At 70.8% G+C, this 57,671-nt stretch carries 43 protein-coding genes, 6 tRNA genes and 1 riboswitch (1 of these 50 running past the window's edge); of the genes, 23 read left to right on the forward strand and 26 right to left on the reverse strand.

Going from position 1 to position 57,671, the window contains the following annotated elements; translation table 11 throughout:
- Positions 1-394: 394 nt before the first annotated feature.
- Complete coding sequence (locus ACIOHP_RS03880) at positions 395-955, reverse strand: MarR family transcriptional regulator (protein ID WP_361559610.1); 561 nt, start codon at positions 953-955, stop codon at positions 395-397.
- A gap of 153 nt (positions 956-1,108) precedes the next feature.
- Here ACIOHP_RS03880 and ACIOHP_RS03885 point away from each other — a divergent pair, with 153 nt between their 5' ends.
- Positions 1,109-2,365 (forward strand): MFS transporter, encoded by a 1,257-nt coding sequence (locus ACIOHP_RS03885; RefSeq protein WP_401883155.1) that lies wholly within the window; start codon positions 1,109-1,111, stop codon positions 2,363-2,365.
- A gap of 80 nt (positions 2,366-2,445) precedes the next feature.
- On the opposite strand, the gene ACIOHP_RS03890 is transcribed toward ACIOHP_RS03885, so the two are convergent.
- A complete protein-coding gene (locus ACIOHP_RS03890; protein ID WP_361559604.1) occupies positions 2,446-4,086 on the reverse strand; it encodes a SpoIIE family protein phosphatase in 1,641 nt (546 codons plus the stop codon).
- A gap of 172 nt (positions 4,087-4,258) precedes the next feature.
- Entirely contained in the window at positions 4,259-5,638 is a 1,380-nt protein-coding gene (locus ACIOHP_RS03895) for an NAD(P)/FAD-dependent oxidoreductase (protein ID WP_401883158.1), read from the reverse strand.
- A 377-nt stretch (positions 5,639-6,015) separates the two neighbouring features.
- Between ACIOHP_RS03895 and ACIOHP_RS03900 the strand changes: the two genes are divergently transcribed.
- Together ACIOHP_RS03900 and ACIOHP_RS03905 are read left to right on the forward strand one after the other, a co-directional pair.
- Positions 6,016-6,777: a helix-turn-helix domain-containing protein gene (locus ACIOHP_RS03900; RefSeq protein ID WP_361483363.1), complete on the forward strand. Its 762-nt coding sequence runs from the start codon at positions 6,016-6,018 to the stop codon at positions 6,775-6,777.
- A 280-nt stretch (positions 6,778-7,057) separates the two neighbouring features.
- Positions 7,058-8,968, forward strand: coding sequence for a sigma-70 family RNA polymerase sigma factor (locus ACIOHP_RS03905; protein ID WP_401883162.1), 1,911 nt, complete (start codon positions 7,058-7,060; stop codon positions 8,966-8,968).
- A gap of 45 nt (positions 8,969-9,013) precedes the next feature.
- On the opposite strand, the gene ACIOHP_RS03910 is transcribed toward ACIOHP_RS03905, so the two are convergent.
- Positions 9,014-12,352, reverse strand: a complete 3,339-nt coding sequence (locus ACIOHP_RS03910) for an ATP-binding protein (RefSeq protein WP_401883165.1) — start codon at positions 12,350-12,352, stop codon at positions 9,014-9,016.
- Positions 12,353-12,751: 399 nt separating this feature from the next.
- On the reverse strand, positions 12,752-14,851 hold the full coding sequence (locus ACIOHP_RS03915; protein ID WP_401883168.1) for an asparagine synthase-related protein: 2,100 nt from the start codon (positions 14,849-14,851) through the stop codon (positions 12,752-12,754).
- A gap of 683 nt (positions 14,852-15,534) precedes the next feature.
- Here ACIOHP_RS03915 and ACIOHP_RS03920 point away from each other — a divergent pair.
- The 4 genes from ACIOHP_RS03920 to ACIOHP_RS03935 all read left to right on the forward strand — a co-directional run bounded on the left by ACIOHP_RS03920 (position 15,535) and on the right by ACIOHP_RS03935 (position 20,743).
- Positions 15,535-16,959 (forward strand): MFS transporter, encoded by a 1,425-nt coding sequence (locus ACIOHP_RS03920; RefSeq protein ID WP_266890456.1) that lies wholly within the window; start codon positions 15,535-15,537, stop codon positions 16,957-16,959.
- A 76-nt stretch (positions 16,960-17,035) separates the two neighbouring features.
- A complete protein-coding gene (lhgO, locus tag ACIOHP_RS03925; RefSeq protein ID WP_401884109.1) occupies positions 17,036-18,256 on the forward strand; it encodes an L-2-hydroxyglutarate oxidase in 1,221 nt (406 codons plus the stop codon).
- A gap of 251 nt (positions 18,257-18,507) precedes the next feature.
- Complete coding sequence (gene trmB, locus ACIOHP_RS03930; protein ID WP_401883172.1) at positions 18,508-19,320, forward strand: tRNA (guanosine(46)-N7)-methyltransferase TrmB; 813 nt, start codon at positions 18,508-18,510, stop codon at positions 19,318-19,320.
- A 112-nt stretch (positions 19,321-19,432) separates the two neighbouring features.
- Positions 19,433-20,743, forward strand: coding sequence for a PrsW family intramembrane metalloprotease (locus ACIOHP_RS03935; protein WP_361559583.1), 1,311 nt, complete (start codon positions 19,433-19,435; stop codon positions 20,741-20,743).
- Positions 20,744-20,927: 184 nt separating this feature from the next.
- On the opposite strand, the gene ACIOHP_RS03940 is transcribed toward ACIOHP_RS03935, so the two are convergent.
- From ACIOHP_RS03940 to ACIOHP_RS03965, 6 genes are all read right to left on the reverse strand, one after another.
- Positions 20,928-21,872 carry an aldo/keto reductase gene (locus tag ACIOHP_RS03940; protein ID WP_401883175.1) on the reverse strand — a complete coding sequence of 315 codons (945 nt, stop codon included), beginning with the start codon at positions 21,870-21,872 and terminating at the stop codon, positions 20,928-20,930.
- A 157-nt stretch (positions 21,873-22,029) separates the two neighbouring features.
- Positions 22,030-23,085, reverse strand: a complete 1,056-nt coding sequence (locus ACIOHP_RS03945; protein ID WP_401883177.1) for a M23 family metallopeptidase — start codon at positions 23,083-23,085, stop codon at positions 22,030-22,032.
- Between the two features lie 11 nt (positions 23,086-23,096).
- Positions 23,097-23,254: riboswitch (cyclic di-AMP (ydaO/yuaA leader) on the reverse strand.
- A 244-nt stretch (positions 23,255-23,498) separates the two neighbouring features.
- The gene (locus tag ACIOHP_RS03950) at positions 23,499-24,689 is read right to left on the reverse strand and encodes a PP2C family protein-serine/threonine phosphatase (RefSeq protein ID WP_401883180.1); all 1,191 of its coding nucleotides are present in this window, start codon (positions 24,687-24,689) and stop codon (positions 23,499-23,501) included.
- 3 nt (positions 24,690-24,692) lie between these two features.
- Positions 24,693-24,766, reverse strand: a tRNA-Met gene (locus tag ACIOHP_RS03955).
- 76 nt (positions 24,767-24,842) lie between these two features.
- Positions 24,843-26,066, reverse strand: coding sequence for an alginate lyase family protein (locus tag ACIOHP_RS03960; protein ID WP_401883183.1), 1,224 nt, complete (start codon positions 26,064-26,066; stop codon positions 24,843-24,845).
- A 112-nt stretch (positions 26,067-26,178) separates the two neighbouring features.
- Positions 26,179-27,294, reverse strand: a complete 1,116-nt coding sequence (locus tag ACIOHP_RS03965) for a dihydrofolate reductase family protein (protein WP_401883186.1) — start codon at positions 27,292-27,294, stop codon at positions 26,179-26,181.
- A 69-nt stretch (positions 27,295-27,363) separates the two neighbouring features.
- Between ACIOHP_RS03965 and ACIOHP_RS03970 the strand changes: the two genes are divergently transcribed.
- From ACIOHP_RS03970 to ACIOHP_RS03980, 3 genes are all read left to right on the forward strand, one after another.
- Positions 27,364-27,876, forward strand: a complete 513-nt coding sequence (locus tag ACIOHP_RS03970) for a MarR family winged helix-turn-helix transcriptional regulator (protein WP_401883189.1) — start codon at positions 27,364-27,366, stop codon at positions 27,874-27,876.
- 107 nt (positions 27,877-27,983) lie between these two features.
- Positions 27,984-28,625, forward strand: a complete 642-nt coding sequence (ribA, locus tag ACIOHP_RS03975; protein ID WP_401883192.1) for a GTP cyclohydrolase II — start codon at positions 27,984-27,986, stop codon at positions 28,623-28,625.
- Between the two features lie 76 nt (positions 28,626-28,701).
- Complete coding sequence (locus ACIOHP_RS03980; protein WP_401883195.1) at positions 28,702-28,857, forward strand: hypothetical protein; 156 nt, start codon at positions 28,702-28,704, stop codon at positions 28,855-28,857.
- Between the two features lie 26 nt (positions 28,858-28,883).
- Here ACIOHP_RS03980 and ACIOHP_RS03985 read toward each other — a convergent pair whose 3' ends face one another.
- Positions 28,884-29,537 carry a response regulator gene (locus ACIOHP_RS03985; protein ID WP_401883198.1) on the reverse strand — a complete coding sequence of 218 codons (654 nt, stop codon included), beginning with the start codon at positions 29,535-29,537 and terminating at the stop codon, positions 28,884-28,886.
- Positions 29,525-30,679: a histidine kinase gene (locus ACIOHP_RS03990; protein WP_401883201.1), complete on the reverse strand. Its 1,155-nt coding sequence runs from the start codon at positions 30,677-30,679 to the stop codon at positions 29,525-29,527. Before ACIOHP_RS03990 ends, ACIOHP_RS03985 begins: the two co-directional genes overlap by 13 nt.
- 207 nt (positions 30,680-30,886) lie before the next feature.
- On the opposite strand from ACIOHP_RS03990, the gene ACIOHP_RS03995 reads away from it, so the two are divergent.
- Positions 30,887-31,513, forward strand: coding sequence for a restriction endonuclease (locus ACIOHP_RS03995; RefSeq protein ID WP_401883203.1), 627 nt, complete (start codon positions 30,887-30,889; stop codon positions 31,511-31,513).
- Between the two features lie 67 nt (positions 31,514-31,580).
- Here the strand turns inward: ACIOHP_RS03995 and ACIOHP_RS04000 are convergent.
- The 4 genes from ACIOHP_RS04000 to ACIOHP_RS04015 form a co-directional block, all read right to left on the reverse strand.
- Positions 31,581-31,653: transfer RNA gene (locus ACIOHP_RS04000), tRNA-Lys, on the reverse strand.
- Positions 31,654-31,762: 109 nt separating this feature from the next.
- Positions 31,763-33,316, reverse strand: coding sequence for an amino acid permease (locus ACIOHP_RS04005; protein WP_401883206.1), 1,554 nt, complete (start codon positions 33,314-33,316; stop codon positions 31,763-31,765).
- Between the two features lie 130 nt (positions 33,317-33,446).
- On the reverse strand, positions 33,447-35,603 hold the full coding sequence (locus ACIOHP_RS04010; protein WP_361559547.1) for a DEAD/DEAH box helicase: 2,157 nt from the start codon (positions 35,601-35,603) through the stop codon (positions 33,447-33,449).
- Positions 35,604-35,866: 263 nt separating this feature from the next.
- Entirely contained in the window at positions 35,867-36,385 is a 519-nt protein-coding gene (locus ACIOHP_RS04015) for a hypothetical protein (RefSeq protein ID WP_401883209.1), read from the reverse strand.
- Positions 36,386-36,512: 127 nt separating this feature from the next.
- On the opposite strand from ACIOHP_RS04015, the gene ACIOHP_RS04020 reads away from it, so the two are divergent.
- From ACIOHP_RS04020 to ACIOHP_RS04060, 9 genes are all read left to right on the forward strand, one after another.
- Complete coding sequence (locus ACIOHP_RS04020; RefSeq protein WP_307028807.1) at positions 36,513-36,863, forward strand: metallopeptidase family protein; 351 nt, start codon at positions 36,513-36,515, stop codon at positions 36,861-36,863.
- A 73-nt stretch (positions 36,864-36,936) separates the two neighbouring features.
- On the forward strand, positions 36,937-38,532 hold the full coding sequence (locus ACIOHP_RS04025) for a metallophosphoesterase (protein WP_401883213.1): 1,596 nt from the start codon (positions 36,937-36,939) through the stop codon (positions 38,530-38,532).
- Between the two features lie 79 nt (positions 38,533-38,611).
- A tRNA-Glu gene (locus ACIOHP_RS04030) sits at positions 38,612-38,684 on the forward strand.
- 38 nt (positions 38,685-38,722) lie between these two features.
- Positions 38,723-38,797, forward strand: a tRNA-Asp gene (locus ACIOHP_RS04035).
- Positions 38,798-38,821: 24 nt separating this feature from the next.
- A tRNA-Phe gene (locus ACIOHP_RS04040) sits at positions 38,822-38,895 on the forward strand.
- A 79-nt stretch (positions 38,896-38,974) separates the two neighbouring features.
- Entirely contained in the window at positions 38,975-40,606 is a 1,632-nt protein-coding gene (locus ACIOHP_RS04045) for a hypothetical protein (protein ID WP_401884111.1), read from the forward strand.
- A gap of 79 nt (positions 40,607-40,685) precedes the next feature.
- Positions 40,686-44,639 (forward strand): ATP-dependent RNA helicase HrpA, encoded by a 3,954-nt coding sequence (hrpA, locus tag ACIOHP_RS04050; RefSeq protein WP_401883215.1) that lies wholly within the window; start codon positions 40,686-40,688, stop codon positions 44,637-44,639.
- Positions 44,640-44,733: 94 nt separating this feature from the next.
- Positions 44,734-44,808, forward strand: a tRNA-Asp gene (locus tag ACIOHP_RS04055).
- 181 nt (positions 44,809-44,989) lie between these two features.
- A complete protein-coding gene (locus ACIOHP_RS04060; RefSeq protein WP_361483429.1) occupies positions 44,990-45,187 on the forward strand; it encodes a DUF6274 family protein in 198 nt (65 codons plus the stop codon).
- 481 nt (positions 45,188-45,668) lie between these two features.
- Here the strand turns inward: ACIOHP_RS04060 and bldC are convergent, their stop codons facing one another.
- Positions 45,669-45,875, reverse strand: a complete 207-nt coding sequence (gene bldC, locus ACIOHP_RS04065) for a developmental transcriptional regulator BldC (protein ID WP_003949541.1) — start codon at positions 45,873-45,875, stop codon at positions 45,669-45,671.
- 542 nt (positions 45,876-46,417) lie between these two features.
- Positions 46,418-47,260, reverse strand: a complete 843-nt coding sequence (locus ACIOHP_RS04070) for a hypothetical protein (RefSeq protein ID WP_401883218.1) — start codon at positions 47,258-47,260, stop codon at positions 46,418-46,420.
- 222 nt (positions 47,261-47,482) lie between these two features.
- Between ACIOHP_RS04070 and ACIOHP_RS04075 the strand changes: the two genes are divergently transcribed.
- Both ACIOHP_RS04075 and ACIOHP_RS04080 read left to right on the forward strand, forming a co-directional pair.
- On the forward strand, positions 47,483-48,580 hold the full coding sequence (locus ACIOHP_RS04075) for a Glu/Leu/Phe/Val dehydrogenase dimerization domain-containing protein (RefSeq protein WP_361559533.1): 1,098 nt from the start codon (positions 47,483-47,485) through the stop codon (positions 48,578-48,580).
- Between the two features lie 296 nt (positions 48,581-48,876).
- Positions 48,877-49,131, forward strand: a complete 255-nt coding sequence (locus ACIOHP_RS04080; RefSeq protein WP_266890415.1) for a DUF3073 domain-containing protein — start codon at positions 48,877-48,879, stop codon at positions 49,129-49,131.
- A gap of 99 nt (positions 49,132-49,230) precedes the next feature.
- Here ACIOHP_RS04080 and purM read toward each other — a convergent pair whose 3' ends face one another.
- The 5 genes from purM to ACIOHP_RS04105 form a co-directional block, all read right to left on the reverse strand.
- Complete coding sequence (purM, locus tag ACIOHP_RS04085) at positions 49,231-50,298, reverse strand: phosphoribosylformylglycinamidine cyclo-ligase (protein WP_361559528.1); 1,068 nt, start codon at positions 50,296-50,298, stop codon at positions 49,231-49,233.
- A gap of 40 nt (positions 50,299-50,338) precedes the next feature.
- Entirely contained in the window at positions 50,339-51,868 is a 1,530-nt protein-coding gene (purF, locus tag ACIOHP_RS04090) for an amidophosphoribosyltransferase (RefSeq protein ID WP_307028791.1), read from the reverse strand.
- A 160-nt stretch (positions 51,869-52,028) separates the two neighbouring features.
- On the reverse strand, positions 52,029-52,481 hold the full coding sequence (locus tag ACIOHP_RS04095) for an META domain-containing protein (protein WP_401883222.1): 453 nt from the start codon (positions 52,479-52,481) through the stop codon (positions 52,029-52,031).
- A 49-nt stretch (positions 52,482-52,530) separates the two neighbouring features.
- Positions 52,531-53,328: a sterol carrier family protein gene (locus ACIOHP_RS04100; RefSeq protein ID WP_401883225.1), complete on the reverse strand. Its 798-nt coding sequence runs from the start codon at positions 53,326-53,328 to the stop codon at positions 52,531-52,533.
- A gap of 780 nt (positions 53,329-54,108) precedes the next feature.
- A complete protein-coding gene (locus tag ACIOHP_RS04105) occupies positions 54,109-54,753 on the reverse strand; it encodes a TetR/AcrR family transcriptional regulator (protein ID WP_401883228.1) in 645 nt (214 codons plus the stop codon).
- 78 nt (positions 54,754-54,831) lie between these two features.
- On the opposite strand from ACIOHP_RS04105, the gene ACIOHP_RS04110 reads away from it, so the two are divergent.
- Complete coding sequence (locus tag ACIOHP_RS04110; RefSeq protein WP_401883231.1) at positions 54,832-56,265, forward strand: MFS transporter; 1,434 nt, start codon at positions 54,832-54,834, stop codon at positions 56,263-56,265.
- Here ACIOHP_RS04110 and ACIOHP_RS04115 read toward each other — a convergent pair.
- Both ACIOHP_RS04115 and purL read right to left on the reverse strand, forming a co-directional pair.
- A complete protein-coding gene (locus ACIOHP_RS04115; protein ID WP_401883234.1) occupies positions 56,255-57,514 on the reverse strand; it encodes a hypothetical protein in 1,260 nt (419 codons plus the stop codon). The genes ACIOHP_RS04110 and ACIOHP_RS04115 overlap by 11 nt on opposite strands.
- Before the next feature lie 103 nt (positions 57,515-57,617).
- Positions 57,618-57,671 carry the end of a phosphoribosylformylglycinamidine synthase subunit PurL gene (gene purL / locus ACIOHP_RS04120; protein ID WP_307028781.1) on the reverse strand. It continues 2,205 nt past the right edge of the window, so 54 of the gene's 2,259 nt are visible here — the last part of the coding sequence; its start codon lies off the right edge, out of view; the stop codon is at positions 57,618-57,620.

Consider the following 57,671-nt stretch of genomic DNA (forward strand, 5'->3'; position numbering starts at 1 on the left):
CTCTATCAGACCGTTTCCGGTTCCGATTTCCTCGGTGCTTTCCAGGTTCCCGCTTTCGCGTTTCCCTTTCCGGCGGTTCCGACTCTATCAGATCCGTTCGGGCCTGACTCCCAGTCAGAGGGGGTTTGCCTTCCCGGCTGTTGGGCCGTTCCGACGTCTCAAACCTTAGCGGATCCTCTCGGCAGCTCCTAATCGAGCTGCCGACCCAAATCGAATTGAATTCGGGCACGCCGAATTCGATCCCGTTGGGAGATCGTGCTGATGGTTTGTGTGCCGCTGATGCGGCGGGAGGTGCTGTCGAAGAACCGTTACGGCTCTGCGGCAACCCGAAGAACTCTACGGATCACACAGGGGGCTGTCAACCAAGCCTGTCAAGATCTTTTCGGGTGACGCGTCAGTCCAGGTCACTGAGCCGGCCACCGGCGTCCGGCTGGGCATGCTCCACCCGCCGCAGGAGACGGGTGAGGACGTCACCCAGGCTGGTCCGCTCTTCCGGGGAGAGGTCCTGGAGGAGATCCTCCTCGAAGACCGTGGCGAGCCGCATGGCCTCCAGCCACTTCTCGCGGCCCTCGTCCGTCAGCTCCACGATCACGCGGACACGGTTGGACTCGTCCCGCTCCCTGGTGACCAGACCCTCCGCGACCATCCGGTCGATGCGGTGGGTCATCGCGGCCGGCGTCAGGCCGAGTCCCTTGGCGAGGTCGCTGGGGCCCATTTGGTAGGGGGCGCCGGAGAGGACGAGGGCCTTGAGCACCTCCCACTCCGCGTTGCTGATGCCGAGGGCGGAGGTCTGACGGCCGTAGGCGACGTTCATACGGCGGTTCAGCCGGGACAGCGCCGAGACGATCTGCTCGACCTGGGGATCGAGGTCCTGGAACTCGCGCTGGTACGCGGCGATCTGCTCTTCGAGGGTCGGCTCACTGCCGATGCCGCTGCTGCCGGGGGTGTCACCCATGGGCGGAAGTATCGCACGGGGCTGCTTGGCGTTTAAGTTCTTCTAGGTGTACTGTTTAGCTTCTAACTTTAGCTTTGAAGTCTTCGGTTCTAAGTACTGAAGGACTCCAACTACCTGATTGAGGTGAACGTGACCAGGGCGATGGGCGCAGCGATGTGCCGGATTCACGTGGGTAACGCACTCAGCGCGTTCGGGCTCGGCTTCACCGTCCCCTACCTGTACGTCTATGTGGCGCAGGTGCGGGGACTGGGAGCCATGACGGCGGGGCTCGTCCTCGCCGTCTTCGCCGTGGCCGCGCTGATCGTGCTGCCGTTCGCCGGCAGGGCGATCGTGCGGCGGGGCCCGCTTCCGGTGTTGCTCACCGCCCTGGTCACCGCCGCGATCGGTGCGCTGAGCCTGGGGCTCGCGAGCAATGCGACGACCGTTCTGCTGTCGGCGGCCGCGCTCGGCGCCGGGCAGGCCGTGATGCAGCCGGCGCTCGCCACGATGATCGTGGACTGCTCCACCGCCGAGACCCGCTCCCGTGCCTTCGCGATGCAGTTCTTCCTGCAGAACCTCGGGCTGGGCGTCGGCGGTCTCATCGGCGGTCACCTCGTCGACACGACGAGCGCCTCCTCCTTCACCCTGCTCTTCGCGATCGAGGCGGCGATGTTCCTGCTGCTGGCCGTGGTGATGGCGACCGTACGGATCCCGCACGCGCCGCGGATCGGGGACGCGCCCGCCGGTTCGGCGAAGGGCAGCTGGAAGCAGCTCCTGGGGAACCGGGCCATGGTGCAGCTGTGCGTCCTGGGCTTCGTGCTGTTCTTCGCCTGTTACGGCCAGTTCGAGTCGGGCCTGGCCGCGTACGGAGTCGAGGCCGCCGGGATCTCCACGTCCGCGCTGGGGTCGGCCCTGGCCGCCAACACCGCGATGATCGTCATCGCGCAGTTCGCCGTACTGAAGTTCGTCGAGCGGCGCCGGCGCTCCCGGGTGATCGCCGCGGTCGGCGTCATCTGGGCCGTCGCGTGGATCACCGCCGGTTACGCCGGCCTCGGTCACACCAGCCAGGCCATGGCCACGGCCGCGTTCGTCTCGACGTACGCCCTCTTCGGGCTGGGCGAGGCCATGCTGTCCCCGACCGTCGCTCCCCTGGTCGCCGATCTCGCCCCGAGCGGGATGGCCGGTCAGTACAACTCGGCCTTCGCCCTGGTCAAGCAGCTCGCCCTGGCCGTAGGCCCGGCGGTGGGCGGCCCGATGGGTGCCTCATTGCACGCGCCGTACATCGTGACGTTCCTGGTGTTCTCGGTGGGCATCACGTTCCTGGGCCTGAGGCTCGGACGGCAGCTCACCGCGGTACAGGACCACCCGTGGCGAGCAAGGAGTCGAGTGGTGGCGAAGGGTGGAGCGACGGTGGAGTCCATCGCCGCGTAACCGGAGCGCCCCTTTAGGGGCGCGGGGAACTGCGCGACCGGCCACAACGCACGCGCAGCCGCCAAGCGACCCCTGCGCCCCTATCCCTTGGGCAGCACGAACTCGCACCAGACGGCCTTCCCACCCCCCGGCGTCCGACGAGACCCCCAGTTCGAGGCGATCGTCGCCACGATGGCGATGCCCCGACCGGACTCGTCACCGGGTTCGGCTCGCCGGCGCCGGGGCAGGTGATCGTCCCCGTCGGTCACCTCGATGATCAGCCGTCGGTCCGTCCGGCGCAGTCGCAACCGCATCGGGGGCGTGCCGTGCTGAAGCGAGTTGGCGACCAGTTCGCTCGCCGCCAGTACTCCCAGGTCATGCAGCTCCGCAGGGAACCGCCAGCTGGTCAGCACGCCGGAGGCGAACGCACGGGCGCGTGGTGCCGCCTCGATGCCGCCCAGGAGTTCCAGTGCGGCGTTGCGGAAGAGGTCGCTGTCGGGGCCCGTACGGGCGGGGTGCTGGAGGACCAGGACCGCCACGTCGTCGTCGTGGTCGGCGGTGACACCCGCGGAGCGGACCAGGCGGTCGCAGACGACCTGGGGTGTCCCGGTCGCGCCGGACAGGGCGCGTTCCAGGGAGGCGATGCCCTCGTCCAGGTCTTCGTCACGGCGTTCGACCAGACCGTCCGTGTAGAGGACGGCCGTGGAGCCGGGGCCGAGCGGGATCGAACCCGACGCGTGCATCCAGCCACCGGTGCCCAGCGGGGGGCCCGTCGGTTCGTCGGCGCGCAGCACCGCCCCGCTCTCGTCGCGGACGAGGATCGGGAGGTGGCCGGCGCTGGCGTACACCAGTCGGCCCTCGTTGGGGTCGTGGATGGCGTACACGCACGTGGCGATCTGGTTGGCGTCGATCTCCGCGGCGAGGCCGTCGAGGAGTTGGAGGATCTCGTGCGGGGGGAGGTCGAGGCGGGCGTAGGCCCTGACCGCCGTACGCAATTGGCCCATGACCGCTGCCGCGCGGACTCCTCTGCCCATGACGTCGCCGATGACCAGGGCCGTGCGGCCGCCGCCGAGGGTGATGACGTCGTACCAGTCGCCGCCGACCGCGGCCTCGGTGCCGCCTGGCTGGTAGGTGGCGGCGATGCGGAGGTCGTCGGGTTCCTCCAGGACCTGGGGGAGCAAGGAGCGCTGGAGGGTCACGGCCGTCTCGCGCTGGCGGCGTTCGCTGGCTCTGAGGCGTTCCGCGGCTTCGGCGTGGTCGGTGACGTCGGTCGCGAAGACGAGGACGCCGCCGGTGTCTCCCTCCGTCACCGGGGTGCAGGTGAAGGTGTAGGAGTGGCCGTCGGGGGCCTTGCGGGACTTGACCGTGCGTGCCTTGCCGCTGCGCAGGACCTGGTCGAGGAGGGGCAGGAGGCCGATCTCGTCGAGCTCCGGGAGGGCTTCGCGGGCGGGGGCGCCGGGGTGTCTTACGCCGAACGCCGTCATATAGGCGTCGTTGACGTAGGCGAGGCGGTGGTCGGTGCCGTGGACGAGGGCGACGAGGGCCGGGACGCGGTCGAGTACCTCGCGCACGGGGAGTTCGTCGACGGCGGGCACGTGCGGTGCTTCGTCGGTGAGTTGTTCGGCGCGGGCAGCGGGTACGGCGCCCTCCCCGAGTCGGTCGGGGGTGACCGGGTGGTCGGTCCGCGCTGCGGCGCGGCGCTGTGTTCCGGGGAGCCGGGCGCTCCAGCGCGTGAAGTTCACGAATCCTTGCCTCGTGTCGTCGTCTTCGGCCGGCTCCGGACCCGGCCTGGGTCCTCGTGGGTGCGGAGAGCGGGCGTCCACCCGTCCTGGGTCGGGGATCAGTGTGGCAGTGTGGCCGACCGGGTCGACATCCGTCAGACGCCTACCTTGCCGGTGGAGTTCCTGGGTCCGGTCAGGACGACCCCTTCGGGTCGTTCGTGGGGTCCTGAGGAGGCTTTCCACCGGCCGCGAGTTCGAACTCCGCTCGGGGATGTTCGAGGGAACCCAGCGAGACGATCTCCCTTTTGAAGAGCCCGGACAGCGTCCATTCGGCCAGGACGCGGGCCTTGCGGTTGAAGGTGGGCACCCTGCTGAGGTGGTAGACACGGTGCATGAACCAGGCAGGGTAGCCCTTCAGCTTGCGTCCGTAGACGTGTGCGACACCTTTGTGGAGGCCCAGGGAGGCCACCGAGCCGACGTACTTGTGGGAGTACGTCTCCAGTTCCTCGCCCCGAAGCGTGTGCGCGATGTTGTCGCCGAGGAGCTTGGCCTGGCGTACCGCGTGCTGGGCGTTGGGGGCGGTCTCCCTGCCGGGTTCGGCGGCCGTCACATCGGGGACGGCGGCGGCGTCTCCGGCCGCCCACGCGTGCGTGGCGCCCTCGACGGTGAGCTGGGGGGTGCATTTCAGCCGACCCCGGTCCGTGAGCGGGAGGTCGCTGGCGGCGAGGATCGGGTGGGGTTTGACGCCGGCGGTCCACACGACCGTACGGGTCGGGAAGCGGGCGCCGTCGCTGAGGACGGCCACGCGGTCGGCGCAGGATTCGAGGCGGGTGCCCAGGCGTACGTCGATGTTGCGGCGGCGCAGCTCGGTGACGGTGTAGCGGCCCATCTCCTCGCCGACCTCGGGGAGGATGCGGTCGGAGGCCTCCACGAGGATCCACTTCATGTCCTCGGGCTGGATGTTGTGGTAGTACCGCGCGGTGTAGCGGGCCATGTCCTCGAGTTCGCCGAGCGCCTCCACGCCCGCGTAGCCGCCGCCGACGAAGACGAAGGTGAGGGCCGCGTCGCGGATCGCGGGGTCGCGGGTGGAGGAGGCGATGTCCATCTGCTCGATGACGTGGTTGCGCAGTCCGATGGCCTCCTCGACGGTCTTGAAGCCGATGGCGTGGTCGGCGAGGCCGGGGATGGGCAGGGTGCGGGAGATCGAGCCGGGGGCGAGGACGAGTTCGTCGTACGTCAGCTGCCGGGCGCCGGTTCCCTCTTCCTCGGTGGCGAGGGTGGTCACGGTCGCGGTGCGTTTGGCGTGGTCGACGGCGGTGGCCTCGCCGATGACGACATGGCACAGGTCCAGGACGCGGCGCAGGGGGACGACCACGTGGCGGGGGGAGATGGAGCCGGCGGCCGCCTCGGGAAGGAACGGCTGATAGGTCATGTACGGGTCGGGGGTGACGACCGTGATCTCGACGTCGCCGCGGCTCAGTTCCTGTTTCAGCCTCCGCTGAAGACGCAGGGCCGTGTACATCCCGACGTAGCCGCCACCGACAACGAGAATGCGCGCGCGTTCCTTCACCACCCCATGACGCACCCGACGCTTGAGTTTGTCCACAGCCCCGGCAATTTGTGTGACCGCGCGTTTTGCGCGAGCGGGGTTGGCCGAATCGGCGGCGTGCGGGGAAGGCTTGCAGGTCAGGGGGTGTGCGCCGGGGGTCCTGAGGGGGTGCAATCGGGACGTATACGACCCGTACTCCGATCGGGGGGCGCTCCGTGCGGAACCTGCCCCTTCTGAATTGACCCCCTCTCAACTATGTTCGTGTGTCGACGGGGTGTAGGGGGATGCACTCATCGGATCCGCGACGGGCGGTCCGTGAAGCGGTTTGTTCCCCATAGCGCTCCGGCTTTCAGTGGCGGGGAAAGTCTCCGGGGGGAGACGTCATTACCGGGGGATCGCTTATGCATGTTCAGGACTCTCATTGGTCTTCCGCGTCTGCCATCGGGCCAGGTGGCGGAGCGATGAGCGCGGCGGTGGGGAACGGACGCGACGGTTCGCGTTCGACGCCGCTGCGCGTGGACGCACAGCGCAATCTGGAGCACGTACTGCGTGCGGCGCGCGAGGTGTTCGGCGAGCTGGGGTACGGCGCGCCGATGGAGGACGTGGCGCGACGCGCGCGGGTCGGTGTCGGCACGGTGTACCGGCGCTTCCCGAGCAAGGACGTCCTGGTGCGCCGGATAGCCGAGGAGGAGACCTCCCGGCTGACGGACCAGGCGCGTACGGCGCTCGGTCAGGAGGACGAGCCGTGGTCGGCGCTGTCGCGCTTCCTGCGGACGTCGGTGGCCTCGGGTGCCGGGCGGCTGCTGCCGCCGCAGGTGCTGCGGGTCGGGGTGGCCGACGAGCACGAGGACGGTGCCGGGTACGACGAGGCGCGGGTGCCGCAGCAGCGGACGCAGCCGGGCTCGGGTGAGCTGCGGCTGGTGTCGGAGAACCCGGGGAACGCGGTCGAGGACGACTCCGGGGCGGCGGCGCTGCTCGACGTGGTGGGCCAGCTCGTGGAGCGGGCGCGGACGGCGGGTGAGCTGCGGGCCGATGTGTCGGTGTCGGACGTGCTGCTGGTGATCGCGACGGCGGCGCCCTCGCTGCCGGATGCGGCGCAGCAGGCGGCGGCCTCGGCGCGGCTGCTGGACATCCTGCTGGAGGGTCTGCGGTCGCGGCCGTAGTAAAGGCCGCTTGACGCGGTGCCTCGATCAGGTGACGACGAGGTGTGGGTGCTGCGCCGCCCGCGCCTCGTTCGCATGCCCGGCTTTCCCGGCATGTCCCCAACTCCCGCTCAACCCACGACGGTTGAGCCTTCCCCGGATGGGTGACGGCTAGTACTGCGGTGCGGCAAAACCCCACGGACGAGTGGAAGCCCCGCACAGCCGGGTCCTGACCAAAAGCCAATATGGCACGCTGACCCGGTGTTCGTGACTGGTGGGCAGGCGGCGGGGGCTTTCCGCGATGGGCGTTGACGGGCGGGACGAGTCACAGGGCGAGGGGGACGCGGAGGCCAGCGGCCTGGCGTCCCCCCAGGTACCGAGCCAGGGGGGCCGGGCGGGCCGCACGCCGGTCGGCGGTGACCCGATGGAGGGCAGCGTCCCGACCCAGCGCGACCGCCGCGAGGACAGCGTCCTGCCGCCGCCGATCGAGCTGCCGCCCGGTGACGCCGACCTGATCGGCCGGATGCGCTCGGGCGACGACACCGCCTACGAGGAGCTGTACCGCCGCCATGCGGACGCGGTCCGCCGGTACGCCCGCACCTGCTGTCGCGACGCCCACACCGCGGACGACCTCACCGCCGAGGTCTTCGCCCGCATGCTCCAGGCGGTGCGCGGTGGCTCCGGCCCCGAGCACGCCGTACGCGCCTATCTCCTGACGACGGTCCGGCGCGTCGCCGCGAACTGGACGAAGTCAGCCAAGCGGGAGCAACTGGTCGACGACTTCGCGGTGTTCGCCGCGCAGTCCGCGCGCGTGACCGACGTCTCCGACGACGACACGCTGAACCTGGGCGCCGATGTGCGCGCCATGCACGTGGCCGAGCAGTCCATGGCCATGCAGGCCTTCCGCTCGCTGCCCGAACGCTGGCAGGCCGTGCTGTGGCACACCGAGGTCGAGGACGAGTCGCCGAGCGATGTCGCCACGCTCTTCGGGCTCGACGCCAACGGCACGCGCGTGCTCGCCAGCCGCGCCCGCGAGGGCCTCAAGCAGGCCTATCTCCAGGCCCACGTCAGTGCCGCCCTCGCCGACGACGAGGAGTGCGCCCGCTACGCCGACCAGCTCGGCACCTATGCCCGCGGCCGGCTGCGCACCCGTGCCGAACGCGGGTTGCGCAAGCACCTGGAGGAGTGCGCCAAGTGCCGCCTCGCGGCCAGCCAGATCGCCGAGGTCGCGAGCAGCATCCCCGCCGTCGTGCCGGTCGCGGTCATCGGCTGGTTCGGTGCCGCCGGGTACGCCAAGGTCGCCGCGCTCATCGCCGGTGGCACGGGAGCGGGCGCGGCGGGTGTCGCGGGCGCGGCGGTGGCGAGCGGCGGCTCGTCGGGCGGCGCGGGCGCGGGGGGCGGTGCGGCGGCCTCGGAGGGCGTGGGCATGCCGGTGAAGGTCGGTATCGCGGCCGGTGCGCTGGTCGCGGCGGGTGTCGTGGTGGCGCTCGCCCTGTCCGGCAACGACAAGCCGGCCGACGACAAACCCGTGGCCCAGCCCCCCGCGACCACACCGGTGGTCAAGCCCGCCGAGAACATCCCCAAGCCGCCGAAGAAGGAGCCCGCTCCCGCGCCGCCGGTCATCGCGCTCGAGCCGACGCCGACACCGACGCCCACCCCCACACCGACCCCCGAGCCCAGCCCGACCCCCACCCCGGCCCCGACGCCGAAGCCCACCCCGACGCCGAAGCCGACCCCCAAGCCCACCCCCACGCCGACACCGCCTCCCCCGCCCGCGCCGGCCGTCTACCAGTGGAGCGAGCTGGCGTACGACATCAACGGCGACGGCACCGAGCCCGAGATGCGGATCTCCGAGAGCAGCTGGGTGTGGCAGCGGTGGGGTGTCTCGGTCGGCGGCACGCGGTACGAGCACGGCGTCACCGTGCACGGCCGGTCCTCCGTCACCATCGACCTCAACCGCGAGTGCGCCTCCTACGACGCGGCGGTCGGCGTGGACGACATGGCGCTGGGGCTCGGCAAGGTCTACTTCTCCGTCTACGCGGACGGGGTCCGGCTGTGGAAGTCCGGGCTGGTCGAGGGCGGGGACGCGGCGGTGCCGGTCCATGTGAACCTCGCCGGACGCGAGACCGTGCGGCTGGTGGTGGAGCCGCACAGTTCCTTCGACGACCTGGCGCTCGCCGACTGGGCGGAGTCGAAGTTCAGGTGTTCGTAGCGCCGGACGGACTGCCGGTGCCGGGTGGACGCGCAGGGCTTCGCCTCATGACGCCGCCGTACCTGCGGAGTGGGTGCGCAGGGCCGCGTCGAGTTCGCCGAGGACGTCGTCCGGGGTGAGCGCCGAGCCCCTGGCGCACTCCGCCGTGTAGCGCTCGTCGCCGAGGGCCGCGCGGGCGTCGGCCTCGGCCCGTTCGGCGGCCACGCCCTCCGGCATGGGGCGCGGGAGACCGTCGCGCCAGCGGGTGGCCGCGGCGAGCAGGCGGGCGGCGCGCGCATGGTCGCCCAGACGGGACATCAGGTCCGCCGTGCCATCGGCGAGCGCCGCCTTCATCGCGTCGGAGCAGCGCGTCTCGACCGCCGTCCGCAACGCTTCGGCCAGCTTGGGCAGAGCGGTCCCGGGGCCGGACACCGCCGCCGACACCATGGCGTCGACCGACAGCAGCATCACCCTGAACTGTGGGGGCGGCGTCGCCCGCCCGACGGCGTCGCGCGCCTCTTCGTACAGGTCGCGGGCGCGGTCGATGTCCTTCTCGTCCAGCGCCATCAGGGCCAGCTGGAGCAGCACGAACGCCCGGGAGTCCGCCACGGCGTACCGCTCGGCGGCGGCGCTCGCCTCGTCCAGGGTGGCCAGTGCCGTCGTACGGTCGCCCGCGCGGTAGGCGATCTCGGCGAGCCGGGCGAGGAGGAACGGCGTTTCGGTGTGGGCCCCCACCTCGTGGGCGAGCCGCAGGGCCTCCTCGTACTCCCCCTTGGCCTCCTCGAAGCGGCCCCGCGCCATGGCCGCCTCCCCTGCGGCGCTGCACACCTGGGCCCGCAGCCAGCGGTCGCCGACCCGCCGGCTCAGCACCCGCAGCTCCGCCAGGTCGCCGTCGATGCCGGGCATGCCGCCCGGGGAGTCGACGACCATGTGCGCGCGGAACATCAGGACGACGCCGGTCTCCCAGTCGCCGCCGTGAGCCCGGCAGTTGGCGACCGCCCTGTCCAGGACGGGCCGGGCGTCCTCCCTCGGGGCGGGAGGGAGGAAGACCGTCACCGGCCAGGCGAGGCCGGGCAGGCGGGCCGCGTGGGGGCCGCCGCTCCCGAAGTGGTCCCGGATCCGTGCCACGTACCCGTGCATCCGCTCGTCCAGCCCGTCCAGGGGCGGGTCGACCTCGGCCATGAGGAAGAGGTGCAGCATCCGGAGGTCCATCCGCAGGGTGTGCAGCGGGTGGTGTCTCTCGCCGTCCGGGTCGGCCAGGAAGGTGTCGACGGGGTCCAGGGACGTCATCAGGGAGCACGCCGCGTCCTGCTCCGCCGGGAGCGTGCCCCCGGCGGCGTCGAGGGCCGCGCCCAGCCGCAGCACCTGGCCGGTCCAGTCCGCGCCCTCCCTGCGGTAGTTCCGCAGCCACCAGAACCAGGTCATCGCGACGGCCAGGGCACCGGCCTCCGCCTCGTCGCCGGCCTCGACCGCGCGGTGGAGGGCCCCGCGGATGTTGTCCAGCTCCGTCTCCAGGCGGGAGATCCACGGGAGCTGGCCGACGGAACGCAGCTCGGGCTCGGCCTCCTCGACGAGGGCGCGCACCCATGCGCGGTGCCTGCGCAGGGCGTCGGCGCGCGCGTGAGGGGCCTCGGCCGCGCGTTCGACCGCGTACTCGTGGATCGTCTCCAGCATGCGGTAACGCATGACGTCACCGCCGGACCGCTCGCACGGGGCGGCGACGACCAGGGACTTGTCGACGAGCGCCCCGATCAGCTCGGCGGCGGGGCCGGTGCACACGGCCTCCGCGGCGGCGAGGTCCCAGCCGCCCGCGAACACGGACGCCTCGCGCAGCACCGTCCGCTCCCGCTCGTCGAGCAGGTCCCAGGACCAGTCGACGACCGCGCGCAGGGTCTGCTGGCGGGGCAGGACCGTGCGGCTTCCCGAGGTGAGGAGGCGGAAGCGGTCGTCGAGGCGGTCGGCGATCTGGCGGGGGGTGAGCAGCCGCAGCCTTGCCGCCGCGAGCTCGATGGCGAGCGGCAGTCCGTCGAGGCGGCGGCAGATCTCGGTGACGGCCTCGGTGTCGCGGAGGACGGCGTCCGCGTCGGGGCGGACCGCCGTCGCGCGCTCGGTGAAGAGGCGGTGCGCCTGGTCGGGGAGGAGGGGCTCGACCGGGCGCACGGACTCGCCGGGGACCCCCAGGGGTTCACGGCTGGTGGCGAGGATCGTGAGCCCGGGGCAGCGGGTCAGCAGGGTCTCGGCGAGGTGGGCCGCCGCTTCGATGACATGTTCGCAGTTGTCAAGGATCAGGAGTTGGCTGCGCGGGGCGCAGTACTCGACGAGCAGGGCGAGCGGGTCGTCCTGCCGGTCCGTCAGCTCGGTGGTGATCAGCTTGGTCTCCCGCAGACCGAGCGCGCTGACCACCGCCCCTGGCACCGCCTCCGGCCGGTCGAGCGGTGCCAGCTCGACGAGCCACGCCTCGGGTCGCCCGGCGGCGGCCTCCTCGGCGAGACGGGTCTTTCCGGAGCCGCCCGGACCGGTGAGAGTGACGAGACGGGCCCTGTGCAATTCGGAACGGATGGCGTCGAGTTCGGGTTCCCGGCCCACGAAAGAGGTAAGACGCGGACGAAGGTTGCCGCGACGGGTGGCGGGTGCCGGGGTGTGGGGGCTCACGGCATCCGGGTGGGCCGGTGCGGGAGGGAGCGTGGGTGCCGGGGCGAGCAGTTCGGCGTGCAGGGAGCGAAGTTCCGGGCCCGGGTCGGTGCCGAGGCCCTCGGACAGGGTGCGGCGGGCCGACTCGTACGCGGCGAGTGCGTCGGCGTTGCGGCCGGTGTCGCGCAGGGCGCGGATGAGGAGGGCGTGCAGCGGCTCGTCGTACGGGTGCGCGGCGGTCAGTTCCGTCAGTTCCGGTACGGCGTCCTGGGCTCGGCCGAGTCGCAGGGCCGCGTCGGCTCGGGCGCGCAGCGCTTCCAGGCGTCGTGTCTCCGGGCGGGTCGCGGGGGTGCGGTCGGGGAGGTCGGCGAGGGCGGGGCCGCGCCACAGGGTGAGGGCCTCGTCCAGGGCGTGGGCGGCGGCTCGGGGGTCGTCCCGGTGGAGGGCCGCGGTGCCCTGGCGGGTGAGCCGTTCGAAGACGAAGAGGTCTACGTCGTCGTGGGTCGCGGTGAGGCGGTAGCCGCCGGGGGCGGAGGTGATCGTGTCCTTGCCGAGGGCGCGGCGGAGGCGGCCTACGAGGGCGTGGAGGGCGGCCGGGGCGTCCTGGGGCGGGGTGTCGGCCCAGATGTCGGCGATCAGGGTGTCGGGGGCGGTGACGGTTCCTGGGCGGAGGGCGAGGGCGGTGAGCAGGGCACGTAGGCGGGGGCCGCCGAGGGGGACGGCGGTGCCGTGGTCGTCCTCGGCCTGGGTGACGCCCAGGATTCTGTACCGCACCGGGTCATTGTCGCCGGGGTGGCTTTGGGGGGCACAGGTTTTCGGGACCTGGGCGTGGGTGGGTGCGGGGTGGTGGGGGTGCGCGCCGGGCTGTTCTCGCCCCCGCCGCCCCTACCCGTCCCATCCCTGGGGGCTGCGCCCCCAGACCCCCGCTACGGCCCTGAACGGGCCTCGTCCTCAAACGCCGGACGGGCTGAAAACGAAGACACGGACCGGCGTCGAGAGGCGAAGCCCCCGGCGGGTGGGTGGGAGCTCGGGACGGGAGTTCTTGTCGTCGAACGCCGGACGGGCTGAAAAACACGGGCCCGCATCGTGGGGCGAAGTCCCAGCGGGTGGGCGGGGGCTCGGGACAGTGCGCCCTCGGCCTCGGACGCCGGACCGGCATCGAGCCGCTCGCTCCTACCCCCTCCGTGCCGTCGCCCCCGCCCCCAGTGCTCCCCGCTGAGGTGTGATCCCCGCCGGTACCGCGCGGGCGCGTGCCGGGGTTCCTGTCCAGCAGGTTCCGCGGCGGGCCAGGAGGCGGCGGAGCCACAGTTCCAGGGAGACCAGGTCGGCGAGGCCGTCCAGGGGGAGGGGTTCGCCCTCCGCCGCCGCGCGGAGTGCCTTGCGGACGACCCTCGCCTCCACCAGGCCCGCCTCGGCGAGCAGGGGTGTGCCGAACAGGGACATCAGGGAGTCCGCCGCCACGCGAAGGCCGGTGCGGGCCGCCACCGCCGCCGAGGCGTGGGACGGTGCGCCCCAGCCGGGCGGGAGGTCGGTGATGCCCGCGCCCTGGAGGACCGTGCGCAGGATCGCGGCCCGCGCGCCCGGTTGGACCCGCAACGCCTCCGGAAGGGCTCGACAGGCCCGGACGACCTGGTTGTCGAGGAACGGGGCGTGCAGGCGCTGGAAGCGGATCTCGGCGGCCTGCTCCAGGATGCGCACATCGGCGGCGGTCCTCGCCAGGGCCGCACGCGCGCGGTAGTCGCCGGGTCGCTGGCCCGGGCCGACCCCGGAGCGGCTCGTCGCACCCTGGAGGCGAACCGATACTTCAGCCAGCGCCTCCCCCGTCAGCCAGCGCGCCGCGGGGCCGGGTCTGGCCCAGGAGAGGGCGGCCAGTGACGCCCCCACGGCACCCCCCGGTTCGTCGAAGCGGCGGTCCATCAGCCGGTCGGCGAGGACCTCCAGGCCCGTCCGGTACGGCGTACGGGCGAGGCGGCGTGCCGCTCCGTACACGCGCGCGGGGACCATCACCGAGCCGTCCGCCTTCGCCAGCGCCGCCACCGGGCGGACCAGATGGCGTCGCTTGCGGTCCATCAGGAGGTCGGCCAGGCGGGCCGGGTGTGCGTCCAGGACCTGGCGGGCGCCGTATCCCGTGAAGTGGTCCGCGCTGCCCGACGCCAGACGCGCGCGGTGGCGGGCCGCCGTCACCAGGGAGGAGGCCGGCTCGTCCGTCAGGGGGCCCTCCAGGTCGGCGTACGGCAGTGTCTCCTCGCCGCCGGCCACCACCACGTGGTGCAGCCGCGGGTTGGCAGCCAGCGAGCCCGCCCGCTCCACCTCGGCCTCCCGCCCGCGCACCGCCAGGTCGTTGAAGGTGACCGCCAGCAGTCGCTCGCCCGCACCCGTGCCGTGGCCCAGCACCGTCCCCGGCATGCCCGGCAGGCCGGCGGCCAGCAGCGCCAGCGTTCCCGACGCCGGCCCGCCCGACAGGTCCGCCCCGATTCCCGGGACCGGCATCCCGCGCGCGGCACGGCGTTCGGCGGGCCCCATCCCCGGGACCGGGCCCGGGTCTATGTCGGCGCCGGGCACGTGCCGAGGCGCCGACAGACGCGCGCGTACCGCCTCCACCAGCGCGTCCCGCACCGCGTCCACCGCGCTGTCCGGGTCGGCGGAGGGTGCCGCCACCGCGAGGGAGGCGACCGCCTCGTACCCCGCGATCTCGCGCGCCCCGTTGCGCAGGATCAGCGCGTGCCCCGGCGGAATGCGCCGTACGCCGTCGTACGGAGTGGAGTCGTGCAGCGCGGCCGGGACGTCGGGGGCCGCCAGGAGGGCCGCCAGATGTCCGAAGTCGAGGTTGGCCTCGATGAGGTCGGCCAGCGGGAGGGCCGCCGTCGCGTAGGCGGTGCCGCCGGCCCAGGGGGTGTAGAACACCGGGCGGGCGCCCGCGAGATCGCCGCTGACGGTGATCCGGCGACCCACCTGGACAACGGCCGTGTAACTGCCGGACCAGGCCGTCAGATGCCGAAGGGCGCCTCCGCGCGCGGCGAAGAGACCGACCCGCAGTTGTTCGTCCGTCGCTCCGCAGGTACCGAGGACGGCGATGCGATTCTGCGCGTCGGCCTTCACCACCCGCACCTCGTCGGGGCGCCAGTCCCCCACCGCCCACAGCGGATCAGGGTCGCCCCACAGCAATTGGGAACCCACCGGATGCACGGTCTCGCCGTCGCCTCCGGTCGCCCCCGCGGAGCCGATCACGGCTGCTCCCGCTGCGGTGCTGCTCCACCCCACCAACCACCGCATGGACGCCTCCACAGGCTGTGGACAACCAGTGCACCGTACGAACCGGTTCCCCATGCTGCCATGAAGGAGGCGCACCGGAGAGGCGGCGGAGCCGCTTGGGCTCCGTCGAATGCGCCCCCGTACACCTGCCCAGGAAGAAGCGAACGCCCGTACAGGTCAAGGCGAGTGCGGCGCGAATGCGCCCCCGATACGCTCCCCCAAGACGCCCTTCGCGCCGTCAATTTCCATGGTAGGAGCGGTAATTGCCCTGGAGATGCGGGGTCTATTTTCAGCCAACTTGGCGGAGCGGAGACAGGCTCGCGCACGCTCCGTACAGGCTCTGCGCACCGCATCGGTAACGCGCAGTCCGGGGAACGGAGTTCGCCCCCCGGACCGTTCCGCCACCCGCGGGGATGGAGGTGGCGGAATCCCCCAGCCCACTGGATCCAGTACAGCGGGCCGACCCACGCACGATCCATGGAACCGCTCCCCCGATGGCCGGAGAAGAGCGCACGCACGGGCGCACGGCCACACAACGGGGGCACGCCGCGACGGTGCGTAGGGAGCCCGTACGTGCGTACGGACCACAATCCCGCCATCCGGAACAATGCCTCTTAACGCATGGGATGCGGCGAACTACGCTGGGTTTACGAATGCCGCGTGGTTATGCCAGCGCGGCAGCCGTCTGTGTCGAGGGGTGGCTCATGTCCAGGGAGCAACGCGGGCCGAACGAAAAACTCGGCGCCGTTCTCGCCCTCGCGGGAATCAGCAACGCAGGGCTCGCGCGACGCGTCAACGATCTTGGCTCTCAACGCGGGTTGACTCTTCGCTACGACAAGACCTCGGTGGCGCGCTGGGTGTCCAAGGGCATGGTGCCGCAGGGCGCCGCGCCGCACCTCATCGCCGCCGCGATCGGCCAGAAGCTCGGCCGCCCGGTGCCGCTCCACGAGATCGGTCTGGCGGACGCGGATCCCGCACCCGAGGTGGGCCTCGCCTTCCCCAGGGACGTCGGACAGGCCGTCCGCTCGGCGACGGAGCTGTACCGGCTCGACCTCGCCGGCCGCCGTTCGGGCGCCGGTGGCATCTGGCAGTCGCTGGCCGGATCGTTCGCAGTAAGCGCATACGCAACGCCCGCCTCACGGTGGCTGATAACCCCGGCCGACAGTTCGGTCGCGCGCGAGATGAACTCCGCGGAGGCATCCGGCGCACCGCTCAAAGTCGGCCACAGCGATGTGCAGAAGCTGCGGGAGGCCGCCGAGGACGCCAGGCGCTGGGACTCCAAGTACGGAGGCGGCGACTGGCGTTCGTCCATGGTGCCGGAGTGCTTACGGGTGGAGGCGGCACCGCTGCTGCTCGGCTCGTACTCCGACGAGGTGGGCCGGGCGCTGTTCGGCGCCTCCGCGGAACTGACCCGTCTCGCGGGCTGGATGGCCTTCGACACCGGTCAGCAGGAGGCCGCGCAGAGGTACTACATCCAGGCGCTGCGACTGGCCCGCGCGGCGGCCGACGTACCCCTCGGCGGGTATGTGCTGGCGTCGATGTCCCTGCAGGCGACCTACCGCGGGTTCGGCGACGAGGGCGTGGACCTCGCGCAGGCCGCCCTGGAGCGGAACCGGGGGCTGGCGACCGCCCGCACCATGAGCTTCTTCCGGCTCGTCGAGGCACGTGCACACGCGCGTGCGGGTGACGCGCAGGCGGCGGGGGCGGCGCTGAAGGCGGCGGAGGGGTGGCTGGAGCGGTCCCGGGACGGGGACCAGGACCCGTCGTGGCTGGGCTTCTACTCCTACGACCGGTTCGCCGCGGACGCCGCGGAGTGCTACCGCGATCTGAAGGCGCCTCGCCAGGTGCGGCGGTTCACCGAACAGGCCCTGTCGAAGCCGACGGAGGAGTTCGTCCGGTCGCACGGGCTGCGGCTGGTCGTCTCGGCGGTCGCGGAACTGGAGTCGGGCAATCTCGACGCGGCGTGCGAGCAGGGGGTGCGGGCGGTGGAGGTCGCGGGGCGTATCTCGTCGGCCCGCACCACCGAGTACGTCAAGGATCTGCTGCATCGGCTCGAGCCGTACGGTGACGAGCCGCGTGTGGTGGAGCTGCGGGAGCGCGCACGGCCTCTGCTGATGGCTCCGGCCTAGGAGTGGGTCCGGGTCCGCCGGCATCCCCGCGTTTGAAGGCACTGTCAGTGGCGCAGTGCACTATCGGAAGCGGGAGGTGGTGCAGGTGCGGGCGGAGGTCGCTTACGACTGTGACGTGCTCGTCATCGGGGGCGGGATCGTCGGGTTGTCGACCGCGTATGCGATCACTCGGTCCGCGCCGGGGACGCGTGTGATCGTGCTGGAGAAGGAGCAGGGGCCGGCCCGGCACCAGACCGGGCGGAACAGCGGGGTCATCCACAGCGGGATCTACTACCGGCCGGGATCGCTGAAGGCGCGGTACGCCGTCAAGGGCGCGGCCGAGATGGTGAAGTTCTGCGCGGAGTACGGGATCGCGCACGCCGTCACCGGCAAGCTGATCGTCGCGACCGAGCAGGCGGAGCTGCCCCGGTTGCACGCGCTGGTCCAGCGAGGCCGGGAGAACGGGATTCCGGTGCGCGAGCTGGGGCCCGCGCAGATCATGGAGTACGAGCCCGAGGTGCGCGGCCTGGCGGCCATACACGTCGGGACGACCGGGATCTGCGACTTCGTGGGGGTCGCCCGGCAGCTGGCGGAGGCCTCGGGGGCGGACATCCGGTACGGCGCCCGGGTCGTCCGCGTCGACCGGCGGCCGGAGCTCGGAGTGGCCGTGCGGACGGCCGACGGGGACATCGTGCGGGCGCGGGTGCTGGTGAACTGTGCCGGGCTGCACTGCGACGAGGTGGCGCGGCTGACCGGGGACGAGCCCGGGATGCGGATCGTGCCGTTCCGGGGTGAGTACTTCACGCTGGCGCGCCCCGAGCTGGTGAACGGGCTGGTGTACCCGGTGCCCGACCCGGCGTTCCCGTTCCTCGGCGTGCATCTCACACGCGGGATCGACGGCGGCGTCCACATCGGGCCCAACGCGGTGCCGGCGCTGGCCCGGGAGGGGTACGGGTGGGGGGTCGTACGGCCTCGGGAGCTGGTGGCGACGCTGGCCTGGCCAGGATCGTGGCGGATAGCGCGGCGGCACTGGCGGTACGGGGCGGGTGAGCTGCGGCGGTCGGTGTCCAGGGCGGCGTTCGCGGATGCGGTGCGCAGGCTGCTGCCGGCGGTCGAGGACGGGGATCTGGTGCCGTCTGCCGCGGGGGTGCGGGCGCAGGCGGTGCTGCGGGACGGGACGTTGGTCGACGACTTCCTGATCAAGGAGGGGCCGCGGACCGTGCATGTGCTGAACGCGCCGTCTCCGGCCGCGACCGCCTCGCTGCCGATCGGGCGGGAGGTGGCGAGGAGGGCGCTGGCTGCGCTGGGGGCGGTATGACGGTGCGGGGTGGTTGCGGTCCGGGGGGTCTCGCCCCCGGGTCCAGGGGTTCTCGCCCCCGCCGCCCCTACCCGTCCCGTCCCCAGGGGCTCCGCCCCTTCGACCCCGCCGGGGCTCCGCCCCGGACCCCGATCGGCCCTTAAGGGGCCTCGTCCTCAAACGCCGGACGGGCTGAAATGGCTGGGCCGGCATCCAGAGGCACAGCCGCCCCGGGGATGTGCTCGCCCCGGCCCCGTAAAATCGACCTCACTGTGTCTGACTCCCGCAACGCTCCCGACGCGTCCCAGTCCGCCCACACCCCCGGCGTGCCCGTCCGGCACACCCGGGCCAAGGGCGAGCCCCGCTTTCCCGACGGGCCCAAGGCCGATCCGGCCGGGTCGCACTTCGAGCGGCGGATCCGGAGTTTTCAGCCGCGGCGGAGTCGGGTGACGGCGGGGCAGGCCGACGCGTTGCAGCGGCTGTGGCCCAAGTGGGGTCTGGACATCGACGGGCAGCAGGTCTTCGACCTGGCCGAGCTGTTCGGGAACGACAACCCCGTCGTGCTCGAGATCGGGTTCGGGATGGGCGAGGCCACCGTGCGGATGGCGGCCTCCGACCCCGGCACCAACATCCTCGCCGTCGACGTACACACCCCCGGTCAGGGCAACCTGCTCAACCTCGCCGACCAGAACGGCCTCTCCAACGTCCGCGTGGGCAACGGCGACGCGATCATCCTGCTGCGCGAGATGCTGGCCCCGGACTCGTTGGAAGGGCTGCGCGTCTACTTCCCCGACCCCTGGCCCAAGAAGCGGCACCACAAGCGGCGGCTGATCCAGCCGGAGTTCCTCAGCCTCGCCGCGACCCGGCTGAAGCCGGGGGCCGTGGTGCACTGTGCCACCGACTGGGAGCCGTACGCCGAACAGATGCTCGAGGTGCTCACGGCGCACCCGGACTTCGAGAACACACAGGCCGACGGCGGTTTTGCGCCGCGTCCGGACTACCGGCCGCTGACCCGTTTCGAGGGCCAGGGACTGGACAAGGGACATGTCGTGAACGACCTGTTGTTCCGCCGCGTACAGCGGTAAGGACAGCAGTAAGGGCGGGAGCAGGAACCGCACGACGATCAACCCCCCACCGGCGCCCGAGACCACCTCGCCCACCTGCGGGCGGCGCCCCTGACTCGTTAGGGTCGATGCCGTGGCCACCTTTCCCCCGTACCCGACGCATCCCACCGGTCCCCCCGGCGGCGGTGCGCTCCGGCACGCGCACTGGTGGCAGCGCAAGTGGGTGCGCTACGGCGCGCTCATCACCCTGCTCGCGCTCTCCGGGCTCGTCATCCTCGCCCTGGTGCGCGAACAGACCGGCACCGAGGGCTTCCTGGTCGGGCTCGGCCTCGCGATCCTGCCCGTGCCGCTGCTGATAGCCGCCTTCCGCTGGCTGGACCGGGTCGAGCCGGGCCCCTGGCGCAATCTGCTGTTCGCGTTCTCCTGGGGCGCCTGCGCGGCGGCGCTGATAGCCATCGTCGCCAACAGCTTCGCGACCAGATGGATAGCGACGGCGACCGCGGATCCGTCCAGCGCCGACACCCTCGGCGCGACCGTGATAGCGCCCGTCGTCGAGGAGACCGCCAAGGCCGCGGCCGTCCTGCTCGTCTTCCTCTTCCGCAGACGGGACTTCACCGGCATCGTCGACGGTGTGGTGATAGCCGGGGTCACCGCCACCGGCTTCGCCTTCACCGAGAACATCCTCTACCTCGGCACCGCCTTCGGCACCGACCAGCTCACCGGCGACAGCGGCATCGCCTCCGTCACCGCGGCCACGTTCTTCGTCCGCGTCATCATGTCGCCGTTCGCGCACCCGCTGTTCACGGTCCTCACCGGCATCGGCTTCGGCATCGCGGCACTGTCGGCGGACCGCCATCACGTACGGCGCGTGCTGCTGCCGCTCTCCGGCCTGCTGCTCGCGATGGGCATGCACGCCGTCTGGAACGGCTCGTCGACCTTCGGCGAGTACGGCTTCTTCGCCGTGTACGCGGCCTTCATGGTCCCCGCGTTCGGCCTGCTGACCTGGCTCGTCATCTGGACCCGGCAGCGCGAACTGCGCACCGTGCGCGAGGAACTGCCCGCCTACGCCGTCGCCGGCTGGCTCACCCCCGCCGAACCCTTCGCCCTCGGCTCGATGCGGGCCCGCCGGATCGCCCGCCAGTACGCCCGCGCCCACGCCGGGAAGCGGGCGGCGCGGGCGGTGGCGCAGTACGAGGCGTACGCGACGTCTCTGGCGTTCCTCCGTCACCGGGGGCGCCGCGGCCGGGCCGGCGCCGACTTCGTCGTACGGGAGCGGGAGCTGCTGCACGAGCTGTGGGTACGGCGGGAGGCGGCGCGCCCGGCCCTGGACCACGCGGCCCGGATGACGGCACCGCCGACCCCGGTCGTGATCCCGCCGACGCACTGGCCCGTGCACGGATACCCGGCGGTGCAGCACCCCGGCTACAACCCGTACCGGACCTGAGAACCGCAGCACACCACCGAGCCGCACCGCCAACCCACACCGACGCCCCGCCCCGCCCCGCCGACGGCACTGCGACACACCCCACGAGCGCCCCGCCGGACCACACCGACGCCCCGCCCGCCCCGCCGACAGAACCGCGACACGCCCCCGCGAGCCGCCCTGCCGGACCACCGGACCGCGAAGACTAGGCCGACGCCTCCGTCAGCCGCGTCACCTCGTCCTCCGTCAGCCGCACCTCCGCCACTTTCACCAGCGCCGGCAGCTGCTCCACCGTCCGTGCGGACGCGATGGGCGCCGCCACCGTCGGCCGGGACGCCAGCCACGCCAGGGCCACCGTCGCCACCGGCACGCGGTGGGCCTCGGCGATGTCGTCGAGGGCGGCGAGGACCTTGCGGCCGCGCTCCGTCTCCAGATGCTTGCCGGCACCGGCGGCGCGGGCGCCCTCCACCACCTCGCCCTCGCGGTACTTGCCGGTGAGGAACCCGGAGGCCAGCGCGTAGTACGGGACGGCGGCCAGTCCGGTCCGTGCGGCCAGGTCCTGGAGCTCGCCCTCGTACGTCTCGCGCGAGACCAGGTTGTAGTGCGGCTGGAGCGCCACGTACCGGGCCAGTCCCTCGCGCTCGGAGAAGGCGAGGGACGCCTCCAGGCGCTCGGCGGAGATGTTGGACGCGGCGATGTGCCGCACCTTGCCCGCCTTCACCAGCTCGTCGAGCGCGCCGATGATCTCCTCGACCGGCACTTCCACCTTGTCGAAGTGTGTGTAGTAGAGGTCGATGTGGTCGGTGCCGAGACGGCGCAGGGAGGCGTCCGCCGCCGCCTTGATGTTCGCGGCCGTCAGGCCCGGGAAGTCGGGGTGCTGGCTGACCTTCGTGGCGATCACGACGTCGTCGCGGTTGCCGCGCGCCTTGACCCACTTGCCGATGATGGTCTCGGACTCACCGCCGACGTTGCCGTCGATCCACGCGGAGTACGAGTCCGCCGTGTCGACGAAGTTGCCGCCCGCGGCCGCGTAGGCGTCGAGTACGGCGAAGGACTGTGTCTCGTCGGCGGTCCAGCCGAAGACGTTGCCGCCGAGGGAGAGCGGGAAGACCTCGAGGTCGGACGTGCCCAGCTTGCGAAGAGAAGTCATGTACGGGGTCAACGCCGGTGCGAAGACCGCTCTTCCGGAACGGCCGCAAAGTTCCCGTAAACAAGCGGAGGCTGACATTCCGTGCCCGGTGACGCAAAAACCGGCGGCCGTGACGTCGGGGGGTGTGCGTCAGGGCCGCCGGTGGATCAGGAGAACCTCAGGGGGTGAGCCCCTTGCTCCGCAGCCACGCCATCGGGTCGATCCCGGTGGACGCACCGCCCGCGTGGACCTCGAGGTGCAGATGCGCGCCCGTGACGTTGCCGGTCGCTCCCACGCGCCCGATCACATCACCGGTGTTGACCTTCTGGCCCACGCTGACACTGATCGACGACTGGTGGGCGAACCACAGCTCGGTGCCGTCGTCGAGGGTGAGGACGGTCTTGTAGCCGTACGACCCGTCCCAGCCGGCCTGCGTGATGGTGCCGCTGTGGATCGCCTTGATGAGCGTGCCCGTGGGAGCGGCGAAGTCGAGGCCCGTGTGGTACCCGGAGGACCACAGGGAGCCGGCCTGCCCGAAGGTCGAGGTGATCGTGTACGAGGAGGTCGGCAGCGTGTACTGCTTCGCCAGCTCGGCGAGCCGCTTGGCCTCGGCGGCCTTCTCGGCTTCCGCCTCCGCCTTCTTCTTCGCCTCGGCTGCGTCGTCCGCGGCCTTCTTCAGCGCGGCGGCCTCGGCCTTGGCGGCCTCGTCGGCGAGGGCGCTCTGCGTGGCGAGCTGCGTCTTGTTCTCGACCTGCGTCTGCTGGCTCTCGGCCTGCGCCATGATCCGGTTGCGCAGCGTCTCGCCGGCGCCGGAGTCGGAGACGCTGATCTGGGTCTTGTCCGTGACAGCCGTGGCGGCGGCCGTGGGGGCCGCGGCGAGGTCGCTGAGCGCGGTGGCCGAGCCCTGCGGTGCCTCCTCCTCGCCGGACACGAACGGAAGGTCGGGCATCGAGATGGAGACCGGCGGCTTGCCGGTGTTGGCGCTGGCCATGCCGGCCCCGCCGACGGCGGCTATGACACCGACGCCCAGGACGGTGGAGCTGCGGGCGAATCCCCCGCTGCGCTGCTTGGCGACCCGATGCTTGCCACGTGCCGGTCGGATGGACTCCTCGGTGGGATTCCATTCCTCCCGCGGACCCTCGTCGTGGTGGTAGCTGCCGTAGCCGAAGACATCGGTGGTGCTGCGCTGGCTCGGCACGTACGGGGCCTCGGGGGCAGGCCGGTTTGACGCCACGTGGGCGTGCTCCTTTCCTTCCTTCTCGCCTACCGGGTTAGCTGACGGGTTCGGAGCAGGAAGGTCTCCTACGCGCGTATACCGGCCGTGAGTTCACGGTGGCATCCGCGCGATTCACCCCAGGGTGGTGGTTCCCCGGCTCCCTTGCGGGATTAAGCGCGTGAGCACGGAGCCGTCTCTTGTGACGGCTGGGACGACCGCGCTGCGTTATCGAACGTTAATAGACCCGGACCATGGATTCCAAGCTGTTCCGCTTGATCATTAACCTTTTTCCCCTGGACGTACGGGTCCATGAGCGGTGAAAAACGGGCGAGTTGACCGCGCTCCGGTAAACTCACAGGTATTGACTGTATGTCAGTTGTTATGCGGAGGGCACTCACCCGGTCACCCCACGTGATAAAGCTCCCCAAGGGTCACGGCCGTCGTACGGCGAGCAGCGCCATGTCGTCCGTCATGCCGCCCCCCGTGTGCCGGCGCACCTCCACGGCGAGCGCGGACAGCAGCGCCCCGGGGACCCGGAATGCGCGTCCCGCGAGCCGCGCCGCCGGATCGTAGAACTCCCCGTACCGGTCCCGCGCCTCGGACAGCCCGTCGGTGTACAGCAGCAGCGTGGCCCCGCCCGGGAAAACCGCCTCCTCCGCACGGTCGGGCCAGCTCCCCAACTCGCCCATGCCCAGCGGCAACGCGGGCTCGACGGCGGGCAGCGCCCGCACGGTGCCGTCGGGACACAGCAGCAACGGCGGCGGATGGCCGCGGTTGAGGACCCGTACGACCCCGTCGCCGTGCGGCAGTTCGGCGAGTACGACGGTGGTGAACCCCTCGATGGCGTCGAGCCCCTCGCGCCGCGTGCCCTCGCGCGCCAGCGCCCGCTCCAGCCGCCGCGCGACCGCCTCCAGCGTCGGCTCCTGCTCGGCGGCCTCCCGGAACGCCCCGATGACGACGGCGACCGCGGCGACCGCCCCCATGCCCTTCCCCCGCACGTCCCCCACCACCAGCCGCACCCCGTACGGACTGTCCTGCACCGCGTAGAGGTCCCCGCCGATGAAGGCGTCCTTCTGCGCCGCCTCGTACCGCACCGCGATGTCGAACCCGCCGATCCGGTCGTCGGGCTCGGGCAGCACCGCCCGCTGGGCGGCCTCGGCGATCTGGCGCTGGGAGGCGAGCCGCTGGTCGCCGCGGAGCACGACCCGGTTGAGGACGGCGGCCAGCACGGCGACCACCGCCACGGTGAGCGCCTCGGTGAGGTTGTCGGCGTCCAGCCGGAAACCGAACCGCATATGGACGGCGAAGGCGGCGATCAGGGCCACCGCGCCGGTGGCGACGATGCCGAGCAGCGGATAGAGGGGCGCGGCGACCAGGGGGGCGGCGGTGAAGAAGGGGATCGCGGTGAAGTCCCGGGGGGTCAGGACGTCGTAGAGGACGCCACCGACGATCAGCAGGGCGGGCAGCGCCCGTAAGAGGGCGGAGACACGCCGTCCCGCCACCGCCTCCTGATCCACATGCCCAGGTTTCCCGGACCGGGCACGGGCGGCGAGCCGTGTGGCCCGACCGGGGGAAACACTCAGGGCCGGAGTCCAGCGAACTGGACTCCGGCCCTGAGCCATGAGTAGCGGGGACAGGATTTGAACCTGCGACCTCTGGGTTATGAGCCCAGCGAGCTACCGAGCTGCTCCACCCCGCGTCGGTGAAACCAGCATACGCCATCCGCGGGACGCTCAGCACCACAGTTAAGTCGCGCCGCCGCTGACCTGCGTTTTTCAGCTGCCGGGGTTGCCCGTGTGGGTCAGGGTCTCCCAGGACACGAACAGATTGTCGGTACCGGCGGGCCGGGTCTCCTCGGCGAGCTTGTGGGCGGCCGGGACGGAGACGTCGAGGCGGTTCTCCAGATGGTTGAGGGCGACCTCCAGGTCGGGGCCCATGTTCCGGTCCACCTTCCCGCCGCACAGCCACGCGGGCGCGGGCTCGCCGGCCTGGTACCGGGCGTGGAAGGCGAGCGCCGACTTCAGCCGGTCCTTGACCTCGCCGTACAGGTCGACGCCCTGGTGCCAGGCGGTCTCGGCGATGTGGGCGGTGGCGGCGATGGAGTAGCCGACGTGCTTGAAGTTGCGGCAGGTCTCCTGGGAGACGCCGTCCTTGTACGTCTTCTGCCCGAACCAGTACGTCGTCAGCCTCGTCGGCGTGTTCACCCCCGACCCGGCCGGGGTGAGCGGCACCCGCCCGTCCTCCTCCAGGTAGAAGTAGGCAGGGACGCGTTCCCGGAAGCGCTGGAGCGCGTGGTCGAAGGTCTTGTGGTCGTCGAGGAAGACGGCCATGCCGATGGCCGCGTCGGTCATGACGAGGTCCCAGTTGCCGTTGTAGTCGGGGACCTTGCGGGTGACGGCGGGCAGATACGCGGTCCGCAGCATGTCCTGGAACCGCGCGACCCGGTCCTGCGGCCACCCCGCGCCCGCGCTGTGCCGCACGATCTCCGCGGCCCGCGCCCAGGTCGCCCCGGCCCACCCGGTCTGGAGCCCGGCGTCCTCCTCGGTGTGCTTCCGCATCCTCGCCGACCAGGCGTCCATGATCTCCCGGGCCTTGACGGCATGCCGCTGCTTGCCGGTGACGCGGAAGAGGAGCGCCTGCGTATAGGCGGCGATCGCGTCCTCGCGCTCCTCGACGCACCCGTGCGCGGGCCGGTCGGCGTGCTCCCCACCGGGACAGTCCACGCTCGCGTACGGCTCGGCCCGGTACTTGTACGCCCCGTACTTGCTGTCCCTCATGTCGAAGTACGCCTTCAGCCACGGCTGCTTCCCCGCGGTGACCTTCTCCCGTACGGCGTCCAGCTGGGCCTCGCTCACCAGCACACCGGGGTGTGTGAACGCCGCGTCGGGGGGCAGCGCACGGGCCATGGTGCGGGTACCGGCGTCGGTGGTCCCACAGGCGGTGGCGAGAAGGGGGGCGAGCAGAAGCGCGACGGCGGCACGGAATCGGGCTGACCTCATGGTGGCAGCGTCACCCTGCGGGGAGCGGCGCGCAGGAAATGTTGGGCTGATCGGTCAGTCACCCGGCGTCCGAGCGGGTCTCGCCCTCCCTCGCCGGACGGCCGGGTGACGCTCACTCCAGCAGGGGAAGATTCGGCCTCCTGGCCTGCTCCTCGAACTCCGGCAGCACCACGACGGACACGCCGGCCGCCGCCAGGAGCCCGCTCCCGTCGGCTCCTTCCACGAAGGTGTCGGGTTCCCGCCAGGCCGTCACCACCCGTCGCACCCCGGCGTTCAGGATCAGCCGGGCACAGGGTGCCGGGCGCGAGGCTCGCCGCGCGCACGGTTCCAGGCTGGAGTACACCGTCGCCGAGGCCAGCCTCGGATCCCCCGCGTCGATCTTCGCCAGCGCCGCCTCCTCCGCGTGGACCACGGAGTCGCCCCCCTCCCTGGAGTGCCCGCGCGCGAGTTCCGTACCGTCGGCGGCGACCACCACCGCGCCCACGCTGAACGCGGTCCGGGACGGCGGGCACAGGGCGGCCAGTTCACAGGCGAGGCGGAGCCAGTGGCGGTCGGCGGCGGGGACGCCGGGTGCGGTGGGCTCGTAGCGCATGAGGACGACGTCCTCGATCTGCCGGGACTCGACCAGGCGCAGGCGTCCGCCCTGGTAGGCGCCGGGGCCGAAGAGGCGGGGGGCGGTCGCGTCGCCGACGAAGAGGGGGGCCAGGACCAACTGGAGCTCGTCCGCCAGGCCCTGCTGGAGGAGCTGGGTGTGGATCTTGCCGCCGCCTTCGACCATGAGGCGCCGTACGCCCCGGGCGGACAGGTCCGCGAGGAGGCCGGGCCAGTCCAGGTCGGCGCCCAGGGAGACCACATCGGCCGCCAGACCCGCCGCACGGGCCCGCTCCGCGCCCTTGTCCGTCGTATAGACGACCTTGTCGCCGCCGGTGTGCCAGAACTTCGCGTCGGGGTCCAGGTCGCCCGAGCCGCTGACCGTGACCTTGAGGGGGTACTCCGGCTTGCCCGCCGCCACGCGGGCCGCGCGCCGCTGCGGGGAGTTGACGAGCAGCCGGGGGTTGTCGGCGCGGATCGTGCCGGCGCCGACGAGGATCGCGTCGACCGAGGCTCGGACCTCGTCGACGCGGTCGAAGTCGGCCGGGCTGGAGAGGAGCAGGCGGTCGGGGCCGGTGTCGTCCAGGTAGCCGTCGAGGGAGACGGCCGCGGAGAGGAGGACGTACGGGTGAGACATCGGGTGCGGTCCCTCTCGCTGTGACGGGCGGGGCTTGGTTCAAGTTTGAAACAAACCTACACTGGTGGCATGACGACTCGCTGGCTCACTCCGAAGGAGCAGCGCGCCTGGCGCGCGTACATCGCCGCGTCACACCTTCTGGAGGATGCGATCGACCGGCAGCTCCAGCAGGACGCCGGCATGCCGCATCTCTACTACTCCATCCTGGCCAACCTTTCCGAGGCGCAGGAGCGACGGCTGCGGATGACGGACCTCGCCGAGGGCCTGAAGATCACGCGGCCCCGGCTGACGTATGCCGTGACCCGGCTGGAGAAGGACGGGCTGGTGCGGCGGGAGAGCTGTCACTGGGACAAGCGCGGAAGCATCGCCGTACTGACCGACGAGGGCATGGCGGAGGTGGAGCGGGCGGCGCCGGGACATGTCGAGACGGTCCGCGCCGCCCTCTTCGACCGGCTCACTCCGGAGCAGGTGGAGCAGTTGGAGGAGATCTCCAGGGCGATCTCGGACGGGCTCCAGGAGGACACGGGTGACGAGGTGCCGTGGCGTCGGCGCTCGTCGTCGACGTGCTCCGGGACCGCATGAGCCACCCCACAAACCCGTTGCTTCAAATTTAAAGCATGAGGTAGGGTCTCCCCTCGTAGACCTGCTTCAAATCTGAAGCAGATATGCCTGAGGACCGGAGTACCCGCATGACCGACATCCCCGCCGCAACCCAGCGCTCCCGTGTCCGCGTGCCGCTCCGCTTCGGTGACGGCTACAGCGTCGACTCCGAGCTGGTCACCTTCCACGGGCTGGCTGACGGCCAGGAGCACGTGGCGGTCGTCCTCGGCGACCCGGCCCCCGGCAGCGTCCCGCTGGTGCGGCTGCACTCCGAGTGCCTCACCGGTGACGTCTTCGGCTCCGCCCGCTGCGACTGCGGCCCGCAGCTGCGCGAGGCGGTCGAGCGGATAGCCGAGCGCGGCGGCGTCCTGCTGTACCTGCGCCAGGAGGGTCGCGGCATCGGCCTCTACAACAAGCTCGACGCGTACGCCCTCCAGGACCAGGGCCTGGACACCTATGCCGCCAACACCGCGCTGGGCCTGCCCGAGGACGACCGCGACTACACGGCGGCCGCGCAGATGCTGCGGTCCCTGGGGATCGGCTCGCTGGACCTCCTCTCCAACAACCCGGACAAGGCCGGCCAGTTGCGCGACCTCGGCATCGACGTCCACGACCGGGTGCCGACCGGCGTCTTCACCACCGCCCACAACGTCCGTTACCTGCGTGCGAAGGTCCTCCAGACCCAGCACACGCTGCCCCTGGGCGAGTTGACGGAGCTCAGCGTCGGCTGAGGGTGTAGCCCGCTCCACCCCGGTCCGGGTGAGCACTCCCTCGTGACGGCGAGCGGCCGACGGAATCGTCTTCCGCATGGCGATCCTGGCCCTGCTGGGCCGCAGGGCCTGGTCCATGCCCCGCTGGCTGGACCTCATGCTCCCGGACCTCGACGTCGAGGGCGAGAAGCTGGACCGCGAACTGCCCGCACAGACGGCCGAGCGGACACCGGAGCCCGTGGCGACGCGGTGATGCGGTGACGCGCGATACGGCGAGCGCTATGCCTGAGGTGTGTGTGCCAGGTACGCCAGCACGGCCAGCACCCGGCGGTGGCCGCTGTCGCTCGGCGGGAGGCCCAGCTTCAGGAAGACGTTGCCGATGTGCTTGTGGACGGCGCGTTCGGTGACGACCAGGGTCTTGGCGATGGTCGCGTTGTCGTGGCCCTCCGCCATGAGCGCGAGGGTCTCGCGCTCGCGGGGCGTGAGGGAGTCCAGCGGGGTGTTCCTGCGGCGGGTCAGCAGCTCGGTGACGACCTCGGGGTCCAGGGCCGTACCGCCGCCCGCGACCCGCTCCAGCGCGTCGAGGAACTCGTCGACCCGGCCCACCCGGTCCTTGAGCAGATAGCCGACCCCGCTGGTGCCGCCGCCCAGCAGCTCGGCCGCGTACGACTCCTCGACGTACTGCGAGAGCACCAGCACCGGCTGCCCGGGGAACTCCTCGCGGGCCTCCAGCGCGGCCCGCAGCCCCTCGTCGCGGAAACCGGGCGGCATCCGCACATCCAGGACGGCCACGTCCGGCCGCTGTTCCCGCAGGGCCGGCATGATCTCGGGCCCGGTGCCGACGACGGCCACCACGTCGTGCCCGGCCGAGGTCAGCAACAGGACGAGGCCCTCCCGCAGCAGGGCGTTGTCCTCGGCGATCACCACACGCACGGCAGCTCCACTTCGATCACGGTCGGCCCCCCGACGGGGCTCGACACGTCCACGGTCCCGTCGAGCGCGGCGACCCGGCGCCGCATGCCGAGCAGTCCGGAACCGGAGGACTCGTCGGCACCGCCGCCGCCCTCCACGTCACTGACCCGCACCCGCAGCCCGCGCTTCGTGCGCCCGAGCCTGACGTCGGCCCGGGACGAGCCACTGTATTTGGCGGCGTTGGTGAGGGATTCGGCGACCACGAAGTAGGCGGCGGCCTCGACGGCGGCGGGCGGGCGTACGCCCTCGTCCATCCCGCCGTCGTCGATGGTGACCTGGAGCCCGCTGCCGGCGGCCAGCGCGCGCACGGCGCCCACGAGCCCCCGGTCGGTCAGGATCGGCGGGTGGATGCCGCGCACGACGTGGCGCAGCTCCGTCAGCGCCTGCTCGGCCTGGTCCTGGGCCTCGTCCAGCAGCTTGCGGGCGGTCTGCGGATCACGGTCGTAGGCCCGCTTGGCGAGCCCGATGCGCAGGGACAGAGCGACGAGATTGGCCTGGGCTCCGTCGTGCAGGTCCCGCTCGATACGGCGGAGTTCGGCGCCGTGCGCGGCGATGGCGTCGGCACGGGTGGCGGCCAGCTCCTCGACCCGTCGGGTCAGCCGCGCCTCCGGGGACGGCTTGAGCAGGGCCGTCGACCAGTCGGCCTCCAGGTCCGCGACCTTCGCGATGAGCGGCAGCACGACCGGCTCCCGGCGCAGCAGCCCGCTCCACACACCGTCGACGACGAGCCCGACGGGCCACAGCGGCAGCGCGACGAAGAGCAGGGCGCCGTAGAGGTAGTACGCCACCATCCACCGGAAGTCGGTCAGCGTGCCGGGGTCCCTGACGGCCGTACGGAACCGCTCCCGGACGGTCCCGGTCAGCGGCTGGTACGCCTCGGGGATCCGCACGCCCGTCCAGGAGGCCGTCAGCTGCCGCTTGGCCCCGGCGATCCGCCGTATGAGCAGCACCGTCTCGGGCAGCAGCCAGGCGCCGACCACCACGAGCGTGCCGATGGCGGCGATCAGCAGCACGCAGACGAAGATCCACACACCGAACGCCATCGCGGCGGCCAGCAGGAGGTGGCCGGTGGCCCTCGCGGCCCGCCGCACGGTCTTCCACATGGGGGCAGGCTAGATGACCAGGGTGCCGGGACACGGTGGTGCGGGCTCCACTGCCAGGGTGCAGCCCGCTCCACCCTTTGGGGGCGGCGGGGAGGCGCACGCCCCAGGCGTGAGAGAACACCGGAACGGGCTGTTCACCGGCATAAGGGCCACCCGCCACCCGCCCCGGTGGTAGATCTCTCCACCTGGCACACCTTGGGGGGATCCATGCGCGCGCCCACACGCGACCTCGTCCGGCCGTCCGAACCGATCGGAGTCGCAGGCTGCCTCTACGCGGTCGCCGCCCTCGTCCTGCTCCCGGCGGCGCTCCTCGCCTGGGCCGACGGCAACGGCGCGGGCGCCTTCTTCATCCTCCTGCTCCTCATGGGCGGCGGCCTCGCACTCGGCAAGCGCCGGGCCCGGCAGGCCGCGGAGCTCCATCGCGTCCGCACCCTGCGGTCCGCGGAGGTGGCGCGCTACCACGCCATGAGCTCAAGGGAGTTCGAGCACGCCGTCGCGTTCCTCTGCGAACGCGACGGCTGTCTCGGGGTCCAAGTCGTGGGGGGCGCCGGGGACCTGGGCGCCGACGTCGTCGCCGACGCCCCGGACGGGCGTCGCGTCGTCATCCAGTGCAAGCGCTACGGCCCGACCACCAAGGTGGGCAGCCCGGACCTCCAGCGGTTCGGCGGCACTTGCTACAGCGTCCACGGCGCCCAGGTCGCCGCCGTCGTCACCACGTCCGTGTTCACGAAGCCCGCGGCCCGGTACGCGTCCGGCACCGGGATCCGCCTCTTCGACGAGGCCGCCCTCGCCGCCTGGGCCACCCGCACCGGCCCGCCGCCGTGGGGTCCGTAGCGCCCGGCAGGTCTCCGGGAACGCCGAAACCCCCACCTCAGAACAGTCTGACGCGGGGGCTCCCGGGTAGGCCCTGTGGGACTCGAACCCACAACCAATGGATTAAAAGTCCACTGCTCTGCCAATTGAGCTAAGGGCCCAGGCGATGTTGCCTCCCCGAGCATAGCCGGACGCGGCCGAGTCTCCGATCGGGTATCGGTGACACGGCCGCGCCGGAAGTGACGGGGCGAGGGGAAGTCGACCCAAAGATCACGGATCAACCGGTTCCGGCGCCCCCTTGCGTGCCGCCTCGCGGGCCCGCGTCCGCTCGTGCTCGGGGTTCAGGAACCAGTGCCGGGCCGAGGCCAGCCACCAGGCCGCCGCGAAGCCCAGGACCGCCAGGACGGCGATCGGCGCGTAGTTGAAGGTCTCCCAGGTGACCGGGGAGACCTGCGGCAGCATGAAGAGGACCGTGATCACGCCGACCCACACCACCGACACCACGCCGATGACCCCGGACCAGCGGCCCAGATGCCACGGCCCGCGCTCGAATCCCTCGCCCTTGCGCAGCCGCAGCAGCGTCGGGATGACGTACGCGATGTACAGCCCGATCACCGCCACCGACGTCACCGCCGCGTAGGCCGTGTAGTTGATCAGATACGGCAGCCCCAGGACCAGCGCCCCCGAAGCCGCCAGCCACACGGCCGCGACCGGCGTCCGGGTGCGCGGGCTGACCGTGTGCCAGATGTGCGAGAACGGCAGCGCGCCGTCACGCGAAAAGGCGTAGATCATGCGGCTGTTGGCCGTCACCGAGGCCATCCCGCAGAACAGCTGCGCCCCGATCACGACGAGCAGCAGCAGCTTGCCGGCGGTCGCGCCCAGGGCGTCCAGGAGGATCTGCGCCGGGGGCGCGCCCGTCGAGGAGTTCAGCGCGCCGTCGTAGGACTGGATCGCGAAGGTGAAGCCGAGCAGCAGCACGAAGCCGGCGATCCACGACGTCCAGATCGACTGCACGATCCCCTTCGGGCCGGCCGTCGAGGCGTCGTGCGTCTCCTCGGTCATATGGGCGGAGGCGTCGTAGCCGGTGAAGGTGTACTGGGCCATCAGCAGGCCCAGCGCGACGACGTAGACCCCGCTCCCCCAGCCCGTGTTGTTGACGAACTCCGTGAACACGAAGGACGCGGACTGGTGCTTGTCCGGTACGAAGGTCAGCGCGCCCACGATCACCGCCACGCCCACCACGTGCCACCACACGCTGACGCTGTTGAGGAGGGCGACGATCCGTACGCCGAAGGTGTTCAGCAGACCGTGCAGGACGAGGATGCCCGCGAACAGCAGGATCGTCCGGCCCGGTGTCACCTCGAAGTCGAACTGCAGGTTCAGGTACGCGCCGAGGAAGGACGCGGCGCCGAAGTCGATACCGGCGGTCACCGCGACCTGGCCGAGCACGTTGAACCAGCCCGTGAACCACGCCCAGGCGGCCGCGGTCCGGCTGGGGGCGAGCTTGTGCGCCCAGAAGTACAGGCCCGCCGACGTCGGGTACGCCGAACAGATCTCGGCCATCGACAACCCGACGAACAGCGTCATCAGGCCGACCGCGACCCAGCCCCAGATCATCACCGAGGGGCCGCCGGTGTTCATCCCGAACAGGTACAGCGTCAGACAGCCCGACAGCACCGAGATGATCGTGAAGGAGACCGCGTAGTTGGAGAACGCCGACATGCGGCGGGCCAGGACCTGCGTGTAGCCGAGCTGGGCGAGGCGTTCCTCGTCGGAGAGTCCGGAGACCTTCGACTGCCCACTCGCTATGTCGTCATCTGTCATGCCCCCAGCAATTCCCTTACCAAGGGCGTGACACACGTCACAACTTGGCTAGAACCTTTCGCGGAAGGGTCGCAAAAGGGCCCCTGCGACCGAAGTCGCAGGGGCCCTTTCAAGGTCGGTTCAGCCGACGTCAGCCGTTGCGCTTCCAGCGCGGCTTGTCGTCACGGCGTCCGAAGGAGGAGCCGGAACCGGAACCGGAGCCGGAACCGGTGCCACGGTGGTCGTCGCGGCGGAAGCCGGGGCGGTCGTGGCCACCGGAGCGGAAGCCCGGGCGGTCGTCGCGGCGGTCACGGTTGAAGGGGCGGTCGCTGCCACGGTGACCGCCGCGCTCGTCGCGACGCTCGAAGGAGCGGCCGGCCGGACGGTCGGCGGGACGGTCGTCGCGACGGAAGCCTCCACGGTCGTTGTCCCGACGCTCGAAGGAACGACCACCGCGGTCGTCACGGTCACGGTTGAACCCACCACGGTCGTCACGACGCTCGAAGGAGCGGCCGGCCGGACGGTCGGCGGGACGGTCGTCGCGACGGAAGCCTCCACGGTCGTTGTCCCGACGCTCGAAGGAACGACCACCGCGGTCGTCACGGTCACGGTTGAACCCACCACGGTCATCACGACGCTCGAAGGAACGCCCGCCACGGTCGGCCGGACGGTCGTCGCGACGGAACCCGCCACGGTCGTTGTCCCGACGCTCGAAGGAACGACCACCGCGGTCGTCACGACGGTCGTCGCGACGGAACCCGCCACGGTCGTTGTCCCGACGGTCACGACGCTCGTACGAGGAGGAACCCTCCGTACGCTCGGCCTGCTGCGCCACCGGCTGCTCCGGCACGGACGCGGCCTCGGCCTCGGCGGCCACCGCGGCCTGCGCCTCGGCCACCGCGGCCTCCGGGTCCTCGCCACGCTCACGCGCGGCGCGGGCCACGAGACGGTCGGACTCCTCGCGCAGCTCGCTCGCGCGGCGCTGCGCCCGCTCCAGCTGCTTGGTGAGGGAGGCCACCTCGCGCTCGGCCTGCTGCGCGGCGTTGCCCGCGGACTCGGCCTGGACCTCGGTCATCGACCGGGCGCCGGTGATCTCGGCGACCTCGGGGTCGAAGGCGGCGCCACCCTGGATGATGTGGCGCCCGGCGTCGACGCCCGCGTCCTCCATGAGGCGGAAGATCTGGCGGCGCTGGTGCGGCAGGGACAGCGACACGACGGTGCCGGTGCGGCCGGCGCGGGCCGTACGGCCGGCGCGGTGCAGGTAGTCCTTGTGGTCGCCGGCCGGGTCCACGTTGAGCACCAGGTCGATGCCGTCGACGTGGATGCCGCGCGCGGCGACGTCGGTGGCGACCAGCGCGTTGACGTAGCCGTCCTTGAAGTCGGCCAGGACGCGGGTACGGGCACCCTGCGTCATGCCGCCGTGCAGCGCGTCGGCCTTCACACCGGCCTCGACGAGCTGCTCGGCGATACGGTCGGCGCCCAGCTGGGTGCGGACGAAGATGATCGTGCGGCCCTTGCGGGAGGCGATGGCCGCGGTGACCGGCGCCTTGTCCTTGGGCTTCACGATGAGGATGTGGTGCGACATGGTCGTGACGTTGCCCTGGGCGCTGTCGACCTCGTGCGTGACCGGGTTGGTCAGGTAGCGCTTGACCAGCGTGGAGATCTCGTTCTCCATCGTGGCCGAGAACAGCATGCGCTGGCCGCCGCCGGGGATCTGGTCGAGCAGCTCGGTGACCTCGGGCAGGAAGCCCAGGTCGGACATCTGGTCGGCCTCGTCGAGGACGGCGACCTCGACGTTGGCCAGGGAGCAGGCGCCGCGGTTGATGAGGTCGCGCAGACGGCCCGGGGTGGCGACGAGGACGTCGACGCCGCGCTCCAGGGCGTACATCTGGTTACTCATCGACGTTCCGCCGCAGACGACCTTCATCTTCAGGCCGAGGACGTCGCCGTACGGCTGGAGGGCGTCCGCGACCTGCATCGCGAGCTCACGGGTCGGCGTGAGGATGATGCCGCGGGGCTTCTTCTTGTCGGTGTGGCCGCCGGACAGCTTCGTGAGCAGCGGCAGACCGAAGGAGAGGGTCTTGCCGGAGCCGGTGCGGCCACGGCCGAGGATGTCCTTGCCGGCCAGGGCGTCCGGGATGGTCGCGGCCTGGATCGGGAAGGGGGTGGTCACGCCGTTCTGCGCGAGCTTGCGCACGACGCCCTCGGGGAGACCGAGAGTGGCGAAGGTGACCTCGGGGGTCTCCTCGACGATCTCGTTCTCGCCGTTCTCGGGCATGACGGCGTGATCAGAACTGGAAATGGACATGCGTATGCGAAACCTTCCGGAGTCTCGTCGGCACGCGCCCGTCAACTCCGTGATTCGCAATACGACCGCCTCTATGCGGTCAGCCACGGCAAGGGAGAGAACGCGCCACACGGCGCGCTCTATTTTGGCGCCGGGCAAATGGGATCAAACGATCTACCACCTTACGCACCCATCCCCCCGGAAGGCAAACCAGGTCCCATTGACGTACGTCACACCCGGCCCCCGAGGGCGTTCGCGCCCGGAGGAGTGCCCGCCCATCCGCCCTACGCCGGCGTCCCCGCCGCGGGTGCCGGCTCACGCTGGGCCAGCTGCGGCTCGGCCTCCTGGTGGGCGGACGAGGACGGCTCGGCGACCGTGGGTGTCGGGGTGGGCGGGTCCGGGGTCGGAGTCGGCGTCGGGGTCGGATCGGGCGTCTTCGTCGGGGCGGGCTGGGTCTTCGTCGGGGTCGGCTGCGGCTTGTCCGGCTTCCCGGGCTTGACGTCCGCCGAGGGCGACGCGCTCTCCCCGGCCGACTCCGAGGCGGAGGGCGACGCCGACTCCCCCGCCTTGCCCTTGCCCTTCTTCTTCCCGTGCTTGCCGTCGGCCTCGGCGGCCCCGAACCCACCGCCCCCGCCCGACACCGCCGATCCGCCGTCCGGCGCGTCCCCGCCCCGCTGACCGGCGGAGTGCGACGGCTTGGCGCTCTTGCCACCGTCGTCGTCGCCCACACTCATACAGCCGGCGGCAGCGGCGACCGCCATCACCGTGGCGGCCAGACGGACGGGTACGTACATGGGGCGCACGGGCAGCCACCTCCGAGGGCGGTTGAGGGAGTCAACCCGTTCAACTCCCGCCGCCCACAAGAGGACACGCGCGAGACCCGCCCGCACCCGCCTCCTCTCCAGGCACCCCGTCCCCGACAATGGCCCTGTGCTGGAGATGACGCGCGAAGCCTTCGAAGAACTCGTGAGCCAGGCCCTGGACCGGATCCCGCCCGAACTGACCCGGGTCATGGACAACGTCGCCGTGTTCGTCGAGGACGAACCTCCCGCCGACGACCCCGAACTGCTGGGCCTCTACGAGGGCACCCCCCTCACCGACCGCGGCGAGTGGTACGCCGGCGTGCTCCCCGACCGCATCTCGATCTACATGGGTCCGACCCTGCGTTTCTGCGAGACCCAGGACGACGTGGTGCACGAGGTCGCCGTGACCGTGATCCACGAGATCGCCCACCACTTCGGCATCGACGACGAGCGCCTCCACGAGCTGGGCTGGGGCTGACCGAGAACACCGGCCCCGCCGCCCGCCGCGGCGGAGCCGCATACCCACCCCCGGACTTGGGCATACGGGACCAATGGCTCGCGTCCCCGCCGCCGTCCTGAACGTCCTGATCCGCCTACGCCGCTCACCCCGCACCCTCGCCCGCCACTACCGCACCCGCCGCCCCCTGCCGACACTGGAACTCGTCCACCAGCCGCATCCGTGGGCCCGGGCCGTCGGGCTGGTGGCCGTCGTGCTGCTCGGGGCATGGCTGGGGCTGCTGGTCGTCGGCAATGTCCGCACCCCCGTCGGCCCCATGAACACGACGATGACCCTGCGCCCGTCCTTCACCGGCGGCACGAAGATCAACGTCTCCCCGCTGGGCGCCCTGCAACTGGACAGCCACCACGCCCCCGTCCGCCTGGACGTCAACGTCGACCAGCTCGACCCGGTCCGCTCCCAGGCCCTGGTCGACCACCCCGAACGCCTCTCCGGGCTCCAGGACGAGGTCGCCGAGGACGTCGAGCACGGCACCCTCGACCTGGCCGTACGGTCCTGCGTCGCCGTTGTCGTGGGCGCCACCGCCCTCGGCCTCGCCGTCTACCGCCGCCCCCGCCGCGCCCTCGCCGCCGGCGGCCTCGCCCTCGGCATGCTCGCCGCGTCCGGCGGGACGGCGTACGCCACCTGGAACCCCGACTCCGTCCTGGAGCCGAAGTTCTCCGGACTGCTCTCCTCCGCCCCGTCCCTGGTCGGCAACGCGCGCAACATCGTCACCGAATTCGACGTCTACCAGCAGGAGTTGGCGCGGCTCGTCACCAACGTGACGAAGCTGTACGACGTCACCTCCACCCTCCCCGCCTACCAGCCGGACCCCACCACCATCCGTGTCCTGCACGTCTCGGACATCCATCTGAACCCGGCCAGCTGGAAGATCGTCGCCTCCCTGGTGGAGCAGTACCAGGTGAACGTCATCGTCGACTCCGGCGACACCATGGACCACGGCACGGCCGCCGAGAACGGCTTCCTGGACCCGATCGAGGACCTCGGGGCGCCGTACGTGTGGGTGCGCGGCAACCACGACTCCGGCGTCACCCAGCGCTACATGGAGGGCCTGAAGAACGTGCACGTCCTCGACGACGGGCGCGCCCAGAGCGTCGCCGGCCTGCGCTTCGCCGGCATCGGCGACCCGCAGTTCACCCCCGACCGCAGCGAGGGGCCCGGCGCCGAGGAGACCCAGGAGGCCGCGGGCGCCCGCCTCGCCGCCGCGCTGCGCGACTGGACGACCGCCGGAAAGCCCGTGGACGTCGCCGTCGCGCACGAGCCGTCGGCCGCGCGGGAGGTGGACGGCTCGGTGCCGCTGGTGCTCTCCGGCCATCTGCACCACCAGGAGATGGAGGTCCTGCGCAACGGCACCCGGCTGCGCGTCGAGGGCTCCACCGGCGGCAGCGGGCTGCGCGCGGTGGAGGGGAAGTACCCGGACCCGATCGAGGCCTCGATCCTCTACTTCGACCGCGACTCCCGGCGCCTGCAGGCCTGGGACGAGATCAAACTCGGCGGGCTCGGCCTGACGACGGCCGAGGTCAGCCGTCACCTGCCGGAGGAGAACCTGCCGGGCGCGGCTCCCACCCCCAGCCCCACCCCGAGTCCCGCCCCGACGCCGTCCCCCAGCCCGTCCGACAGCGCTCCCTAAACCGTTTTGGCGATACCTCCCGGCATCCCATATGCTTCTCACGTCCCCGACGCGCTGCGAAGCGCAAGGCGGGCCGATAGCCCTCATCGTCTAGCGGCCTAGGACGCCGCCCTTTCAAGGCGGTAGCACGGGTTCGAATCCCGTTGGGGGCACGCAACACCGTGTGCGACACTGTTCGCACACAAAGCCAGGTCCTGTGGAGCAGTTTGGAGTGCTCGCCACCCTGTCAAGGTGGAGGCCGCGGGTTCAAATCCCGTCAGGACCGCTGAGGTTTCCTCGGAAACCTCGTGGCTGGGTAGCTCAGTTGGTACGAGCGATCGCCTGAAAAGCGATAGGTCGCCGGTTCGACCCCGGCCCCAGCCACTCAGTACGTAAAACCCCCTCCGGGCGACCGGAGGGGGTTTTCGTCGCTCGCAGAGAGCCTGGGGGGTTCTTGAGACGCATGGTCCGAGGCCTGGTGACGGCCGGTGCCGTCCTGGTCTCCACACTCGCGATACCCGGCACGGCCCACGCCGCGGGGCCGACCGTCGAGGAGGCGTACAGCGACCAGGCCGACTGGTCGGTCATCGACGTACGCCTCCACTACAGCGGGACGATCGACAAGGTCACCGCGTCGCTGCGCCCCGTCGGCAGCAGCGAGACGGACGCGCCGGTCGCCACGGTCACCGGCTTCACACAGAAGTACTGGACCAGTTCGTGGGAGGGCGTCTGGGCCTCCCAGCCCGTCCACCTGGACACCCTCGGCGACTACACGATCGACGTCGAGGCCACGAACACCGCGGGCGAGACAACGGTCCAGAAGAACGCGGGCACGCTGCGGTACCGGAAGCAGCCCGTCGTCGACGGCTTCACCGTCACACCGCTCACGCCGGACATCGAGCACAGGACGGTCACGGGCGAGGGCGACCTGGTCCTGCGCGACCCCAGCACACGGGAGACCGTGCCGATGCCCGGCGCGAGCGTCGACCTCCATCTCGGCCAGAGCGGCGACCTGACCGTGACGACCGACGAGGCCGGCCACTTCTCCGCGTCCCGTGAGCTGACGGACGGCGGCGGCTGGGCCTGGGCCACCTACGACGGCGACCTCGGCTACGCGACCGTCTACCCGTGGCTCGACATCACGCCGAAGACGGCGAAGACCCGCTTCGTGCTGGACAAGGACAAGAGGAGCTTCCACGTCACCGCGGGCCAGAAGGTCTCCGTCACGGGCACGCTCCAGTACCTCAGCGGCGACGCGTGGAAGCCGCTGGCCGGCATCCCTGTCGAGATGGACTACCGCGACGGCAGCACGAGCGACGCCACCGAGGCGACCACCGACGCCGACGGCCGCTTCACCCTGGAGAAGTACGCGTACGGCCGTGAGACCGTCTACGAGGTGGGCTTCACGCCGTACCCCCACAACCCCTGGATCGAGCGCAGCGCGAAGGTCGAGGTCCCGGTGCGGACCACCGCGACGACCGAGTTCACCGAGTTCACCGCACGGCTCGACGAGTACGCCCGACTCGACGTCACCGGCATCGTCGCGGCACGCGGCCGGGACACCGGCGACAGCCTCAACGTGGACCTCCAGTATTCGGCGGATGGCCGCACCAGCTGGACCACGAAGAAGACCCTGAAGACCCAGCTGGACCACCAGTTCATCGTCGAGGACCTGCCCGGCTACACCGACGGCTACTGGCGGCTGCGCTACGCCGGTTCCGCCGCCAAGGACATCAAGGGCACCGTCAGCGACAGCCTGCGCCGCAACCGCGCCCTGACCCGGGTCAAGGACGCCAACGCGTCTCCGGAGCCGGTCTACAAGGGCCGGACGATCACCGTGAAGGGCGTGCTCCAGGAGCGCAAGGCCGGCTCGACGTCCTGGACGGCGTACGGCGACAAGAAGGTCCGGATCCTCTTCCGGCCCAAGGGCAAGAGCACCTGGTACCTGATGGCCACCGTCACCACGAAGACGAGCGGATCCTTCAGCAAGGGCTTCACGGCCCAGCAGGACGGCACCTGGGTACCGGTCTTCCTGTACCCCGACAGCAAGCACTTCGTGGGCAGCGGCACGGAGGACTACGTCGACGTGCGGTGACGTACGCGGGGAGCGCGAGAGGGGGCGGGCCCAAAAGGGTTCGCCCCTTCTTTGTGCGGGATGAGATCCTGGATCGCGTATGTCTACGCATCCTGCCCCCGGTGCCCCGGCCCTCGGCACAATCGCCCCTCGCCTGACCGAGCTCTCCCTGCGCGACGCGCAGCGACTCGGGCGCAGGCTCGAAGGCGCGCGCAAGATCCGCAAGCCCGAAGCACGGGCCGCCGTGCTCGCCGAGATCGAGGGCGAGGTCGCGAAGGCCGAGGAGCGGATGGCCACGCGGCGCGGACGTGTGCCCGCCGTCAGCTATCCCGAGCAGCTGCCCGTCAGCCAGAAGAAGGCCGAGATCGCGGACGCCATCCGTGACCACCAGGTCGTGATCGTCGCGGGTGAGACCGGGTCGGGCAAGACGACCCAGATCCCGAAGATCTGTCTGGAACTGGGCCGTGGCGTCCGCGGCATGATCGGGCACACCCAGCCCCGCCGTATCGCGGCCCGTACCGTGGCCGAGCGGGTCGCCGAGGAACTGGACACCCCGCTCGGTGAGGCCGTCGGCTGGAAGGTGCGGTTCACCGACCAGGTGAACCAGGACGGCACCTTCATCAAGCTGATGACGGACGGCATCCTGCTCGCCGAGATCCAGACCGACCGTGAGCTGCGCGCCTACGACACGATCATCATCGACGAGGCGCACGAGCGGTCCCTCAACATCGACTTCCTGCTCGGCTATCTCGCCCAGCTGCTGCCGAAGCGGCCGGATCTGAAGGTCGTCATCACCTCGGCGACCATCGATCCCGAGCGGTTCTCCCGGCACTTCGGTGAGGCGCCGATCGTCGAGGTCAGCGGCCGCACCTATCCCGTCGAGGTCCGCTACCGCCCGCTCCTCGAAGAGGACTCCGACGACTCCGACCGCGACCAGATCACCGCGATCTGCGATGCCGTCGAGGAGCTCCAGGGCGAGGGCAAGGGCGACATCCTGGTCTTCCTCTCCGGTGAGCGGGAGATCCGGGACACCGCGGACGCGCTCAACAAGAAGAACTACCGGTTCACCGAGGTCCTCCCGCTGTACGCCCGGCTCTCGCACGCCGAGCAGCATCGCGTGTTCCAGCAGCACACGGGGCGCAGGATCGTTCTGGCTACGAACGTCGCCGAGACGTCGCTGACCGTCCCGGGCATCAAGTACGTCATCGACCCCGGCTTCGCCCGGATCAGCCGCTACAGCCACCGCACCAAGGTCCAGCGGCTCCCCATCGAGGCGATCTCGCAGGCCAGCGCCAACCAGCGCAAGGGCCGCTGCGGCCGTACGTCCGACGGCATCTGCATCCGGCTCTACACCGAAGAGGACTTCGAGGGCCGCCCCGAGTTCACGGACGCGGAGATCCTCCGTACGAACCTGGCCTCCGTCATCCTCCAGATGACCGCGGCCGGCCTCGGCGACATCGAGAAGTTCCCCTTCATCGACCCGCCGGACCACCGCAACATCCGCGACGGCGTGCAGCTGCTGCAGGAGCTCAACGCCCTTGATCCGGCGCAGAAGGACGCGCGCAAGCGGCTCACCGAGACCGGTCGCAAGCTCGCCCAGCTGCCCGTCGACCCGCGCCTGGCCCGCATGGTGCTGGAGGCCGACAAGAACGGCTGTGTCCGCGAGGTCATGGTCATAGCCGCCGCCCTGTCGATCCAGGACCCGCGCGAGCGCCCCGCCGACAAACAGGCCCAGGCCGACCAGCAGCACGCCCGCTTCAAGGACGAGACCAGCGACTTCCTCGCCTATCTCAACCTGTGGCGGTACGTGCGCGAGCAGCAGAAGGAGCGCGGCTCCTCGTCCTTCCGCCGGATGTGCAAGCAGGAGTACCTGAACTTCCTGCGCATCCGCGAGTGGCAGGACATCTACACACAGCTGCGCACGGTCGCCAAGCAGATGGGCATCCATCTCAACGAGGACGACGCGCCCGACCAGAGCGTCCATGTCTCCCTCCTCGCCGGTCTGCTCTCGCACATCGGCATGAAGGACGTGAAGGACGGCAACAAGAACGAGTACCTGGGCGCCCGCAGCGCCAAGTTCGCGATCTTCCCCGGCTCGGCGCTCTTCAAGAAGCAGCCGCGGTTCGTGATGTCGGCCGAACTGGTCGAGACGTCACGTCTGTGGGCCCGCGTCAACGCGAAGATCGAGCCGGAGTGGGTCGAGCCGCTCGCCGAGCACCTCCTGAAGCGGACGTACTCCGAACCGCACTGGGAGAAGGACCAGGCGGCCGTCATGGCGTACGAGAAGGTCACGCTGTACGGCGTCCCGATCGTCGCCCAGCGCAAGGTGAACTACGGCCGGATCGACCCGGAGGCGTCCCGCGAGCTTTTCATTCGCAACGCGCTCGTCGAGGGCGACTGGCGCACCCACCACAAGTTCTTCGCCGACAACCGCAAACTCCTCAGCGAGGTCGAGGAGCTGGAGCACCGGGCGCGGCGCCGGGACATCGTGGTCGACGACGAGACACTCTTCGACTTCTACGAGCAGCGGGTGCCCGAACACGTCGTCTCCGGCGCCCACTTCGACTCCTGGTGGAAGCACAAGCGGCATGAGCAGCCGGACTTCCTGGACTTCGAGCGGGAGATGCTCATCCGGGAGTCGGCGGAGGCGGTCACCAAGGACGACTACCCGGACTCGTGGCGGCAGGGGCCGCTCAAGTTCCGTGTGACGTACCAGTTCGAGCCGGGTGCGGACGCGGACGGTGTGACGGTCCACATCCCGCTCCAGGTGCTCAACCAGGTCACGGACGAGGGCTTCGACTGGCAGATCCCAGGACTGCGGGAAGAGGTGGTGACGGAGCTGATCCGTTCCCTCCCCAAGCCGATCCGCCGCAACTACGTACCGGCGCCGAACTTCGCCCAGCGCTTCCTGGCCACGGCGGTCCCCCTCCAGGAGCCGCTGACCCTCACCATGGCCCGTGAGCTCAAGCGGATGGTCGGGGTGCCCTTCGACGCCGAGGACTTCGACTGGTCGAAGGTCCCGGACCACCTGCGCATCACCTTCCGGATCGTCGACGAGCGGCGCCGCAATCTCGCCGAGGACAAGAACCTGGAGGCGCTGAAGCTCCGGCTGAAGCCGAAGGCGCGCCAGGCCCTCTCCCAGGCGGCCGCGGCGACGGCGGAACGCCAGGGCGGCGAGTCCCTGGAGCGCAAGGGCCTCACCGACTGGACCATCGGCTCCCTCACCCGCGTCTTCGAGACCCGCCGCGCCGGCCAGCCGGTGAAGGCGTACCCGGCGCTGGTGGACGACGGCGACACGGTCTCCGTACGCCTCTTCGACACGGAGGCGGAGCAGGCGGAGGCGATGTGGAAGGGCACGCGGCGGCTGATCCTGCGCAACATCCCGGTGAACCCGGCGAAGTTCGCGTCGGAGAAGCTGACGAACCCGCAGAAGCTGGCGCTCTCGGCGAACCCGCACGGCTCCATCCAGGGCCTGTTCGACGACTGCGCGATGGCGGCGGCGGACCGGCTGATCGCCGACTTCGGGGGGCCGGCGTGGGACGAGGAGTCGTACCGGAAGCTCTACGACAAGGTGCGTGCCGAGATCGTCGACACGACGGTCCGTACGGTCGGCCAGGTGCAGCAGGTCCTTGCCGCCTGGCAGGCCTGTGAGCGCCGCCTGAAGGCCGTACGGAGCCCCGCGCTGCTGGCGAACCTCCAGGACGTACGCAAGCAGCTGGACGCCCTCGTGAAGCCGGGCTTCGTGACGGAGACGGGTCTGCGTCGTCTGGCGGATCTGATGCGCTACCTGGTCGCGGCGGACCGGCGTCTCCAGCAGATGCCGACGAACGTCCAGCGGGACACCACGCGCATGGAGAAGGTCCACGAGATGCAGGACGAGTACGCCTGGCTCCTGGAGCAGATGCCCCAGGGCCGCCCGGTCCCCTCCTCCGTGCTGGACATCCGCTGGATGATCGAGGAGCTGCGGGTCAGCTATTTCGCCCACGCGCTGGGCACGGCGTACCCGGTCTCGGACAAGCGGATCGTGAAGGCGATCGACGCGGCCGTCCCGTAACCACCCCCGCACGCTGGGTGAGTTCGCGCACGGGGCTCACCCTCCTGTACAGTCCTTCTCGCAGCGCAACGCAGCAATAAGCGCCGCGAAACCTGGTCCTGTGGAGCAGCTTGGAGTGCTCGCCACCCTGTCAAGGTGGAGGCCGCGGGTTCAAATCCCGTCAGGACCGCAGTGAAGCAAGAAGGCCCGTACCCATCAAAGGTGCGGGCCTTCTTCGTGCCCGCCTCCCGGGTCTTTGGATCCGGGCTCGTTTGCGCCGCCTGCCGCCTGTGCCGTCTTGACGGCGTCACATTCGCTCGGTACTCCAGAAACCAGGGCCTGTTCCCCTGTGTGACCCCTGGAGGTGGCGTATGGCGGCTTCGGCCAGGCACGAGACGCGGGCGTTGCTCCGTGCGCATCTGTCGTCGGCCGCCACCTCCTATCGCCGCCATCTGACGCGGCACTGCCCGATCTGCCATCAGCTGCTGCGGCTCGCCATGGACTCCGCCCCACAGACCGACGAGGCCGGCGGAGAGGTCGCCGAGGACGAAAGCCCCTCGCCCGCCTGACCACCGGCGGCCCCAACGGCCGTACGCACGTGGGACGGTGGAACGCGAGCCTCCTCTAGCGCACATGCGCCAGAGGCAACAAGGACCCTGGCATGTGACGGGTGTCACCGCATGAGTTTCTGAAACTGCGGTACTTACGCCTCACCTACAACTGGTCAATTTAATATGTGCAATTGCACCAGCCCGGAGGGCCGACCAGTCGGTACGGCGGCAGCCACCCACAGGAGATCCGACACCCCTCCCCAGACTCCGACAAGCCCACTCACAGCGCCGCGCGCCGACCCACATCCGCACGTGAAACGCACAAAAAAATCGCGCTGGACTCGGCGGAGTCCAGCGCGATCGACGACGCACCCTGTGACGTTCTGGGATGAGCTTGGGCGTGGGTTCTGTTGGGGCAGTACCCGCGTCGCTTGGAGCTTGGTCTACGGACGCCTCGGCACGTTGGGGGACCTACCGGTTTGTCCGTTATTCAGTTGATTCAGGCCTCGCTGCGCTGCTGGGGGATGCCCGCGAGCAGTGCGCGGACCTCCGCCTCGCGGTAGCGGCGGTGCCCGCCGAGCGTACGAATGGACGTGAGCTTCCCAGCCTTCGCCCACCGCGTGACCGTCTTGGGGTCGACGCGGAACATCGTGGCGACCTCAGCCGGGGTCAGCAGCGGCTCGGCATCAGGGGTGCGAGCGGTCATGAGCGGCCTCCTCGGGAGAACCGAACCTTCTCGGTTCTTTCCTCTAAATTCTGCACCTTGACCCGCGTTGCCCGAAATGGCGGACGCGAGTCGAGTCGGTTATAGGACGAACGGCTTGTCCTCGGCACTACAACTACACCATCTGTCCAGCCTCGTCGGCCAAACCGATGGAATTGCCCCCCAGGTGTTCATCGGCGACAGAGGCCGATGGACCATGCCATAGCGGACAGTCACGCCACTGTGACGATCAGTCACAGAGCGATCAGGAGTCACCAGACCCCCCAAAGCGGAACCTCCCCCGGGCCCCTTGTCCTATTTTGGCATGAGGAGGGGGAAGAGATGCAAGAGCCGGGTACGTGCGGTCCGTCACGCTTGACACACAGTGAGGCGTACGCCCGGATCGGGACCTACGTCCCTTGTTGGCGGAGCATCAGGGGAAACTTGGTGACACCTTGACCGAGGACGAAACCCCAAAACGGGCGTCAGGTCAAACGCCAGTTCGTGACCAAAGTGACCCAGGGCACACTCAGTTCACGGAAGACCTAGTTCGCGGACCGCCGGTCCCGCACCGACCGCCACCGCTCCACGAGCCGCGCGTACGCCTCTCCCGCGGCCGCCCCGTCGCCGAGCCGCAGGGCCTCGATCCCCGCGGCCACGTCGGCCGCCGAGTGGTCGTCCTCGAGCTCGCCGGGCGGCAGGGTGTGCACCAGACCGCCGTAGTCCAGCTCGACGTGCGAGCGCGGGTGGAACTCCTCCAGCCAGCGCCCCACGTCCACCAGACCATCGGTGAGCGGCCCCTCGTCGACGGTGTCCTTCAGGGTCCGCAGGGCCCGCGCCACCCGCCGCCGGGCCTGCACCATCGGCGTCCGGTAGTGCAGCGTCGGCGGGATCTCGCCCGAGCCCTTGTCGAAGGACCGCTCCTCGTCGGTCACCAGCACGAACCAGTGCAGCGGCACCTGCCAGGTCGAGGTGCGGATCCAGGGCCGGGCGTCGGGGTTGCGGACCAGCCAGCGCTCGTAGTCCTGGCCCGCCTGGCGCCGTACGACCTCCGGCAGCACCGCGTCCAGCACCGGCTTCGGCAGCTCCTCGGGCAGCTCCTGGAGCGCCTGCCAGCCGCGCAGCCGGGTCCGCCAGGGACAGACGCAGACCACCCCGTCCACGTCCAGCACGAACGCGTCGGCGCTCTCGTGTACCGGCACCGGGATCGGCGGGGTGGGCAGCAAGTCGGCCAGGGAGCGGCGCAGTTCGTCCTGGTACGAGGGGCGGTCGGGGCGGCGGGCGTAGCGCGTCCAGTGGCCGCGTTCCGGCTCCGGGAAGGCTGCCAGCGGCTCGTACACGCGCAGATAGGTCGGGTACGGGACGACCACCGAGGACACCTTGGGCACGCCTGCTCCCTCCCCCGCCCACTGCCAGGAAAACCTGCGGAACCCGCCCACAAACGAGCGGGAAATCTATGCAAATCGTCCCACGGGCGCACTCCGCCGGTAGGTGATCCTGAGCACGGCGCCGTAGGCAGCGGCACCCAGGCTCTAATCTCATGCTCACAGCGCCCGCCACCCTTACGGGAGCTGGTCCCAACCGCCGCTCTTTACCCAGGAGTCACCACAGTGACCGACGTATCAGCCGGCGTCCTGCACACCCTGTTCCACTCGGACCAGGGCGGTCATGAGCAAGTCGTGCTCTGCCAGGACCGTGCCAGCGGCCTCAAGGCCGTCATCGCCATCCACTCCACCGCGCTGGGCCCCGCGCTCGGCGGCACGCGCTTCTACCCGTACGCGACCGAGGAGGAGGCCGTCGCCGACGCCCTGAACCTCGCGCGCGGGATGTCGTACAAGAACGCCATGGCCGGGCTGGACCACGGCGGTGGCAAAGCCGTGATCATCGGCGACCCGGACACCGTCAAGACCGAAGAGCTGCTGCTCGCCTACGGCCGGTTCGTGGCCTCGCTCGGTGGGCGCTACGTCACCGCGTGCGACGTCGGTACGTATGTGGCCGACATGGACGTCGTGGCGCGCGAGTGCCGCTGGACGACCGGGCGCTCCCCCGAGAACGGCGGCGCCGGCGACTCCTCCGTGCTGACGTCGTTCGGCGTCTACCAGGGCATGCGCGCCTCCGCCCAGCACCTGTGGGGCAGCCCCTCGCTGGCCGGGCGGAAGGTCGGCATCGCGGGCGTCGGCAAGGTCGGCCACCACCTCGTGGAGCATCTGCGGGCGGAGGGCGCCGAGGTAGTGATCACGGACGTCCGCGAGGAGGCCGTGGGGCGGATCCTCGCCGCGCATCCGACGGGTGTGACGGCCGTCGCCGACACCGCGACCCTGATCCGCGCCGAGGGCCTCGACATCTACGCCCCCTGCGCGCTCGGCGGCGCCCTCAACGACGACACCGTCCCGGCGCTGACCGCCAAGGTGGTCTGCGGCGCCGCCAACAACCAGCTCGCCCACCCGGGCGTGGAGAAGGACCTCGCCGACCGCGGGATCCTCTACGCGCCGGACTACGTGGTGAACGCCGGCGGGGTCATCCAGGTCGCGGACGAACTGCACGGCTTCGACTTCGAGCGGTGCAAGGCGAAGGCGGCGAGGATCTACGACACCACGCTCGCCATATTCGCACGTGCGAAGGCCGACGGAATCCCGCCGGCCGCCGCGGCCGACCGGATCGCGGAGCAGCGGATGCACGAGGCGGCGGTGGCCCGCAGGGCGCGCTGATCCGGCGTCCGAGGCCCCCTGGCCGGTACCCGCCGACGGGCACTTAGAGAGAACTCTCACGTTCGTCGGCGGGTCGGCCGCCAAGAAGTGGTTAAAATCGCGGTTGACCAGCAGGGAAAGGGCACTCTGAGGGTCGAGGGTCCCGGCACGTACTGCGGGCGACGTACCGTACGGGCGTGGGCTCAGGTACCGTGGAAGCCCTACGGACCGGTCTCTCTGCGGAGAGCCCGTTCCAGATCATGAACGCGTGTCAAGACTCTGGGGCCACCGAGCCCCGTATCCGAGGGGGTCGAGCCATGGGGCGCGGCCGGGCAAAGGCCAAGCAGACGAAGGTCGCCCGCCAGCTGAAGTACAGCAGCGGCGGGACTGACCTCTCGCGTCTGGCCAATGAGCTGGGCGCTTCGACTTCGAACCAGCCGCCGAATGGCGAACCGTTCGAGGACGACGAGGACGAAGACGACCCGTACTCCCAGTACGCGGATCTCTATAACGACGACGATGAGGACGAGGACGACGAGTCCGGTCCCACGTCTCAACGCCGCGGCGCTTGACGCTCCAGCTGCGCTTCACCCGGTCCGATGTGGTCCACACCACCGGACCGGGTTTTGCGCTGCCGTCAGGATCTCTGCGGCGTCACACTCTTGGGCGCTCTAGATCGAGTAGGTGCTGACCAGCTCGGCACCCGTGGTGTGGTCACCGCGGTCCGTGATCTCGCCGGCCACCCAGGCCTCGACCCCGCGGTCGGCCAGCGTCCTGAGGGCCACGTCTGCCGACTCCTCGGGGACGATGGCGATCATGCCGACGCCCATGTTGAGGGTCTTCTCCAGCTCCAGGCGCTCGACCTGACCCGTCCTGCCGACGAGGTCGAAGATCGGGTCCGGGGTCCAGGTGGAGCGGTCGACGACCGCGTGCAGCCCGTCCGGGATCACGCGGGCCAGGTTGGCCGCGAGACCGCCTCCCGTGACGTGGCTGTACGCGTGCACGTCGGTGGTGCGGGTGAGCGCCAGGCAGTCCAGCGAGTAGATCTTGGTGGGCTCCAGGAGCTCCTCGCCGAGGGTGCGGCCGAGCTCGTCGATCCGGGCGTCCAGGGACAGGCCCGCCTCGTTCAGCAGGACGTGGCGGACGAGCGAGTACCCGTTCGAGTGAAGACCGGACGACGCCATGGCGATGACCGCGTCACCCGTACGGATACGATCCGGGCCCAGCAGCCGGTCGGCCTCCACGACGCCCGTACCGGCGCCGGCGACGTCGAAGTCGTCCGGACCCAGCAGACCGGGGTGCTCGGCCGTCTCGCCGCCCACCAGGGCGCAGCCGGCGAGGACACAGCCCTCGGCGATGCCCTTGACGATCGCGGCGACCCGCTCGGGGTGGACCTTGCCGACGCAGATGTAGTCGGTCATGAACAGCGGCTCGGCACCGCACACCACGATGTCGTCCATGACCATCGCGACCAGGTCGTGGCCGATCGTGTCGTAGACGCCCAGCTGACGCGCGATGTCGACCTTCGTGCCGACGCCGTCGGTCGCGGAGGCGAGGAGGGGCCGCTCGTAGTTCTTGAGGGCGGAGGCGTCGAAGAGGCCGGCGAATCCGCCGAGGCCACCGAGGACCTCGGGGCGCTGGGTCTTCTTCACCCACTCCTTCATAAGTTCTACGGCGCGGTCTCCCGCTTCGATGTCGACGCCCGCGGCTGCGTAGCTGGCACCAGTTGTCTCAGACATGACGGTGAGAACTTTCGTGTCGTACTGCAGGTATTACGGGCTACGGGCGACGGATCGCGTCGGCCGCCGCCGTGGCCGCCGGGCCGGCGGCCAGTTCGGTCTCCAGGAGCTGCTTGCCGAGCAGCTCGGGGTCCGGGAGCTCCATCGGGTACTCGCCGTCGAAGCAGGCGCGGCAGAGGTTCGGCTTGGCGATGGTGGTCGCCTCGATCATGCCGTCGAGGGAGATGTACGCCAGGGAGTCGGCGCCCAGCGAGACGCCGATCTCGTCGATGGTCATGCCGTTGGCGATGAGCTCGGCACGGGTCGCGAAATCTATACCGAAGAAGCAGGGCCACTTCACGGGCGGGGAGGAGATCCGGATGTGGACCTCGGCCGCCCCGGCCTCGCGGAGCATCCGCACCAGCGCCCGCTGGGTGTTGCCGCGGACGATCGAGTCGTCGACGACGACCAGGCGCTTGCCCTTGATGACTTCCTTCAGCGGGTTCAGCTTCAGACGGATGCCGAGCTGCCGGATCGTCTGCGAGGGCTGGATGAACGTACGACCGACGTACGCGTTCTTCACCAGACCCGCACCGAACGGGATTCCGCTCGCCTCCGCGTAACCGATCGCCGCCGGGGTGCCGGACTCCGGAGTCGCTATGACCAGGTCGGCCTCGACCGGGGCTTCCTTCGCCAGCTTGCGGCCCATCTCCACACGGGAGAGGTAGACGTTGCGGCCGGCGATGTCGGTGTCGGGGCGGGCCAGGTACACGTACTCGAAGACACAGCCCTTGGGCTTTGCTTCCGCGAACCGGGAGCTGCGCAGGCCGTTCTCGTCGATGGCGATGAACTCGCCCGGCTCGATCTCACGGACGAAGCTCGCGCCGCAGATGTCGAGGGCGGCGCCCTCGGAGGCGACGACCCAGCCACGCTCCAGGCGACCGAGCACCAGCGGGCGGATGCCCTGCGGGTCGCGGGCGGCGTAGAGGGTGTGCTCGTTCATGAAGACGAGGGAGAACGCGCCGCGGACCTGCGGGAGGACCTTCGGAGAGGCTTCCTCGATGGTCAGCGGCTTGCCGTCGTCGTCGACCTGGGCCGCGAGGAGCGCGGTGAGCAGGTCGGTGTCGTTGGTGGCGGCCACCCGGGTCGAGCGGCCGTTGGTGTCCTTGGGGAGGTCGGCGACCATCTCGGCGAGCTGCGCCGTGTTGACCAGGTTGCCGTTGTGGCCGAGCGCGATCGAGCCGTGCGCGGTGGCACGGAACGTCGGCTGGGCGTTCTCCCAGACAGAGGCGCCGGTGGTCGAGTAGCGGGCGTGACCGACCGCGATATGACCCTGGAGCGAACCGAGAGAGGTCTCGTCGAAGACCTGGGAAACAAGCCCCATGTCCTTGAAGACGAGGATCTGGGAGCCATTGCTGACCGCGATACCCGCGGATTCCTGGCCCCGATGCTGGAGGGCGTAGAGCCCGAAGTAAGTGAGCTTGGCGACCTCTTCACCCGGAGCCCAGACTCCGAAGACGCCGCAAGCGTCCTGGGGGCCCTTCTCGCCGGGGAGCAGATCATGATTGAGTCGACCGTCACCACGTGGCACGTTCCCGAGTGTAGGCGAGGTCGACCACTGGTCCGAATTGGGGATACGTGCCTTTGTTGCACCACCGGGCGGCGACCGCTTTGGCGGTTTTTTCGTTTTGGCTGGTCAGCGCGGTGGATCGACGGCCCTCCGGATATATGAGTGAGGTGTCGCACACCTCTCAGCCGGTGGACTCGGCGGCCTCGGTCAGGCGCACGGTGTCTCCGCTCGCGGTGGTGAGCGTGAGGTGGTCGTCGGTGACGGCGGTCTTCAGGGCACCGCCGACGAGGGTGTCGGCGAGGGTCTGCTCGAAGGTCATGACCGACTTCTCGCAGGCCATCCTGGTGGTCGTGGCGTGGCTGAGCCGGATGGTGCCGTCCTCGGCGGTGGTGACCTTGGCGTTGAAGTGGTTGCAGCCGTAGTTGCCCGCGGCCTTCCCGTCCTTCAACTCCACATCGGCCCCGTCCGGTGCCTTGCGGGTCTTGCCGTCCACGGTGACGCTGTCGACGTTCCAGTGGACTCCGGTGACGGGTTTCTCGGCGCCGACCGAGCCGCTGCCCGCCTCGTCGGTGCCGCAGGCCGCGGCGAGCGGGAGCACGGTCAGGACCACGAGGATCAGTCGCTGTTTGTCCATGCCGATGGGACGGGAGGGACGGAAGACCGGTTCCTTGTCGGCGACCGGTTCACCCCATCAGGGGCAGCAATCCGCCAAGATCCGCCCGCTCACCGCTGGCACTGACCTTCGCGTCCTCGATCGCCTCCGGCCACGCCAGCCGTCCGGTCGCGAGCCGGATCCAGGTCAGCGGGTCGGTCTCGACGACGTTGGGCGGGGTGCCTCGGGTGTGCCGGAGCCCCTCGACGCACTGCACGACGGCGTACGGCGGGATCCGCACCTCGGTCGAGCCGCCGGGGGCCTTCGCGGCGAGGGCGTCGGCGAGGAGGCGGGTGCAGGCGGCCAGGGCCTGGCGGTCGTACGGGATGTCGAGGCCCGGCACCGCGGCGTTCAGGTCGTCGGTGTGGACGACGAGTTCGACGGTGCGGGTGACCAGGTAGTCGGCGAGGGGCATGGCGCCGGTGCGGCTGCCGATGAGGCGGTCGCCGGGGGTCTCGGCGAGCTTGCGCGCGAAGCGGTCCTCGGTGTCGGCGTACAGGACGTCGAGGTCGGGGTGGGCGGTGGCTAGGTCGCGGGTGCCGTCGTCGATGTCATCCGCCCGGGGGGCCGTGGTGGAGGGCCACTCCAGGAGGGTCAGTGCGGGCTTCTCCGGCTCGTCGCGGTCGAGGCTGCGGCTGATGGCGTCGACGGCCATCGTGATGTGCGCGGCCAGCTCGCGGACGGTCCAGTCGCCGAGGCGGGTGGGGCTCGCGAGCTGCTCCTCGCTCAGCGTGGCGACGGCCTGTCGTACGTGCCCGAACTGGGTGAGCACCGCGGTGCGGATCTTCGCGGGGTCGTAGGTGCGGGCGCGCTTCTTGGCCGGTGGCATGTGATCAAGCCTAGGTGGGGCGGCGGTTCGTGGTGGGGTGCATCGAGGATCTCGCGGTGGCGGGGGCCGCCGGCGTCGTGCGGGTGCGCCCTCGGTTTCCTCGCCCCCGCCGCCCCTACCCGTCCCATCCTCCAGGGGCTGCCGCCCCTTCGACCCCGCCCCCAGGGGGCTGCGCCCCCTGGACCCCCATCAGCCCTGAAGGGGCCTCGTCCTCAAACGCCGGACGGGCTGAAGGACAGGGTGGGTGGGGCGGGTCGGGACGGGGGGCACTCGTCCCCGGACACCGGACGGGCTGAAGACACGGGTCGGCGGGGGATCGGGACGGCAGGCCCTCGCCCTCGGACGCCGGACGGGCTGAACGACACGCGTCGGCGCGGGATCGGGACAGCAGGCACTCGCCCTCGGACGCCGGACGGGCTGAACGACACGCGTCGGCGCGGGATCAGGACAGCAGGCACTCGCCCCGGACACCGGACAGCCTGAACGACACGGGTGGGTGCGGGGATCGGGACAGCAGGCACTCGTCCCCGGACGCCGGACAGCCTGAACGACACGCGTCGGCGCGGGATCAGGACAGCAGGCACTCGCCCCGGACACCGGACAGCCTGAACGACACGCGTCGGCGCGGGATCAGGACAGCAGGCACTCGCCCCGGACACCGGACAGGCTGAACGACACGCGTCGGCGCGGGATCAGGACAGCAGGCACTCGCCCCGGACACCGGACGGGCTGAAAGACACGGGTGGGTGGAGGATCGCAGGCTGAGGGGCCCCGGGGCGTTCACTTCCTGCGTGCGTATCCCCCGAGTCCCTGTTCCACCAGCGCGAAGGCCTTCTCGGCTCGTTCGGCGGCGTCTGCGGCGACCTCGTCCACGGACTCGCCGGCGTCGATGCGCAGGTGGTGTTCCTCGACCAGGGCCTGGCGGGCGGCGGTGAGGGTGGCGGCGGCGATCAGGGCGAGGGTCCGGTCGCCGGTCTCCTCGGTGAGGAGGTCGGCCAGTTCGCGGGCGCCCTTCTCGGACGACAGATAGGCACGTTCCCGCAGGACCGGGGTCGCCATGATGACCGTGCGGATCCGGCGGGCGAAGGGTTCGCTGTGCAGGCCGATCGAGGGGTCGCGGCCCTCGACCATCGCCAGGAACTGCCGGCGCACGGCCTCCACCGCGGACTCGCCCGGCGCCCGTTCGCGCACGGCACGGGCCGGGTCGGAGAAGTGCTCCTCCATGGGCTTGAAGACCAAGTCCTCTTTCGTACCGAAGTAGTTGAAGACGGTCATCTTGGAGACCTCTGAGGCGTCCGCGACCTCCTGCACGGAGACGGCGTCGAACCCCTTCTCGACGAACAGCTCGACAGCGGTCCGGTAGATCCGCAGTGCCGTCTGGAGCTTCTTGCGCTCGCGCAGCCCCATCCCCTCAGCAAAAGCCATGGCATCACTGTACCAAGATGAATTTTAGGTCGAGATTAAAGATTGACTCAGTACAAAATCTCGGGCATGGTGCTGCCCATGACCGAGACCCCAGAGACCCTCATGTCCGACACCCAGCGGAGAATCGGCTTCCTCGTCTGCCTCGTCACGATCGTCCTGGCCGTCCTGGACATGCAGATCGTGTCCGCCGCGACCGTCCCGATCGTCCGGGACCTCGACCCCGCGCATGGCATCGACAAGATCCCGTGGCTGGTCAGCGCCTTCTCCCTGGCCTCGGCCGCGGTCCTGCCGCTCTACGGCAGACTCTGCGACGTCCTCGGCGCCAAGCACGTCTTCCTCGGAGCCGTCGGCGCCTTCCTCCTCGGCTCGGCGCTGTGCGGCGCGGCCCAGTCGATCGGTCAGCTCATAGCGGCCCGGGCCGTCCAGGGCATCGGGGCCGGCGGGCTGATGAGCGTGACGATGGTCGTGATCGCCCAGCTCAGGGGGCCCGGCCAGCGGGACGCCAAGGGCGCGGGCATGGGCGGGATCCTCGCCGGTGGCGGCATGGCGATCGGCCCGTGGATCGGCGGGGTGCTGTCCGACCACGCGAGCTGGCGGTGGATCTTCTACGTCAACCTGCCGCTCGGCGCCGCCGTCCTGGTCCTCGGCGCACTCGTCCTGAAGCTCCCTCGGCACGGCGGCGGTCGCCGCATCGACTTCCTGGGCGCCGCCCTCGCCTCCGCCTTCTCCACCGCACTCCTGCTGGTCACCGAGTGGGGCGGCCGGCAGTACGCCTGGTCGTCACCGCAGATCGCCGGCCTCGCGCTGGCCTCCGCCGCCGCCCTCGCGCTGTTCCTGCGCCGCCAGGTCACCGCCGTCGAACCGATCCTGCCGCTCTCCATGTTCCGTGTCCGGGAGCTGCGCTGGGGCTTCGCGATCCAGGGTCTGGTCGGTGCGGGCATGGTCGGCGCGATCTACTACGTGATGGTCTATCTCCAGGTAGCCCGGGGCATGGACAGCGCCTCGGCCGGACTGTTCCTCATCCCCATGGCGCTCGGTATGACGGCCGTCGGCATCCTCGCGGGCAGGCTCGCCGAACGCGGCCGCCCCGAGCGGACGTTCGTGATCACCGGCTCTGCCGTCACCGCCGTCGCCTTCCTCCTGCTGGCCACCACCGGCACCCACACCTCCCTGTGGTGGCTGCGCGCCGAACTCCTTCTCCTCGGTGTCGGCTTCGGCCAGCTGATCGGACAGCTCATCCAGCTCGTCCAGGAGGCGGCCCCGCGCCACCAGCTCGGGGTCGCCACGACCGCCATCCGCTTCTTCCAGACCCTGGGCACGGCCCTGGGCGCCGCCGTCTTCGGCACGCTGCTGACCCGGCTGGACGACGGGACGGGCACGGCGTCCTACGTCTCCGCCATGGACGCGGTGTTCCTGTGCGGGGCGGGACTGATGGCCCTGTGCGTGGTGCTGGCGCTGCGACTGCCCAAGGCGACCGTGGCGGTGTCCGCGCCGGCCCCGGTCAGGACCTGAGGTCCGACGGGAACTTCACGCCGGTACAGCCGCGGCGGGCGGCGACATCGTCGACGTATGCCTTGAAGAGCGCGCGCAGTCTCGGCCGGATGTACCGCTCGTACGGGTACGGCACGGTCAGCGTGTGGATCGCGGGCTCGCCCGCGCAGATGGCGGAGGCCCACCAGACGCTGGCGGTGTCGTCGAAGCCGGCCGTGCCGGGGGCGAGGGGTGTCTGGTCGGTCCCCAGGCCCTCCGCCTCGACCTCGCCGGCCTCGTCGCCGAAGAACGACTCGGTCCGCAGCCACCAGGGGGTGCCCGGTGTGTCCCGGTCCCCGATCTCCTTGTCGCCGAGGCCGGACCAGATGCGGTCCACCTCCTCGTCGGCCACCGCGAGCAGACAGCTCTCCTCCGGGGCGTGGGCGCCGGCCGGGGTGGCGAGAGCGCGGTCGGGGAGACGTCCGCGGCCCTCGTCCTCGATGTGCGCGGCGTACCAGGCGCAGGTGCCCCTCGCCGACGCCGCGGCCGTCAACCGCTTGCTCGGCGTGGGGAGTTCGGCCGGGAGGGCGGGGAGCTCGGTCGTGCAGCCCGTCCTGGCCGCGAGGCGCTCGGCTGCGGTGCGGGCCAGCGCGGCGAGGGTCCGGCGGTCGGCGTCCGTGACCTCGGTGTCCTCGGCGTAGTGGGCGATCGTCATGGCGTTGAGCGAGGTCACGTGGTCCGGCTCGTTCGCGCAGACGGCCTTCACGGCGACGGCGTTGTCGTAGTACGTGCCGAGCCGCCCGTCGCCCAGCGGGTACGCGGCCGACGTGGCGGCCTCCCGCGTGCCGTCCGCCTCGTGCGTCCACCGCTCGAACGGGTCGTCCCAGCCGTCGACGATCTGCGCGTACTCGTCGGACGGGGTCTGCCAGACGGACAGCTGGAAGTGGTTGTACGAGGTGCCCGGCTCCCCCACCCGGTAGATCACGCACTTCTGAGGGAGCGTGCCGAGGGCGTCGGAGTCGGCGAGGTCGAACATCACGTCGTCCTCGTCGCTGCCCGGACGCGCCCGGTCCGTGCCGCCGTCGAGGCCGAGGACCGGGTCCGGGTCGACCAGGCCGTCGCAGGCCTTCGTGATCTTCTCCCGGCTGGCGGCGCGATCGAGGTGCTCCTCGGTCTCCAGCCACAGCCCCCAGCCGCCCGCCCCGATGCCGAGCACCGCGGTGATCACCACGAGCCGGTTGAGCCGGTCACTGAGCCGGCCGCCCCGGCCGGGTATGCGCAGGAACTCCACCGGTCCCCATCCCCCGCGTGCATCGATGACCGGCAAGTTAACACGAGTGAAGGCCCCGACCGTTGGACGGTCGGGGCCTTCAACTCCGTTTGCGCGAAGGGCTTTACGCCAGCAGCGCCGGGATGGTCTCCTCGTGCGCTGTGCGCAGCTCCTCCAG

The sequence above is a fragment of the Streptomyces sp. NPDC087859 genome, from assembly GCF_044742595.1.
GTDB lineage: Bacteria > Actinomycetota > Actinomycetes > Streptomycetales > Streptomycetaceae > Streptomyces > Streptomyces canus_F.

What these genes read in the sequence shown, in the direction of transcription:
- ACIOHP_RS04080 (WP_266890415.1), top strand. Translation starts at nt 48,877, where the DNA reads ATGGGGCGCGGCCGGGCAAAGGCCAAGCAGACGAAGGTCGCCCGCCAG.
- ACIOHP_RS03950 (WP_401883180.1), bottom strand. Translation starts at nt 24,689, where the DNA reads ATGGCTCAGGGCCGGAGTCCAGTTCGCTGGACTCCGGCCCTGAGTGTT.
- ACIOHP_RS03900 (WP_361483363.1), top strand. Translation starts at nt 6,016, where the DNA reads ATGCATGTTCAGGACTCTCATTGGTCTTCCGCGTCTGCCATCGGGCCA.
- ACIOHP_RS04105 (WP_401883228.1), bottom strand. Translation starts at nt 54,753, where the DNA reads ATGGCTTTTGCTGAGGGGATGGGGCTGCGCGAGCGCAAGAAGCTCCAG.
- ACIOHP_RS03990 (WP_401883201.1), bottom strand. Translation starts at nt 30,679, where the DNA reads ATGTGGAAGACCGTGCGGCGGGCCGCGAGGGCCACCGGCCACCTCCTG.
- ACIOHP_RS03995 (WP_401883203.1), top strand. Translation starts at nt 30,887, where the DNA reads ATGCGCGCGCCCACACGCGACCTCGTCCGGCCGTCCGAACCGATCGGA.
- hrpA (WP_401883215.1), top strand. Translation starts at nt 40,686, where the DNA reads ATGTCTACGCATCCTGCCCCCGGTGCCCCGGCCCTCGGCACAATCGCC.
- ACIOHP_RS04095 (WP_401883222.1), bottom strand. Translation starts at nt 52,481, where the DNA reads ATGGACAAACAGCGACTGATCCTCGTGGTCCTGACCGTGCTCCCGCTC.
- ACIOHP_RS03920 (WP_266890456.1), top strand. Translation starts at nt 15,535, where the DNA reads ATGTCCAGGGAGCAACGCGGGCCGAACGAAAAACTCGGCGCCGTTCTC.
- ACIOHP_RS03980 (WP_401883195.1), top strand. Translation starts at nt 28,702, where the DNA reads ATGGCGATCCTGGCCCTGCTGGGCCGCAGGGCCTGGTCCATGCCCCGC.
- ACIOHP_RS04100 (WP_401883225.1), bottom strand. Translation starts at nt 53,328, where the DNA reads ATGCCACCGGCCAAGAAGCGCGCCCGCACCTACGACCCCGCGAAGATC.
- ACIOHP_RS03965 (WP_401883186.1), bottom strand. Translation starts at nt 27,294, where the DNA reads ATGTCTCACCCGTACGTCCTCCTCTCCGCGGCCGTCTCCCTCGACGGC.
- ACIOHP_RS03940 (WP_401883175.1), bottom strand. Translation starts at nt 21,872, where the DNA reads ATGACTTCTCTTCGCAAGCTGGGCACGTCCGACCTCGAGGTCTTCCCG.
- ACIOHP_RS03905 (WP_401883162.1), top strand. Translation starts at nt 7,058, where the DNA reads ATGGGCGTTGACGGGCGGGACGAGTCACAGGGCGAGGGGGACGCGGAG.
- purM (WP_361559528.1), bottom strand. Translation starts at nt 50,298, where the DNA reads ATGTCTGAGACAACTGGTGCCAGCTACGCAGCCGCGGGCGTCGACATC.
- ACIOHP_RS03960 (WP_401883183.1), bottom strand. Translation starts at nt 26,066, where the DNA reads ATGAGGTCAGCCCGATTCCGTGCCGCCGTCGCGCTTCTGCTCGCCCCC.
- ACIOHP_RS03880 (WP_361559610.1), bottom strand. Translation starts at nt 955, where the DNA reads ATGGGTGACACCCCCGGCAGCAGCGGCATCGGCAGTGAGCCGACCCTC.
- ACIOHP_RS03970 (WP_401883189.1), top strand. Translation starts at nt 27,364, where the DNA reads ATGACGACTCGCTGGCTCACTCCGAAGGAGCAGCGCGCCTGGCGCGCG.
- ACIOHP_RS04045 (WP_401884111.1), top strand. Translation starts at nt 38,975, where the DNA reads ATGGTCCGAGGCCTGGTGACGGCCGGTGCCGTCCTGGTCTCCACACTC.
- ACIOHP_RS04010 (WP_361559547.1), bottom strand. Translation starts at nt 35,603, where the DNA reads ATGTCCATTTCCAGTTCTGATCACGCCGTCATGCCCGAGAACGGCGAG.
- ACIOHP_RS04005 (WP_401883206.1), bottom strand. Translation starts at nt 33,316, where the DNA reads ATGACAGATGACGACATAGCGAGTGGGCAGTCGAAGGTCTCCGGACTC.
- bldC (WP_003949541.1), bottom strand. Translation starts at nt 45,875, where the DNA reads ATGACCGCTCGCACCCCTGATGCCGAGCCGCTGCTGACCCCGGCTGAG.
- ACIOHP_RS04025 (WP_401883213.1), top strand. Translation starts at nt 36,937, where the DNA reads ATGGCTCGCGTCCCCGCCGCCGTCCTGAACGTCCTGATCCGCCTACGC.
- ACIOHP_RS03885 (WP_401883155.1), top strand. Translation starts at nt 1,109, where the DNA reads ATGTGCCGGATTCACGTGGGTAACGCACTCAGCGCGTTCGGGCTCGGC.
- ACIOHP_RS04110 (WP_401883231.1), top strand. Translation starts at nt 54,832, where the DNA reads ATGACCGAGACCCCAGAGACCCTCATGTCCGACACCCAGCGGAGAATC.
- ribA (WP_401883192.1), top strand. Translation starts at nt 27,984, where the DNA reads ATGACCGACATCCCCGCCGCAACCCAGCGCTCCCGTGTCCGCGTGCCG.
- ACIOHP_RS03915 (WP_401883168.1), bottom strand. Translation starts at nt 14,851, where the DNA reads ATGCGGTGGTTGGTGGGGTGGAGCAGCACCGCAGCGGGAGCAGCCGTG.
- ACIOHP_RS04060 (WP_361483429.1), top strand. Translation starts at nt 44,990, where the DNA reads ATGGCGGCTTCGGCCAGGCACGAGACGCGGGCGTTGCTCCGTGCGCAT.